Here is a 44,217-nt window from a genome sequence, read left to right as displayed (position 1 = left end):
TTCGTCGTTCAGTATCGGGCATTGTGGCTCCCAGGGATGGCACGGTCATGCGCGCACCCGGCAATCGGACCTGCCTCCAGGGCGGAGGCCCGCCGTCACCCGGACCGCGGTCGCCGCGGCGCACCGGGGCGCCGGGGTGCCGGGGGACGGGTCACGGCAGGTCGCGCCGTACGAGCGACCTGGCGATGGGCTCACCGGTCCGCTCCGCGAACGCCATCCGCTCACGTACCTCGTGCAGGGTGCGCGGCCGGTAACCCGGTCCGCCGCAGCAGCTCTTGTGGAAGCGGATGCCCGCGCCGAGCAGGACGGAGAGTGTGCGCCAGGCCGCAGTGTCCCGGCGCCGGGGCACGGCGAAGGCCGATCCCACATGGATCAGCGAGCGTGCGCAGCGCGGGCAGATCCGCTGCCTCTCGCTGTCGTAGGGCTGCTTGTACGAGGCCCGGCAGGGCAGGCAGACGTACGAGGTCTTCGTATGGGTCATGCGGACAGCTTAGGTATCGCCCCTCGGCCGCCGCGACGAGGTTTCGGGGCCGGTGCGGGCGTACGCCCGGGGCGGGGCCTCAGTGATCCGACGGGGCCGGGACGAGGCCGTCGGCGACCAGGCCGGCGAGGACCGCCTCGCTCAGCACATGCACCGCGGACTGCGGACGGACCATCACGGTGAACTCCTTGATCCGCCCGTCGTCGTCGAAGTGGAGCAGGTCGATGCCGTGGATCTCCTTGCCGTTCACGGTGGCGCGGAAGAGCAGGATCGCCGAAGGGGACTCGGTGTCATCGGTGCCCGTGCGCGCGGCACCGTCGAAGCGTCCGACGTAACGGAAGTCGACGAAGGTGCGCAGGAGCACTCCGAGGAGCCCCAGCACCATCGGCCTGCCTTCGAACGGTGTGAACTTCACCGGGCTGTAGAAGCGGACGTCCTCGGTGAACAGGTCTTCCAGGGCGGTGAGATCGCGGCTGTCGACGGCGGCACGGAAGCGGTCGGCGGTGGTCATGACTCCTCCTGGATACTCATGAACGTGATTAGTCATTTTCTTGACTATCATGGAGGTGGTGTTCGTGGACAGAGGTGAGAAGGAGGCGGTCCGATTGGCCTTGCGTCACGCCGTGCTGGCGGCGCTGCTCGACGCGGAGCTCAGCGGGTACCAGCTGGCCAAGGCGTTCGACACGGGAGTGGCGAACTTCTGGCACGCGCTGCCGCAGCAGCTGTACGCCGAGCTGACGAAACTGGAGAAGGAAGGGCTGATCACGGGCCGTGAGGTGGTCCAGGAGGCCCGGCCCAACAAGCGCCTGTTCCGTGTCACCGACACCGGACTGGCCGAACTGGAACAGTTCGCGGAATCGGCCACCAAACCCTCCTTCATCCGTGACGACCTGCTCGTCAAGGTCCAGGCCGCCGACCATCTGGACACCGGGACCCTGATCGAGCAGCTCACCGAACGGGCCACCTTCGCCGAGGCCAAGATCGGACGGTTCGGCGAGCTGCTGCGGAACATGCGCGGTGAGCGCAGCGAGGAGGAGTTCCTGCGCCACGGCGAGCGGATCGGGCCCTATCTGACCTGTCGGCGCGGCCTGGACTTCGAGCTGGGCAACCGGGACTGGTGCACACGCACCGCGGCGATCCTGCGGGAGAGGGAGGCGGCCCGTGCCGGGCGATGACCGGGTGCGGCGCTTCGTCGCCCTCGGGGACAGCCAGACGGAGGGGCTGGGCGACGGCGACGACACCACGGGGCCGCGGGGCTGGGCCGACCGGTTCGCCGAGCGGCTCGCGCCGCACAACCCCGGTGTCCAGTACGCCAATCTGGCCGTACGCGGCCGGCTCGCCGGGCAGGTCCGCGAGGAACAGCTCGCCCCCGCCCTGGCCCTGCGGCCGGACCTCGCCACCGTCGTCGCGGGCGTCAACGACCTGCTGCGGCCCCGCTTCGACGCCGACGAGGTCGCCGGTCATCTGGAGGCGATGTTCGCGGCGCTCACCGGCGGGGGAGCCCGTGTCGCGACCCTCACCTTCCCCGACATGGCGCGGATCACCCCGCTCGCCCGCCCGGTCGCCCCCCGTGTCGCCGCCCTGAACCACCGCATCCGGCGGGCGGCGCACCGGCACGGGGTCGTGGTGGCCGAGACCGCGCACCACCCCGTGGTCACCGACCCCCGTCTGTGGAGCCCCGACCGGCTCCACGCCGGACCGCTCGGACATGACCGGATCGCCGCCGCGGTCGCCGAGGCCCTGGGCGTGCCCGGCGCGGACGACTCCTGGACCCACCCCCTGCCCGGCCCGCCGCGGGCCACCCCCGCCGGATGGCGCACCGTGGCGGGCGACGTGCGATGGGCCGCCTCCTTCCTCGGCCCCTGGCTCGTCCGCCGCCTCCAGGGCCGCTCCTCCGGCGACGGCCGCACGGCCAAGCGCCCGGACCTCCTGCCCGTACACGGGTGAGATGAGGGAGGAGGCCCGAGGCGGTCGCTCCCGCATGCCGTGATCCCCCCACCGGGTGCCGCCCTCATGATGTGGCGAATACCGGTCGAAGACTCAGGCATGACGAACTCACGCACACGTCGCGCCGTCCTCACGGGCGCGGCCTTCCTCGGGGCCGGCGGACTGCTCGGTGCCGCCCCCGTACCCGGCGCCACGGGCCGGGTCGTCGCGGAGCGGAGGCAGGACGAACGGCTGGTCGAGCTGACCCTCGACTCCCCGGCTCTGGGCGGCCCCGCCACCGTGGCGCTGCTGACCCCGCGCGGCTGGGACCGGCGCCGCCCCGGTGACCGCTGGCCCACCCTCTATCTGCTCGCCGGCGGGGACGGCGACCACACGACCTGGACGAACCTGTTCCGGGTGCAGGAGCTGGCCGAACTGCGCGATGTCCTGGTCGTCATGCCGGGCATGCCGTTGTTCGGGTTCTGGACCGACTGGTGGAACCGGGGGAAGAAGGGCGTGCCCCGGGTGCGTACGTACTTCCTGCGCGAAGTCATGCCCCTGATGGAGGTGAGCTACGGGGCCGGGCCCATCAGGGCGGCGGCGGGGGAGTCCCAGGGAGGCTTCGGCGCACTGGGCTTCGCGGCCAGGACTCCCGGGCTGTTCGGCGCGGTCGCCGCCTTCGGGGCCCCCGTCCACCCGGTCCGGCACCCGGAGATGTGGCTCTCCGGAGCCAGGTTCCTGGGGGTGGACGGCTACGCGATCTTCGGCGACCCGTGGAAGGACTGGGAGGTCTGGCTCGACTGGGATCCCTACCACCGCGCCGAGGGACTGCGCCGTACGGCCGTCTATCTGGCCTCCGGCGACGGAACCCCCGGCCCCCTCGACGGGGAGGAGCCCGATCCGCATATTCCGGGCACGGAGAAATGGGGCGCGCTCGCCGATGACGACGTCGTCTCCCTCACCGAAGCCGTCTGCTGCGAGGAGACGCGGATGCTCAGCGGCCGGCTCACATCCCTGGGCGCCCCCGTGACCACGCACATCTACCCCGGCACCCACAGCGGGACCTACGGGTACCGCGAGCTGCGCCATGCGCTGCCGGTGCTGATGTCAGCCCTGCGCCGGTGAGCGGACAGGCGCCTGCCGCCCCGTCGAGTCCCTTGCCGGAGGAAGCGGCGAGGCCGCTCCCCGGCGGCCGGACCGATCACAGGTCCCTGACGAGCGGGTGGTGCGAGCAGCGGAAGCCGCCGGCGAACGGGGTGACCGCGTCGTAGGGCAGCGTGTGCACCGTGACGTCATGCGCGGTGAGCGCTTCCGCCAGGTGGGAGAGCCGTTCGTCGACGACGACTTCGCCCGGTGCCAGCACCAGGCTGTTGCCCGCCAGCAGGTTGACGGCTTCCCGGAGACCGATGTCGATCAGCTCCCAGTCCGCGACCGGTGCCGGGACACCGTCGGTGAACTGTTCGCGGCAGATGACCGCCAGGCCCTCCCGGACGGTGGTGAGGCCGTCGTCGAGATGGATGACGTCCGCGGTGAGAGGCACCTCATGGACGCGGTAGCCGTCGCCGAGCAGCTCTGCCAGCCAACGGGCGCCGGCCGCGTCGGACGCCGTGCCGCCCCGCCCCAGCCCCACGAGGATGTCGCGGCCCATGAGCAGGACGTCGCCGCCCTCCAGGAAGGGACCGGTGGCCGCCGCGACGTCCGGGACCGGTACGGGTGCCGGTGGCGGCATGACGGCCCACCTCGCTCCCCTCGTCACGGCCTCCTCGAACACCGGTCGCAGGCCGAAGCGTTCCTTGTAGCGAACCGGCAGCCGGAGCGCCGATTCGACGACCAGATCGCCGACCACGATCATCGGGTCACGCACGAAGGTCTGCATGTGGAACGTGCCGCTGTCGCCGTACGGCGCGAGTTCGCTCTCCGTCAGCTCGCGCGGACGATGGACCTTCACCCCTCGGCCGGTGAGGAAACGGGCGAGCCCCTCGACCTGTTCGACACACCGGCCGTAGCCGTCGGGATCCGCCACCGACCACGGCAGACCGGCCCACCGGGGCATGTCCGCCCTGGTCCGTTCGGGCAGGAACCCCAGGGACGCGGGCACCCCCGAGGCGAGCGCGGCAGGGAACGTGAAGTCGATGACACGTCCGACGACCGTCTCTCTGAGGACGCCCCAGTCGTGGGTGACGTTGATCCGTTCGGACACGGTCATGAGTCCCTCTCCTTTCCTGTGCGTACGCGGGACGTACGGCGGCGATGGCTTGCGGAACCTGCGGAACCCGCGGAACCCGCGGTTGTGCCGGACAGCCGCGGCGGACGGGCGGGCCCGTCCGTCAGGGCCGGCGGTGCCAGAAGGCGAGCCGGTGCCCGGCGGCGTAGTCGACGGGCCCGATGTCGTCCGGGGCCAGTGACTGGGTGTACGGAATGCCGGCCTCCGGCATGAACCGGGGCCACTTCGGCAGCCCGGGGCCGTTCGGCGTACCGGTGTGGGCGAAGCGTGCCCAGTAGTCCGTCATCGTGTCCGAGAGCCGGACCTGGGCAGGGGTGAAGCGGGACGTGGCCTCCTCGTCCTCGAAGAGGTACGGAGTGTCCCCGGCGTGGTAGGCGCCGAACGGGAATCCGCCCGGCAGCGGGAGGTACATCGGGGCGTCGCGGTCGGCGAACTCGTAGGCGTAGGTGGGTGTGTACCTGCCGAACGCGGAGTTCTGGGCCCAGGTGCCGCGGGCCCACATGCGGTCGGTGACCACCGTCGCCCAGGCCAGCGCGGGCGAGGGGAAGCCGTCGGCCGGATACCGGTCGCGCACGGTGCCCGCCCGCTCCCCGAAGGCCGTGTGGAGCGCCCGGTCGTAGTCGTCCTCGGTGAAGACACGTCCCACGGCGTCGTACAGCATGCCGACGAACAGCCGGTGCTCGTCCAGGGTTGCCCCGGACAGCACGGGAATCCGAGGGAAGCGGCCCTCGCGCAGTGGTTCTTCGGGAAGCTCCGGCAGCACGCGGTTGCCGAACGCGAAGGCTTGGAAGAGGTTCATGACGTGCGGCATCTCCAGCACCTTCTTCACCGGCAGCGCGCGCAGACATCGCAGCGCCCGCTGCGGGACCGGGTCGGAACAGCCCAGTGCCCGAGCTGTCATGACTCCGGTGTCCGCCATCTCCCGGCCGGTCCGCCAGGTGTACCAGGGGTAGGCGGGAATGTCCGGCCCCATCACCCCGGCGGGCATGTCCATCATTCCCTCACCGCTGGAGAGGATCGCCCGGTGGAACAGCCCGCGGGCGCCGGGCGAGACAAGATGTGCGGTGATCGCGGCCGCGCCGAAGGACGAGCCCGCCACCGTCACCCTGTGGGGGTCGCCCCCGAACACGGCCGCATTCCGCCGTACCCAGCGGAGCGCGGCCTGCTGGTCCTGGAGCGCGAACGTCCCCGATCCCTCCAGACCGGGGTGGGCGAAACCGCCGAAGACGCCGAGCCGGTAGTTGACCGTGACGACGACCACGCCTCGGGCCGCCAGCCGCCGGGCGTCGAAGAGGCTGCCCCCTCCCACCGTGCCGTCCCCGTGGATCCAGACCATCACCGGTGCACGGCGGCGGGAGGCGGACGGTGCGGGAGCCGTGACATTCAGGACCAGGCAGTCCTCCTCCAGGCTTGAGACATCGGCGTACTGGGACGGGACCTGCGGGCACAGCGGGCCGGGTTCGGTGGCGTCCCTGACTCCCTTCCAGGGGCGCACCGGGCGAGGTGGTGCCCATCTGTGCGCGCCCTTCGGTGCCCCGGCGTACGGGATACCGAGGAAGACGCGGTGGCCGGCGGTCCGGATGCCGCGTACCCGGCCGTCCTCGGTACGGACCACGGTGGTGTCGTCCCGGGCCGCCGCGGCCGGTGCGTCTCCGGGAGCCGCCGCCGCTGCCATCAGCACGGTCACTCCCGTGAGTGCGGCTGCCACGGCACCGCGCTTCCATGTCATGTCCGGACTTCTCCTTCGGGGGATCTGAAGGCATCCGAGCGCACCGCCAGGATGGTTCCTTGTGGAGTGATCGGCCGGTTTGTCCTCCCGCTCCACGATGGCGGCGGGATATCACCTGAATGTCGTCCCTGCGGCGACGGCGAGCAGCGCGGTGCGCTGTGTCAGGGTTGGCGGGTGAACGCTTCTCGATGTGAACTGCTGCGCTGGCAATTCGACTTGACCTGGTCGTTGTTCGACTATCACCTGGAGCGGCTGGAGCCCGAGGACTTTCTGTGGGAGCCTGCCGAGCTCTGCTGGACGGTACGCCGCGGCAGCGACGGAACATGGGTGCCCGACTGGGCCGAGAGCGAGCCCACGCCCGTTCCGGTCCCGACGTCGGGCTGGGTCAGCTGGCACATCGGGTGGTGGTGGAGCGTGACCATCGACCACCTTCAGGGGCGGGCGCCGAGGGAGCGGGAAGAGATCACCTGGCCCGGTGACGGAGAAGCCGCCGTCGCGTGGCTGCGTGAGCTGCGTGAGGACTGGCTGTCGGTGCTGGAACGGCTCACGGACGCCGAACTGGATGCCGCCGCCCCGTTCGCCTGGCACGACGACCCCGCCCACACCGTCGCGCACACGGTGGCCTGGGTGAACGCCGAGTTGATGAAGAACGTGGCCGAGATCGGCCAACTCCGGCTTCTGCGGGCGGTGTCCACCGGCTGACCCGCCGGTTCGGTGAGGCTTCCCCCGCGACCTGGATCCGCCTGCCGTGGGGTGCCGGGGTTCCCGGGCGGGCGGCGTGACGGCGTCGGCCCGGGAACCTCGGGGGGCTGGCGCCAAACAGGGGACTCGGACCTGGGCGCAGCCCGTCCACCTTCTCGCGCCGGACGGAACCCGCGCGGTGACGCGCGGGCGGACGGACCGGGCGTCACCTCATCGGCTGCCCGCCGTCCCCGCCGCACCGCCTCCACCCGTTCCGGCTGAGTGCGCCGATCCCGTGACGGGCGCCGGTCAGCAGGGGACCGGCGCCCGGGGGCTCATCATGTGTGGGGCATCGCTCCTACCCCCAGGTGAGCGGGTCGAGATGGAGATAGAACCGTTCACGGTCCCGGTCGAGCACGATGCCGTACCGGTCGGCGAACGCCTCGTCCGCAATCCGTGCCTGCCGGGCGTCGGTCCATGTCTCCCGGGAGTTGGCGAGGAGCAGCGCGATGTCGGCGTACGGGTCGGCCGCTCCCAGGCGGCCGAGATCGATGAAGCCCGCCACCTCCATGGTCTCCGGATCGAGGATGATGTTGGGCAGGCACAGGTCCCCGTGACAGACGACGGCCTCGGCGGCCTCCTGGGCCAGGCGCCGGTCGAGTTCGGGGACGAGGCGCGCGAGCAGTTCCCCAGGGGGTGTCCGCCGCTGGTCCTCCGGCAGGAACTCCGGATCGACCGCACCTCTCGCGACGACATCGCGGGCCTGCGCCATCATCCGCGCGAGATCACGGGTGAACGGGCACCGCCGTAGGGGCAACCCGTGCAGACGGCGCACGGCATCAGCGATCGAACCCCATGCCGCCCGGAGTTCCGGAGCCGGGACACGATCGGCGGGCACCCCCACGACGGCACTGGTGACCAGGCGGGCCCCGTCGGCGGTGACGCGCCAGTCGAGCACGCGTGGACCTGGAACGCCCTGTCGGCTCAGCCATGCGACACGGTCCCGTTCCTCCTCCAACGGGGTCGCACGGTCCGCCGGGACACACTTGGCGAACCGCGAACCATCCGCCGAACGAAACACAGCGGCGTCCGACTCACCGGCCGCGACGGGCTCCCAGCCGCCGTCCCGCAGCAGTTCTCCGAACGACGGACCGGTCACGTCGGCCATCCCCACGAACCACGCCCGCTGCCGCCGGCGGCAGCGGGAAACCGCGAGTGTCCGGCTTCGGAGGCAGAGGTCCTCATGGACATCAGGAGTCCATCACGGCGGCGACAGCCTCGATCTCGACGAGCTGATCGTCGTACCCGAGCACCGTGACACCCATCAGGGTGCTGGGAACGTCATGGTCACCGAACGCGTCCCGGACCACCTCCCACGCGGTCACCAGGTCATCCCGGCGGGTGGACGCGACGAGGACCCTTGTGCTGATGACGTCCTGCAAAGACGCGTCGGCGTCGGCGAGGGCGGCCCGCATGTTCTCGACGGCCTTCGCCGCCTGGCCCGCGTAGTCCCCGACCGCCGCCGTGGAGCCGTCCTCGTCGAGCGGGCACGCCCCGGCGAGGAAGATCAGCCGGGACTCCGCGGGCGCGGTGGCGGCGTAGGCGTACTCGGCGACATCGGACAGGGTGGAGGAGCGGATCAACGTAACGGCACGAGCCATGGTCGTACACGTCCTTTCGCTTCAGGCACGGGACGCAGGCCATCCTCGCAAGGTCCCTCGGACAGTGCCCCACCTTTTCCGCCCGTGGCGCAGGGCGGCCCGCCCCGGCCGTACGGGCGAGTCCCGTACGGCCGGAGCCACCGCCCGCCGCGTCCGCCCGCCCGCGTCGCGCGAGGGGCCCGCCTCCACCGGAGTCAGCGGCCGGTCAGCAGCGCCTCCAGAGCCTCCGCCGTCGCGGGGTGGCGCCCGGTGAGCACCGCGCCCGGCGCGGCGGAACCGGATGTCTCCCACACTCCGTCGCAGCCCAGCAGGGCGGCCACCGCGTCGCAGGCCGTCGGGTGAGCGGCGAGCAGCACGCCCGTGCCGGTGCTGGGCGCGGGGCGCACAGCCTCGTCGGCAGGCTGGTCCAGCCAGGGCGGCACCCACTCGTCCAGCGCCGACAGCCGGCCCGGGAAGATGCGCCCCGCCTCGCGGATCAGCAGGGGGGCCAGCTCCGCGCCGTCGGCGCGCAAGGTACTGATCAGGGTCGGCAGCCACGGCAGCAGTACCGGATCCGGCAGCCGTGCGAACGCGCTCGACACCCGCTCCACGACGAAGTCGGACAGTTGCGGCACCGGTTCCAGCGCATGGAGGAAGCCGCTGAGATAGCGCGGATAGGCGGACACCACCAGGGGATTGCCCAGCATGTCCTCGCAGCGCGTCCCAAGGCTCGCCCGGGACAGCTGACCCAGATGGGTCTGAGCCGCCCACAGCAGCGCCACCTTGGACGGCTCCTGCGGATGCGCCTGTGCGACCGCCAGCTCCAGCTGGGTCCGGTCGCAGCCGAGCGACAGCGCCAGGTTCTCCATGCTGAACAGGAAGCCCAGCATCGCGGCGACCTGACGGACGGTCGCGTCCTCGTCGGTGAACGCCGTCGGCAGCAGGGTGCAGTAGTGCGCGTAACCGGCCTTGACGAAGGACTCGACCCACGGCGGCAGCACCGGTTCGGCGGTCCGGTAGTACGCCAGGAGCCGGCGTATCCGGCGCAGCACCTCCGGCGCGCCGTCCACGCCGCGCTCGGTCGTCAGGATCTCCAGGGCGCGCGTGCCCAGCTCGTCGGCCAGGCGACGGCTGCGCAGATACAGGGTCGCCTCCTCGACGGCCTGGAGGGCGGTCGCTGCGGTGGCGTGCGGGCCGTACACGGTGCGCCGCAGACGCTGCTCCAGGACCTGCTCGATGCTGACGCCCTCGTAGCCGAGCTCGATGAGGGCCCGCTGATGGGTGCCCAGCGCCAGGTCCCAGGACTCCTGGATCGGCCGCTCCCCGAGCTTGCGCTCACCCATGATCGGCCGCGCGGCGTTCTGCGGCAGCAGCCGGCGCAGCATCCACAGAACGTCGGAGCACCGCTCCAGTTCGGGCCGGGACGCCATGTCGAGCAACGCCCGCTTCACACCGCGCTGCTGGAGCTTCAGATCCAGCGGCGCGAGCCGGTCGTGGACGTCGCGGGCCAGGGGCGGCAGCGCGTCGTATCCGACCTGGCCGACGCGGTCGCCGCCCATCATGATCTCCACGAGCCGGCGCACATCGCGCCGGCCCGGAACGGCGTCCTTCTCGATACAGGTGATCGCCGCGTCCTGGAAGTCGTACGGCGTGGGCCTGGCCCGGTCGCGCATCCCGGCCAGCAGGATCGATGTCTCGAACACGGCGATGGCGTCGGCGGTGGAGGCGAGGTAGCCGTTGCGGCGCGCGGCGCGCACGATCTCCACCGACCAGCCGAGGAGTTCACTCTCGTCCAGGTGGTCCAGGACGGGCGGACGCCGCAGAAAGCCGGTGAGCCTGTCCGAGGGCGATTCCGCGGCCGGGGGGACGGGTGGCGCCGCGGGCCTGTCCGGCTTCGACGCCTTCTTCGTACCCGCCTGCCCCGCGAGCCGGAACGGCCGTACCTTCGCGCGCTTGACGTTCTTCGCCCACTGGGCCGCGGCGATGGACACCGAACCTGAGGCGAGGCCGAACTGCGCCTCGATGGCAGCGTGGCTGGAGGGGATCAGGCCGTGCTGCCAGGTGCTCGCGCCGGGCGGGCTGATCTCGAACGTGTCGGCGCCGTGGACGCCGAACTCCGCGACCCGGCTTGCCGCGTGGAAGGCGCCGCAGACGTAGAGGCAGTCGGCGGGGTCGGCACCGGACGCGGCGAGGTGTTCGCGCATCCGGGTCCACATGTATCGCTCACGGTCCTCGTCCGTGCCGACCCGTTCGGGATCACCGGGCGCCAGCCGCCGGAACAGGCTGCCGATCAGGAGCATGACCTGCCGGTAGGTGTCGTGGTCGCTGTCGCCCAGGGGGAGTTCGACGTACTGGTGCCACCACTCCGACCAGTGCCGCACCCGCCCGTGGTGCAGCAGGTGTTCCTCCAGTTCGGCGAAGCGCGGCCGCAGATCGCCGATCTCCACACCGACCGCGTCGCCGTGCAGCGCGGCTTCCTCCTCGGCGGGCGGCGCGTCGGGACCGGCGGCCGGCCCGGCGGGAGCGGTCCCGTGCGTCTGCCACTGGAACACATGGTCCGAGGAGCGGTCGACGAGGACCAGTTCGACGCCCGGAGTGTCCAGCGCGTACGCGATCGCCTGGTACTCCGCCGACGCCTCGGTGATCGGAGCGACGACGGACAATGGAGCCCATTCCGCCGGGAAGCCCGCGACCTCGCTGGCGAACGCCTGCACCGCCACCGGGAGCCGGCAGTTGCGCAGCTCGGGCAGGAGCGGCGCCATGTCCTCGCACAGCTCCAGATAGACGACTTTCGGCTGCTTCTCCCGCAGCCGCCGCGCCATCGCGATCGCCGAGGCGGGTGAGTGATGGCAGACGGGGAAGATCTCCAGCGGTTCGCGCACCGCGCGGTCGACGTCGTCGACCATGCCGAGCAGGATGCCCTCCAGCGCGTCGGGCCCGTCGGCGAAGACGGAGGCGGCTTCCTCCAACTGCGTACGCAGCGCGTGGAAGGCCGGCTCCTCGGGCGCGGCGCTCATGACAGGGTGGCGATCGCGTCGCGGCCGCCCTCCAGGAACTCCGGCCAGGACCCGCCCTCCTCCTTGCTGCGCGGCTCGACGACGCCGTGCAGATACTTGTTGAGGATCGCCAGGTCCTCCGGCTCGCGCCGCGCCAGGGAGCCCACGAGTGACGAGGCGAGGGCACGGGCGGTCAGCGTGTGCTCGCCGAAGAAGTTGCTGTGCAGGATCGCGTCCTCCAGCACACCGATCTGCTCGGCGCTCGACAGCGCGGACTCCAGCTTCTCGTCGTCGCTGCCCGCCGCGGCGGCGGAGGCGCGCAGGTCGGCGAAGCTCTGCAGCAGCACATCCAGCAGCGTCGGCGGCACATCCAGCTCGATCCGGTGGCGGCGCAGCAGCTCCTCGGTGCGGAAACGGACGATCTCCGCCTCGGCCTTCCTGTTCGTCACGACCGGGATGCGGACGAAGTTGAAGCGGCGTTTCAGCGCGGATGACAGGTCGTTGACGCCCCGGTCGCGGCTGTTGGCCGTGGCGATCACGGAGAAACCGGGCTTGGCGAAGACGATGTTGTCGCTGTCCAGCTCCGGGACGGAGACGTACTTCTCCGACAGGATCGAGATCAGCGCGTCCTGGACGTCACTCGTGGAGCGGGTGAGCTCCTCGAAGCGGCCGATCGCTCCGGTCTCCATCGCGGTCATGATCGGCGAGGGGATCATCGACTCCCGTGACTGGCCCTTGGCGATCACCATGGACACGTTCCAGGAGTACTTGATGTGATCCTCGGTGGTGCCGGCCGTGCCCTGCACCACCAGGGTGGAGTTGCGGCTTATCGCGGCGGACAGCAGCTCGGCCAGCCAGCTCTTGCCCGTTCCCGGATCACCGATCAGCAGCAGGCCGCGGTCGGACGCCAGAGTGACGATGGAGCGCTCGACGAAACTGCGGTCGCCGAACCACTTCTGCGGGATCTCCCGGCCGAGGCCGTCGGAGCGCTCCGACCCCAGGATGAACAGGCGGACCATCTTCGGGGAGAGGCGCCAGGAGAACGGCTTGGGGCCGTCGTCGACCGACTCCAGCCAGTCCAGCTCCTCCGCGTACTTGATCTCGGCGGGGGCGCGCAACAGGTCGGACATATCGGGGCCTTTCTTAAGTCTTAAGCGAGGAAAGTCTTGAGCTCATGAACAAGCTTGCGTATGTGGCCGGAGAGCACCGGCGTGCCGAGATCCTTGAAGCGCTCCCGGAACCACGGGTTGACGCTGCCGCGGCCGGCGCTGTTCACCGATCCGACGGGGATGAACCTGGCCCCCGAGCGGTGGATGGCGGCCATGTTCTCGAACAGTTGCTCAACGCGTGTTTCGTAGAAGTCCGAGATCCACACCACGACGGTGTTACGGGGCTCGGCGATCTTGGGCTGGGTGAGCGCCATGGCGACCATGCCGTCGTTGCCTCCACCGAGCTGGGTGCGCAGCAGGGTCTCGAAGGGGTCGTGCACCCACGGTGTGAGGTCGAGCGCCTGGGTGTCGTACGCGATGAGGTGGACGTCGACCTTGGGCAGCCCGGTGAAGATCGAGGCCAGGATCGTGCAGTTGACCATCGAGTCGACCATGGAGCCCGACTGGTCGACGACGACGATCAGCCGCTGGGGCGTCGTCCTGCGGGCGGTGTGGCGGTAGTGGAGGCGGTCGACGTACAGCCGCTCCTCCTCGGGGCTCCAATTGGTGAGGTTCTTCCAGATCGTGCGGTCGATGTCCAGGTTGCGGAAGACCCGCTTGGGCGGCACCGAACGGTCCAGCGCGCCGACCGTCGATTTCTCCACCTGCGTACGCAGCACCTCGGCGACCTCATCGACGAAACGCCGGATCAGGGCCTTGGCGTTGGCCAGGGCCACGCCGGACAGATTGTCCTTGTCGCGCAGCAACTGCTCGATCAGCGACATGCTCGGCGTCAGCTGCGCGGCGAGCCGCGGATCGGCGAGCACCTCACGAAGGCGCATCCGCTTGACGAGGTCGGCCTCGATGGCACCGAGCTCCGGGCCGAGGGCCGGAATCAAGCGGCTCAGATCGGGTGCCGCACCGCGGCTCCCGGACCCGTGCGCTCCGACGCCGCGGCCCACCGCGCCCCCCGCCGGCCGGCCGCCGCGCAGCCCGCCCGGCTCACAGCCCAGCGCACGCTCCAGCCAGCCCGCGTCGGACTGCCAGCGCGACAACTGCCCGGCGGTGACCGCGCCGGAGCCGGGGGCGAAGACATTGAGCAGCACCTTCGATACCAGCGCCGCGCGCCGTACCTCGGCGGCACGGTCACGTCCCTCGTCCCCCGGGCCGCCGTCCGCAGCGCCCTCGGGTGCGGGCACCATCAGCCCGTCGAACTCGGCGGCCAGCTCGGGGTGGCGCTGCACGATCGCGCTCACGGACGCCTGCGGGTCGAGCAGCGCGGAGGGCAGGCCCATGTCCTCGACGACCGCGAGGCTCGACGACTCCAGCGTCGCCTGCTCCTCGGGGTCGAAGAGCCTGGCGAGGAGCCGCCAGTAGAGAACCTGTCGCCGGTTGTCGTGGGCACTCACCCCGGGATCCTGTTCCGTCATTTCCGCAACAGCCTTCCGGCGCGCTCGCGCAGCACCGCGGCGGCATCGGTCGCGGCCTTCTCGGCCCTGACTCCCGCCTTGTCGGCCGTGCCCCCGGCCCAGGCCCCGGCGTGAACCGCGACAGCCTTCTTCCGTACGAGCGTCTCGACGGCGAGCGGCTGCACGCTGTACGTTCCGTCGTCCCAGCGCAGCAGTCCGACGCACGCCTTCGACGCCGCCACGGCCTCGGGGGTGAGCGGTCCGGCCGCGGGCACACGGTCGGTGTCGACGGCCAGGCCGTGGCCGGCGACGGCGAAGGTGAGCTCTTCCCCGTCGGTCCGCGCCTCGTACCCCTCCAGGAAGACGGGCACGGCGATGCGTGCCGGGTGCCGGTCCAGAGGGGCGGTCGGCGAAGCGGTCGCGGTGGACAGCGCCACCCGGGCCGTGGTCAGCGCGTCGGCGGGCTCGCCCCGGCGCGCGTGCGCGTCGCTCCACAGGAGGTCTCCCTCGGCGGTGAGCGGCATGCCGGTCAGGTCCATCGAGCGGCCATCGCCCAAGGCCGCCAGGAGCGACATGTGCGGGCGGAGCAACTGCCAGAGCCCGGCTCCGAGGACGGTGTCGGGCTTCGGCACCGATACGGAGGCACGCACCAGCCGGGGTGCCGTGCCGTCCGCGGGCTCGAACACCGCGTGCACCTGGGCCTGTACGGCGGTGGGGTGTTCGTGCACGTCCACCCCGAGGGGCAGCAGGCGGCCGGTGGCCCGACCGGTCACCGGTACCTCACCGGCACCCGGCACGGTCAGCAGCATCGCGCGTGACCACAGGTCCGCCCAGCGGCGTGCCGGAATCCGGTCCAGCGCCGCGCCGGGGCAGGAGGCGGCGAGTTCGGCGGCGAAGCCGTCGAGGAGCGCGGCCGGGCGGCGCAGTGCCGGGTCCGGAAGCATCGCGGAGACGACCGGCGCCGCCCCGGACACCAGGTCGTGGTCGATGCCCCGCCACCCGGCGCGCGCCAGATCGGACAGCCAGGACCGGGCCGCGGCGAGCAGGTTCGACTCCTGGCGCGCGCCGGGCGCCGGCACCGTTCCGTCGCCGCGTGAGCGGCCGGCGGCCTCCTCGACGCGTTCCATCAGCGCGTCGTGGACGGAACCGAGCAGTGCGGTGCGGGCGGCGGCGAGGGCGACGAAGTGGTCCTCGCCCGCCGCTCCGGCCGCGGCCTTCTCCGCCGCTTCGGTGACCCTGGCGGCCAGCGGTGTCCCGGCGACCGCCCGAGCGATGTCCGCCAGTCCCGCGGCCTCGGCCGGCCGGGGGCGGAGGAGGCCCGAGACCAGGGCCCGGTCGAAGGAGTCGACGGCGGTCAGTGCCTCGTCCAGCCCGGCGATGGGCTCGGCGAGCAGGTCGGCGCGCATCAGGCCGCCGCCCTGGTGGGCGGGAACCACTGCATCTCCGGCAACGGCACGGTGGCCGGGGCGAGTTCCAGATAGGCGAGGTGGCGCAGGAAGCGGCTGAAGACGGGTGCGGCGGCTCCGGCGTCTCCCTGCGGGGGACGTGCGCCGGTCATGCCGGAGGTGATGGACTGCGCGCTCGGCTCGCCGTCCGCGTCCTCGACCCGGAGGTAGCGGGCGACGCGCTCGGCGCCGTACTGGAGCACCGCCTCGCTGATCAGGGCCCGGAGGTGATTGCAGAACGAGCCCCGGGCGCCGCCGCAGGGCCGGTTGTTGTTGGTGCTGCACGTGAACGCGTAGGTGCCGGCCGCGACCGACGAGACATAGACCCGCGCGATGTCCGAACCGCTGGACACCACCCCCTGCAGGCGTCCGTCGGCCAGCTCGACGAACGGCACCTTGGCGAGTTTGCGTGGCCGCGCGGGTGGGATCACCCGTGCGGTACTCGACCTCTCCCAGTCGGACAACTCACCATCTCCTGTACGCCAGAGGGAAGTCCACGTCACGGCGGTGGCGGGACACGACTGAACATACTTGCGACCACTGACAACGCCGATCGGATGGCCGCCCGCGGCACGGGGCCCGGAGCGATGTGCGTACGGGAGAAGGGGAGGGGCGCGGCAGAGGCTTTGCCGCCACGGCGGTCGCAGCACCTGTGGTGCGGGACGGCGACGATCCTTTCGGTCAGCCGTCAGCCGTCAGCCGTCAGCCGTCAGCCGTCAGCCGTGAGTCGTGAGTCGTGAGCCGTCAGCCGTGAGTCGTGAGCGTCAGCCGTCACCCGTGGCCCCGTCCGTCCGTTCCCGCAGGAAGTCGGCATGACCGTTGTGGCGGGCGTACTCCTGGATCAGCAGTACGTAGACCCAGCGCAGGCTGAGCGGCCGGCCGCCGGAGGACAGGAAGGTCTCGTCGAGGCCATGCCCGGCCGCCGCGGCGTCGCAGGCCTCGATCTCGTCCCGGAATCGTCCGAAGTCCCGCTCCGCGTCGGCTGCGCGAACTCCGACGAGCCCCTCGTCGCCGTCCGCGGGGCCGGTGAAAACGGCACCGACCGCCTCACCGGCGAAGCCCCGCCGGAACCACCATCGCTCCACCTCCGCCATGTGCCGCACCAGCCCGAGAAGGGTGAGGCCGGACGGCTCGACCGTCGCACCCGCCAACTGGGCCGGTGAGAGCCCCGCGCACTTGGTGAGCAGGGTCTCCCGGTGCCAGTTCAGCCAGCCCTCCAGCATCTGACGCTCGGGAACGGTGCCCAGGGCGTCCAGCCGTGCGGTGCGCTCGATCAGTGGTGCTTCCCATGTCATGCACCCAGCCTCGTCGCCGCCCGGGGTGAATGCCAACAGACATACTGCCCACGTCCGTCCGGAGCCGGGCAGGCCGCCAGGCCGCTCCCGCTCCCGTCGGCGGCCCGATCCCCACGGTACGGAACGGGACCGGACCGGAGCGGACCGGAACGGCCGCGACGGGGAGCGGTGAACCGGTAGGTGATGGCACGGTGCCGGTGACGTGGCCGTGCGACGCGTGCGACATGCGCGGCCGGTGGTCCGTCCGGCCGTGGGCGACGCTCACGGCTCGCGCAGAGGGCCGGTCGCTTCAGCCGCGGGGCAGGCCGCGCCGTGTGTGCGGTGCCTCGGGAATCCCGGGCCTCACGAAACACCGGCGTAGAGGTAGACGCCCGGCTGCGCGGGGTCGGCGACCATCAGGACCTGCTCGCCGGCGCGGGGTATCCGCAGCTTCGACACGATGGTCTGGAGCTCGATCCGGCCGGCCACCCCGGACGGCTGGGGGACCAGATCGACGACGAGTTCGACGACCGGGTCGAAGTTGACCAGCTTGCCCGTGTCGGTGATCGATACGACGACGGCGGGCACGGGGGGAACCCCCATGGCGATCAGCTGCTGGGCGGTGAGGCCGGTGTTGTAGGCGCCGACCGACTCCTGGAGCCGGGCGAAGTCCTCGCCGCCCACGATCGCGCGCGTGGCCCGGCCGTAGAAGCCCTTGCCGCTCGCGACCTTGTCGGCGATCTCGTGGGCCCGCTCTTCGCGGCTCTTGCGGTGTCCGAAGAGTCCCATGGTGTTCTTCCCCTCTGCTGATGTCATGCGTCGGCGTGCCGGGAACCGGTGGTGAGGATCCCGGGTGGCACCTGCCGGCCGGGTTCGCCGGGGGCCCTGCCGCGAGGACGGTGCGGATGGCCGTGGCGGCCGTCCGGTCTTTCACGCCGTCGGACCTCCCGACGCTCCGCAGGCTAGGCGGCCTGGGCGGCCTACCGATCCCAGGTTCGCCCGCCCGCTTCGGTCCGTCGTACTCTCGTGCCATGCCGTCCTCGACCCAGCCGACCGGCGAACGCGTTCCGCGTGCCATGGTCATCGACAGAGCCTGGCGCGGCCTCGGGCCGGGACTGGAGCCGCTGAGCGGCCCCGGGGGCGCACCGCTGACCCGGACGGTCAAACTGATCGTGCTCCCTCTGCTGGTCAGGCCCTCGCTGCGGCCGGAACTCGCGACGGACTACCTCGGTCCCACGGAGGCCGCGCGCCTTGAGGAGCTGATCCACGACGACCGCACGCGACTCGCGGCGACGGCGCGGTGGTTCACCCTGCTCAAGAAGACCCGCCGGGCCCTGGGCATCGTGGCGGGCAACCCCCAGGACCTGTACTTCCAGCTCTGCTTCGAGCTGGCCGCCGAGCACGGAACGCCTTCGGCAGGCGCGGAAGCGCTGGCCAGGGCCGCCCTCGAAGGGGTCGCCGACGCGGCCGGCGGCCGTACGGTGCAGGCGCTGAAGGACCATCTGGCCGACCCCGTCCGGCGTGCGGCGCTCGAACGGGACCTGGCCGCCGCCTGGGAGAGCCGTCGGCCGGCCCCGGCCGGTGACGCGGTCGCCGCGGCCGCTCTGGCCACCGATGTGCTCGAAACCTGTGGTGCGACAGGTATCAGTGGTGCCGCGGGTACCCATGGCGCGACGGACCCGGCGCCTCGCTCGCCGGCCTTCACGGCCCTGGTCGACGGCGGGTACGGGAGTCTGCTCGGCCGTGCGCTGTGGGCACACCCGTACGGAGTCTGGGGGCGCGAGGACCTGCCGGCCCATCTGAAGCTGACCGGACACCAGGTGCCCCCGCGTCCGGAGGTCGGCCGGGGGGCCTCGACCGCCACACTTCCGGCGCCGCTGGACCGCACGCTCTTCGAGCGGGTCTTCGCCGTGCTCCAGGCATCGGCGCGGCGCGAGGAACTGCCGACGGTGCCGGAGCTGGTCCGGCGCGAGGCCGGCCGCAGCTGCGCACCGCTGGGCCTGAACGACGAGAGCCTGCGGGTCGCCGTGGTCCTCGGCGGCCGGCTCGCGGTGGGTCTCGATCCGCTGGGCAGCGGGGGAACCGGCGGACCGGGGCGGTCCGGGGACCCGGGGGAAGCCGGGGTTGCCGGGCTGGGCCGCACCGCGGCGCACCGGGCCGTCAACAGCCGCTGGCAGCGCGAGGCGTCGGTCCTCCACGCCCGCAGGATGACCGTTTCTCCCCGGCGCGATCCGGACGGGGGCGTCCTGGACGCGCTCGCCCGGGACCTCCGGACGCCGTGGGTGGCCTACATGCGGCGCCTGTGGGTGAGGCTGCACGGGCGGGACGTCCGCGACGCGCCGCTGGACGGCATCGGCCCGGCCTGGGCGGTCCTCGACGGGGTGGCCCGTTCCGTGATGATGGATCACCGTGCCAGGGTCCGGGCGGCATTGCGCACGCTCTCCGCGAAGACGCCGGCCCCGGGCACCGCGGCGCAGCCGGCCGGGCCGGGGAGCGCGTGATGCCCGATCCCGACATCGCGGTCACACGCGCCGGGGACGGTACGATCCTGGTCGCGACAGGGCAGAACGTGCCCGGTGCGCCGGAAGGGACCGGCGGGTTGGGGCCCGCCTTCGCCCGTTCCGTCCTCGATGTGGCGGGTGCGATTCTGACCTGGCCGGTTCTCCGTGCCCCGGGCCTGCCGATGGCGGAGGTCCATGACGCCGGGAGCGCGCAGCAGTGGCTGTGGGCGGTCTACGGCGAGCGCACCGCAGCCGCTGTGCAGGCGTGCGCGGAGGGCGGCGCGGACCGCGCCGGGGTGGCGGCGGAAGGGACCGCGCTGGCGGACCGCGCCGCCCGGCTCGCCCTCGGACACTGGGCGGCCCGATGGTGGCCGACGTCGTACCTGGACGGAATCTCCGGGCTCGAACCGGACCTGCTGGGACTGGAGCTGGCCGCGCTCACCCATGAGTGCCAGCAACTGTTCGGCACCCCCTACGACACCGCCCCGGACGCCGCGTACGACATCCCGTACGGGGCCTCCCACCACGCCGCGTACGGCACCTCGTACGGCACCTCCGGAGACCAGCCCGACGACTGCGTGGCCGAACTGGTCGAGGACCATCAGGCCGGACTCGCCCCACTGATCCAGTGGTGGCGCTCGGCACCGGAACCGCCCGGCACGTCATACCCTCTGCGACGGCACGTGGAGCGCGTCCTGCGGCTGATCGACGAGGCCGCGGACAACGCAGGTCTGGACGGCCCCGCGCTGCGTCATCTCCGTATCTCCCTCGGCCAGGACCGTCCGGACGCAGCGCCGGCGGACCTCGGCGCACTGTTCGCCCGGACCGGTGACTACGCCCTCGCGGCGGCGGGCGAACCTCTCGTCACGGGCGGCCGGGTGATCGGACGCGGCTCGGGGGCCAATGAATGGCACCGCTATCCGCCAGGCTTCGTCGACGCGGCCGAGCACGCCGTGTCCTGGACCGCCCGCGCGGTCGGTGCGCGACGGGAGATCGAGGTCGAGGTCGTCACGGACGCCGCGGCGCCCGATTCGGGTGTGCCCCTCGTCGCGGAGGTCCGCGTGGACGGCGGCCCGGCGGAACGGGTTCCCCTGAGCAGACGGGGTGACCTGTGGACCGGCCGGGCGCACCTGGAACTGATGGCTTCGACGGTGACGCCGCGGATCGAGGTGGGCGTACTGCTGCCCGGGTTCGATCCGGGTCCCGGTGACGCCGGCGACGCCGCGTACCGTGAGGCGATCCGCTCCCTGGCCCGGCGGCGGCTGTCGGACGCCGCCGCGGAACCCGTGCCGCGCGATACGTTCCCGGGGCCGTTCCTCGCCGAGATCGTCGCGGCGACCACGGCCCAGGACTTCTAGTGCCCCTCCCGGCAAGCCGTGCCGGACAACGTGCCGGACAACTCCCCGAGCAGGCGGAGAACCCGATGGACGCGATGGATCCCATAGATCCCATGGACCGAATGGACCCGACGGCCCCGGAGCCGGCCGAGAACGTTGCGGCGCCGCTGTTCGGCGAGCCGTTCGACAGCGGCCTCGCGCTGGTGGAGCACCATCAGGCGACCCCGGATCTCGCCGCGGCGGGAGCCGTCTGCGCGGAGCTGCTCACCCTGGCCGAGAGCATGGAGGACACGGCCGATGTGCGCTTCCTGCGGGCACACCTGCTGTCCGACATCGGAGTGCTCCGGCTCATGGCCGCGGATCCGGCCGCCGCCGCGGAACCGATCGAGCGGGCTCTCGGACTCCTGCGTGGCATCCGGTCCGTGCCGATGGGGCCGCTGGGCCGCCGGCGGTGGCTGGAGGTGCTGGTGAAGACGCTGCTCGGCAGGGCGGACCTGCTGCGCGGGTCCGGGCGGCTGGACGAGGCACTGGCATCCCTGGACGAAGCTGCGGCGCTGCTGACGGAATTCGAGGATCCCGAGGGCCGGCGCACCGCCGAACTGGGCCTGAACCGGGTGCATCTGCTGATCGAGCGCGGCGCATGGGGCAGCGCCGAGGAACTGGCCTCGGCGCTGTTGACCACCACGCCCGCGACAGTGGTCCCCACCGTGCCGCGCCTGCTGACCGGCCTCGGGCTGATCTGCGCCTCGACCGGCCGGTTCGCATCCGCCGAGGACTACTTCGCCCGCGCGGAGGAGGGCTATCGGGCAATGGCGGACACCGGTGAGCGGCAGCAGCTGACGGCGCACCGGGCGTATGCCGCGATGCGCCGGGGCGACCTGGACCTCGCGGAGCGGCTGTACGCCGAGGCGTCCGAGGTCTTCGAGCGGCAGCGGCAGTTCGGTGATCTGGCGGTCTGCGAGCAGGCGCGGGGCTTTCTCGCCGGGCTGCGCGGCGACCCCGCCCGCGCGGCCGGCCTGATGGATTCGAGCCTGGCCCGCTTCGAACGGCTCGGTGCCGTGATCGCCACCGCCGACACCAGGCTGCTGTCCGCCCAGCAGGCCTACGCCCGGGGGGACATCACCGGAATGCGGCGGCTGTCCCAGCAGGCGCGCGAGGTGTACGAGGCGCAGGGAGTGTACGAGCGGTGCGCACAGGTGGACCTCATGCTCGCCGCGGCCCTTGAGGACACCATGGACCGGGTGGATCACGGGGACCGGCTGATGGAGGCCACCGGCACCGCGCTCTCTCTCGCGCTGCCCGCCGCACTGGCCCTGGAAGCGGCGCGGTACGACTTCGTCACCGCCCACGCGCGCAGCCAGTGGCTGGAACTGGCCGACGACGCGATGCGCCTGGTCTTCCGCCTCGCCGTACGCCGCCAGGATCAGGGGCTTCTCTTCGAACTCGTGGAGCACCGCTGCGCGGGCGCCTCGCTCGCCCTGGACCGTACGCCGTCGGAGGCTTCGCGCACGGCTCCCGCGGGGGAGTGGTCCGGCAAGGGCGCCGAAGGTGTCTTTCCGGCCTCCGGGATGAAGACCCACGGGCCCGGCGGCGGTCCGACGCTGATGGGGGGCGGCGGTGCGGCGGAGGCCGCCGCTTCGGTCGGACTGCGTGTGGCGCCGCCGCCGAAGGTGCGGATGTCGCCGGAGTCCGGCCGCACCGCGCTCCAGGAGTACATCAAGGCGGCCGAGTTCCGCTATCACCGGCGGATCGTGAGTGAGGAAGAGGTGTCGCTCTGGACGCCGACGACGTGACGGACCGTCCGGTGGTTCAGGTCCGGCTGGCCGACGCCGGTGACCTGTTCATGACCTGGACATGGACGAGCGGGGCCCGCGGGTTCGGCACCGGGCACGCGCCCGGCGCCGAGGTCGACCGGGCGGTCGGCGCGCTGGCCGCCGCGCTGCCGGGAGCGGGCCCGGCCGACGGCACCGGTGCGGGCGCGGGCGGCGCGGACGGTACGGCGGGATCGGCGGGCCGGGCGATCCGGAACGACGGCGCGGAGGGGATGCGGCGCGCGTTCGGCTCCGGGGCGATGGCCGGCCACGCGAGCGAGTACCGCCTCGCGCGGATCCTCTCCGAGGCATTGTGGCCGCCGGGGCTGACCGCGCAGATCCGCCATGTGTCGGCGGGCGGCGCGCGGCCCCTCGTCCGGATCCAGCCCTCGCCCCGGGTCGCCCAGGTGCCCTGGGAACTGCTCGCCGTGGGCGGTGAGGACATCCGGCTCATCGACCTCGCGGATGTCGTGACGACCGCACCGGTCTCGTTGCGGCGCCCGGACCGCGCCGGGCGCCCGGCGCGGTCCGATGGCGCCGTCGTCCTCGTCCTCGACCCCAGGGTGCCCGGCTTCCGGGCCGACTCCCCGCTCGGCTCCGTACTCGGGCCTCCGGGCTCGGACCCCGCCCTGCTCTCGCTCGTGCGGAGCCGTCTCGACGCGGGCGGTGTCGTACCGCCCGTACGCACGGCGGCGGAGGCCTTCCGGCGTACGGACCTGGACCGCGACTGGCTGAGCCGTGTGCTGCGCGAGGGCGCGGACAGGCTGATGTATGTCGGACATGTGAGCAGTGCGCCCGTCGGGGGCGGACAGAGCGAGGACGTCACACTCCATCTGTGCTGCGGTGCGGGAACGGAAGGCCTCACCGATGTGGTCCGCACCCACCGCCCGCTGTCGGCCAAGGACCTCCTCCTGGGCACCCTGCCCTTCCGGGCGGACGGTACGGCGGGGGCCGAACTGTGGCCCGCGCCGCGCCGGGTCGCGCTGATCGCCTGCGAGAGCGGTGGCGATCTGCGCTTCGCCGAATCCTTCGGCCTGGCGACGGCGATGATCCACAATGGTGCGGAACTGGTCACCGCCACCCGCTGGGCGCTGCCGACGAACCTCGCGTTCCACCGGCTGGCCGGAGTGGCGGAGTCCGTACGGCCGCTGTCGGAGGCGGTCATCGCCGTCGACACCGCCCATGAGCACCGTGACCCCGTGCACCGGCTCGGCCGCTGGCAGCGGGAGCAGCTGGACCGCTGGCGCACCGGCGGCCGCATCGAACACTCGCCCCTGCTGTGGGCGGCGATGACCTGCATCGTGGTGTGACAGGCGTACGTCCACCGGTACGGGCGGACGCATTACGGCGTCCCGGCCCCTCCCGGACCCCTTCGGTCAGCTCGATTGCGGTATGCGGTCGTTCGGCGTTCACCTCAAGGTCCTCAATCTGTTCGTATAGACCGACAGGTTGTACTGAGGCATGAAGCATCCGGCTTGACGAGTCGGATCTCCGAGATGTCCGGACACCCTTTCGTGGGTTTGGGCACGAGCGGGTTCGGGGAGCTGCCGAACGAAGATTTTTTTCGTACGATGTTCCACCGTGCGTCGCGGTATCCCAGTAGATTGTCAATCACCACCACGAGATCGATCCTGACCTGTCAACTGCCTTTCACCGGCTGGCATTTGGCGGTCAATCACCATGTATGGAGTTCCTGGCGAACACCGAGTCCGGTCAGTCTGCCGGTCCGCACCACCGCCCCGGTCGGGTCGGCAGTGCTGGACGGGCGCGGCGTTCGCCGTCGTTTCTGACCTGATCCGGTTGTCCGGGGACACCCCCCACGCGGCCGGCCGAGAGTATGAGGCACGTTCTGTGAAGGTTCGTACGAGGCGGCCGATCACCCTTATCGCCGGGGTACTGGCAGCGCTGCTACTGGCGGGTTGCGGTTCTCAGGACGACGAGGAAAGGATAGTTGTCGGGATGTCCGACGACATTCTGGCCACGGATCCGGCCGCGGGATACGACCCCGGCTCCTGGCTGCTGTTCAACAATGTCTTCCAGTCCTTGTTGAGCTTCCCGCCCGGGGGTTCCACCCCTGTCCCGGAAGCCGCGAAGGAGTGCGCGTTCTCGGACGGCAGCAAGACCTATACGTGCACCCTGCGGGACGGGCTGAAGTTCAGCAATGACAACAGCCTCACATCGGCGGACGTCAAATACTCCTTCGACCGGACGATCAAGATCAACGACCCGGCCGGTCCGGCGCCGCTGCTCTCCACGATCGCGTCGATCGACACCCCGGACGAGAAGACGGTCGTCTTCCGCCTCAAGGTGCCCGACGCCACCTTCCCCAGCAAGATCGCGTCGGGGGCCGGTTCCATCGTGGACCGTCAGATCTACCCCAAGGACAGCCTGCTGGAGGGCGGCAAGGCGGTCGGCTCCGGCCCCTACAAGCTGGACTCCATCGAGGACTCCAAGGCCGTCTTCTCGGTCTACTCCGGGTACCGGGGAACCGCCGAGGTGAAGAACTCCGGCGTCACGCTCCAGCTCTTCCAGGGCAACCAGCAGGCCCTTCAGTCGTCCCTGGAGAAGGGCGATGTCGATATCGCCTACCGAGGCCTCAGCGCCAAGGCGATCGCCGCTCTGGACACCTCGTCCACCGAGGAGAAGGAAGGGATCGACGTCGTCCAGGGCAACAGTGCCGAAGTCCAGCACATGGTGTTCAACGTCGACGACCCGGTGGTGGGGAAGCTCGCGGTGCGCAAGGCCATCGCCTATCTCATCGACCGCTACTCCCTGGTCAGCGAGGTCTACCAGTCCACGGCGACACCGCTCTACTCGGTCGTCCCGGTCGGCATCACCGGCCACGGCACGTCCTTCTTCGACACGTACGGCGACAGCCCGCAGCCGAAGCAGGCCAAGGAGGAGCTGCGGGACGCGGGGATCACGGACAAGGTGGAACTCACCCTCTGGTCCACCCCGAGCCGCTACGGCCCCGCCACCGATGACGAACTGCAGACCATCGCCGATCAGCTGAACCAGAGCGGACTGTTCGACGCCAGGATGAAGTCCGTCCCCTTCGACGAGTACGAGAAGGGCATCGCCGAAGGCAAGTACGGCGTATACGTCAAGGGCTGGGTGCCGGACTATCCCGACCCGGACAACTTCACCCAGCCGTTCTTCGGCGAGGGCAACGTCCTGTCGAACAACTACGAGAACAAAGAGATCACCGACAAGATCATTCCCCAGACCTCGTCGATGACCGACCGCGCGAACACCCGGCAGGAGTACATGAAACTCCAGGACATCGTGGCGCAGCAGTTGCCGATGCTGCCGCTCTGGCAGGGCAAGCAGTACGCGGTCGCCCACGAGGACATCCGAGGCCTGCAGAACTGCCTGGACACCTCCACCGTCTTCCGGTTCTGGGAACTGAGCACCGCCTACTAGCCGGGGACCTCCGCCGGCAGACGTCCCGCCAGGGCCCGGCCTTGCGAGGCCGTGGTCCCGGCCGGGGCGGGGCGGGACCGCAGCGTGGCACACGGCGCGGGCCAGGGCTTCGGCCGCTCCGTTTCACGGGCGGACCTCGCGGGCCACGAACCTGCCCTGGCCGAGTTCGATGACGAAGGACACCAGTTGGCCCTCCGAGAGGACCCGGCGGTCGGCGTCGATGTCGTCGGACGCGAGGAACAGCGGTTCCTTCCGGCCGTGCGGAACGACGAAACCGTACCCCTCGGCGGAGCTGTAGAACTGGATGATCCCTTTGCAGCGCTCGCTCATGACGGCGTGCCCGCCGGCCGATTCCGACCCGGCGGAACGGGTTCCGGGCGGCCGGCGAAACGGCGAAACCGCAGACCGGAACCGCGGATGTGGGCGGGAAACGTGCGTAATTCCATGCCCGGCTACCTTCCCGAACCCTTCATGGGCACGCGTGCCGCACAGGGGTGGGAAGGGGCGCGTGGGGTCACAACTGGGATCACGGAATGCCTGGGGCCGCGCCCCTCCGGCCGCCCAGGAGCGATGGCGCCGCTGGTCCGCCGATCCGGGCTCGGGCCCCGTCGGCCCGTCGCGTAGGGTCCCGGAGGTATGAAGATCCTGATCTCAGTCGACATCGAAGGCGTTTCGGGGATCGTGCACCCCACCGAGACGAACCCGGACCGCTACGACTTCGAACGCGGCCGGGCACTGATGACGGCCGAAGCGAACGCCGTGATCGCCGGAGTCCTGGACGCGGAACCGTCCGCCGAGGTCCTGGTCGCCGACGCCCATGGCACGTACCGCAGTCTGCTGCCGGAGGAACTGGACCGTCGGGTACGGCTGGTACGCGGGAAGCCGCGCCCGCTCGGCATGCTCGGGGGACTGGACGAGGACACCGACGCCGTGTTCCTGATCGGCTACCACGCCCGTGCCGGCGGCGGGCCCGGCGTGCTGTCGCACTCCATGAGCGACGACATCCTCGATGTGCGCGTGGCCGGACGTTCCCTGGGGGAGATCGGCCTCAACACGGCCATGGCAGGGCACCTGGGTGTGCCGGTCGTACTGCTCAGCGGCGACGACGCGGCCTGCGCCGAACTCCTCGACCTGGTCCCCGCCGCGGCCACCGTCCAGGTCAAGCAGGCACTCGGCCAGGCCGCCGCGGTCACCCTGCACCCCGAGGAGGCCCGGGAGCGCCTGCGCGAGGCGGCGGCCGAAGCGGTGAAGCGGACCGTGCCGGTCCCGCCGCTGACCATCGCCGGGCCGATCGATGTCGAGATCGATTTCCACAACCCGTCCACGGTCGACCTGGCGACACTCGTACCGGGGGTCTCCCGCGCCGAGGGCAGCCGGACGGTCACCTTCACCGCCGACGACTTCGCCGATGCCTACAAGCTGGTCCTCCTCTTCGTGCAGCTCGCCACCATCAAGCCGCGCTGAGTGCCGGCCGCTCGGGCGAGCGGCGGGGCCGGAAATCCTTCGACACCGCCGCTCGCCCGAGGCATCCTCGGCAGCATGCGACAGAACCAGATCTGGGACACCGAAGCCGCCCGGAGCTATGACACGCCCGGCACCGGAATGTTCGCGCCGGAGACTCTGGACCCGGTGCTCGACCGCCTCGCCGAACTCGCCGATGGCGGACGGGTGCTGGAGTTCGCCATCGGAACCGGCCGTGTGGCCGTCCCGCTCGTACGGCGCGGAGTGCCGGTCACCGGCATCGAGCTCTCACAGCCGATGATCGACCGGCTGCGTACGAAGGCGGATGCCACGACGATCCCGGTCGTCGTGGGAGACATGGCGACCACCAGAGCCCCCGGCACATTCCAGCTGGTCTGTCTCGTCTACAACACCATCTCCAACCTGCTCACCCAGGCCGAACAGGTCGCCTGCTTCCGCAATGCCGCCCGCCACCTCGCACCGGGCGGACGGTTCGTGATCGAGCTGTGGGTCCCGGAACTGAGGAAGCTCCCGCCGGGACAGCAGGCCGTGGTCTGGCAGTCCGAGACCGGCTACATCGGTCTGGACACCTACGACGTGCTGCGCCAGCGAGTCGTCTCCCACCACTTCCGGTTCGACGGCGACGGGACGTCACAGGTGTTCCGCAGCCCGCACCGCTACATCTGGCCCGCCGAGCTGGACCTCATGGCCGAGTTGGCGGGCTTCGAGCTGGAGTCCAGGCACGCCGACTGGCGGGGAGGCGGGTTCACCGCCGATTCGCGCTCCCATGTCTCCGTCTACCGGCTTCCGCACGGGTAGCGCGTGGTGCGCCGAAGCCGCGTTCGCCGGGGCGCCCCCGTCGCACGACGCACCGCCGCGTCACGTCCCCGGCCCGTCGCGGTCCGGGCGTCACAGCAGGACCCCGCCCGCGACGGTGGCCGCCGCGCAGAGCAGCAGGAGGACCACGATGAAGACGATGCCCCGGATGCCGGAGCGGCGGGCGGCGGCGCGGTCCAGGGTGAAGACGGCGGGGTCCTCGGGCGCGTAGTGGACCGGGAGTTCGCGTCCGTACCAGTCGGCAGGGCGTCGTACGCCGTTGCGGAGGCGGGCGGTGACCGCCGTTCCCTCGTGTGTCGTGAATGCGAGGACCGGGGTGTAGCTGGTCGAGACGGACTCGCCGTCTTCCCAGACGGACTTGAGGACGGCGACGACCCGGCCCGGAACGCGCACGGCGGCGGCCATGTGCGCGGCCTCGACGCGTAGCAGACGGAGGTCGTGGCGCAGTAGGGAGACCATGGCGACGGTCAGCGGTCCGCCGACGCCCAGCAGCGCCCACGGATATCCGTACCGGATCGCGATGTCCGTGACCAGACCGGCGTACAGCAGGAACACCGCGAAGTTCGGCCAGGCCCGCCCGTCCTCGCCGTCCTGGAGGCCGTAGCTGATCCAGAACCGATCCGGGTCACCGGGCGGGTGGAGCACCGCGACCTCACGCCCCACCCATACCGTGTTCAGTTCGATGCCGCGCTCGGCCACGTAGGGCAGGACGTGTTCCTGCCCTGTGACGGCGTCGGCGAAGGCGATCATCACGGGTATTCCGGCCGTGCCGGGGCTGCCGTGCGGAGGGGTCCGCACCTCGACGATCCGCCCGCTCACCCGTACCGTCCGCTGCGAGCGGGTGGCCCCGGCCAGCGCGCGCCCGTATCCGACCAGAGCCCATACGCCGCACGCCGCGCACCACAGCAGCAGTGTTCCGTGCCAGTTCACGCCCGCCCCCTGTCCGTCGTTCGTGCGCAAGGTCTACCACGGCCGGGCCGGCCGGCCGGGAGGAACTCAGACTTCGCCGAACGGCGGGCAAATGGGCCGCGCCCGGACGCGGTGGCACCGGCGCAAACGCCGCCCGTTCCCGGCCAACTAAGGGCTGTCCCGCAATTCCTGGCGGGCGCACGACGACAGCTACGGCACCTCGCCGCGTTGTCGAAACGCCCGAATACATCCAGTATGCGGGCGCCTCTCCGCCTGGCGATGCACCGCATCCGACGCCGCGCGCTGATCCACCAGGAATTGCGGGACAGCCCTTAGCTTGCGGGCACGGGTTTCTGACGGATTGCTGATACCCGCCGGCGACCCTAGTCCTCCGGCTCCGCACCGGACGTGCGGCCCGGCCCGTCAAGGAGAAGGGTCCCGCATGGACGCATCCCGCCGGATCCGGCACGGGCGCGGTGCTCGGCGGCCTGTGAGCGGCCCCGGCCGTCGCCGCTACCGCAGCCGCGGCCCCACCTCCGGAGCCGAAGTCTCCGTACGCCCCCGTGGTCACCACGGAACAGAATCCTGCCGCACCTGCGAGCGCTCCGGCCCGATGACGAAGACGACGATGCCGGGGTGCCGTTCGGCACCCCGGCATGATGTCGAGGGCAAGGAAAGCGGAGGGACTGGATCTGTGAGAGGAGTGAGAAGGAAGTCCGTCCATGGCCTCGCCGGAACAAACGTTAGCAGTCAGCCGGGGATCAGGGCACGCAGGTTTTCCGGGGTGATGACCAGCGAATCCGGATGCAGCCCGTCCGGGCGTTCCCGACCGATATAGGTGACGGGACCGGCCGGGACCGAAGCGCCGTCCCAGATCGTGACGGCCGTCGCGCGATCCGTCATCAGGCCGGTGAGATACCGGACGGTGAGGTGATCGCGCTCGACGATGCCCCGCACCAGCGTGGCGACGGACACCCGGTTCCCCTCGACCCGGTTGGCGTGCGGAGCGCCCCGGAGATACAGATGGAGCCACTTGGCGTACCACCGGCCGTCGCTCCCGCGCAGGAACACCAGGGGCAGCGCCACCCGGCCCGGACCACGCAGTTCCGACTTCATGCGCACGGTACGCGGCTCGAAGGGACGGCCCCGCTGCTCGGCGTCGCGCAGCATGAAGCCGAAGAACGACTCCTCGACCACTTCGAAGCCTTCTCCCGCGTAGATGTTGACCTGCGGAACGATGAATGTGCCGCGTACGGCGTCCAGGCGCAGATCGATGAACTCCGAGGCACCGTCGGGTGCGTCGGTGATGTCGCCGGAATGCGCGCCCCCGACGTCCGAGAGAGCGGTGTACGACAGCCAGGAGACGGTCGCGTACGAGGCGTCCAGCATCAGCGCCGACAGGTCGTAGTCGGTCCTGTGCTCCGTCTGTTTCCAGTGGACGAAGAAGCGCAGCAGCTCACCGTCGACGGGGGAGAGGGAACCGCGCGGCAGCACGCCGAGACCGGTGGCCGTCGCCCTGCCGCTGAGCGGGAGTGCGACATCGAGGATGCCGGGGTCGATCAGAAGGTGCTCCGGCTCCGGAAGGCGGCTGCGCGTCTCCGTGTCGAGAACCGCGGTCAGACGCTCGCGCTCGGGCGCCGGCACGGGAAGGCGGGTATCGGCGGTGACCCAAGCCCGGCCGAGGCCGTTGACGAAGACCCGGCGATCGCCCGTCTCCCGCGCTCGGTTGTGGAAGTGCTCGCGGACCGACAGCAGGACCCGGCCGGAGACCTGCGGGGCGACCTGCCCGGCGGCGGCCACGACGGCATCGCGCTCGTCCTGGGTGCGGCAGACGCGCAGCAGACGGTCCAGGGAGCGGAACAGCTTGCCCGGGGCGGCCGTCAGCAGCCGCACGGCCCCCGTGACGTCGTTCCTGCCCAGCAGCTCCTCGACGTGGCTGTCGAAGGACCGGGCCTCCTTCTCCCCCCGGGCCACGGCGAACACATCGGCGGCGTGCGGCCGGCCCGGGTACTCGTGCGGGTGGAGGCGCTCGCCGAGCCGCTTGAACGCCTCGCGGTGCGCGGTGACATCGGCGAGCTTGGCGGGGGCCGCCGCGACGACCGCATCGAGGCCGGCGATCAGGGCGCGGCGGACCGGCCGGGACAGCGACCGGAACCGGGTGGGTTCCACCAGGCTCACGTCGCCGTCCGACAACGCGCAGGCGAGACGGAGCACATCGGTGACCGTGTCCAGCAGCAGATCCGCGCCGGCGCCCAGGCGGGCGAGGTTGATGACGGCACGGGCCTCCCGCACCGGGATCGCCTCCGGCTGGGGGCCGTCGGCACAGTGCCCGGCGAGAGCCCCGAGGTCACGCAGCCCGTCCTCGCCCAGCGGGGTGGTGCTGCCCGCCAGGGCCAGGTACAGGGCGGTGACCTCGTCGTCCGCACCGCCGCCCGGATGCAGCACCGTCATCCGGTCGCCCGCCGCCGCGATCAGCTCGTCATGGGCGGCGAGCATCTCGGCGTACGTGTGCCGGTAGTTGCCGTACGACGGGAGGGTCAGCAGGTCGAGCACACCGGTGCTGAGCCGGGCGAGAGTGCTCTGGCGCGAGGCATCGTCGGCGAGCGCGTCGACGAGGCACCGAACCCAGAAGTCGTACGTGTCCGGCACATTGGCCGGGAAGTCGACGAAGTAGACGTTGTGCCGGACATGGTCGCCGGTCATCTCGCGGACGGTGTCCAGCGTACGCACGGCTGTGTCGACGACGGTCTCCTCGGCCAGCCCCGACAGCTGCTCCATCAGGGAGGCCGAGAGCTTGAAACCGACGGACATCAGCGCGGCGTCGAACCGGCGCGCCGCGCCCCCGCCCCCGCCTTCGGGTCCCAGGGGGACGGGGAGGCGGTGCGTGTGCCGGATGACCAGGGGTTCGAGGCGGTGTGCCATCCGGGCATGCTCCCAGAACCGCGCGGGCCGACGCACTCGGGTTTTCCCGCACCGTGCGTACGACCGGGCGGGCGCGGTCGGCGCCGGGAGCCCACCCCGGCGGGAGCCTACCCCCGGCGCGTGAACGTGGCCGGCGCATAGCCGGACTGCTGCTCCCGGAACACCCTGCCCAAATGGTGCTGGAGCCGGATATGGCGGAACTGGTAGACGGCACCGGCCCGGCGCAGCACTCCTCGGCGATAGGCGTCGTCCAGGAACGCGGCCGTGTCCCAGGGCAGTTTGCCGGACAGGGGCAGCCAGACACGGCACAGGACCACCCATCGCCCCCAGGCCGTGAAGGAGAGCGCGTACGAGAACGCACCCCCGACCCCGCCGACCGAACCGATGACGAGTCCGTCCGACACCTTCCAGTTCATCGGCCCCAGAACCCCTTGGAGCACGGAGGTGACCAGATGCCCGACCAGGGCGATCGCGAGGGTGAGCGCCGGTACGAGAACGAGGACCTGGCGGCGCACCGTCGCGCGGTTCGAGGACAGCAGACCGGCCGGGGTGGCGGCCGAGGAGATGTCCAGCGGCGCTTCGAGCGCGGCCAGGAGCCCGAACACCAGCCCGGCGCCCGCCCCGAAGATCAGCCCGAAGGCCAGCATGTTGACGAGCATGCCCTTGATCACCGCATCATCGACGAGCGGGAGCCCGTGGTAGAGCCGGCGCTGGAGGACGAGGGCACACGCACATCCGACCCCCATCACGAAGCCGCCCAGCAGCACGGTCCCGAACCGGGCGGTGAACGTGCGTACCGGCCGGCGCCCGACGCTCCCGGCGCCCGGCAGCCGAAGCCGCACGCGGGCGGGCTCGAACTCCTCGGCCCCGAACGAGGCGATGAGCCCGTACACGGATCCGAAGGCGAGTCCGGCGACCGACCCCATCAAGCTGCCCAGCAGCAGGACCTCGCCGATCGTGTACGGCGTGAACAGGAGAGCCACGAGCCACTCGGAGACGGCGACGCACATCGCGGACGCCACCACGACCGTCATGACGCGTGTCGGGAGAGGCAGCGAATCGCCCATCTGCCACCAGGCGAGATCCTGTTGCTCACGGTCGAGCCGGGACAGATGGTGAGCGAGATGGCCGAGCCAGCGCTCGGCGCGCTCCGCACCCCAGTCCCGCTCCGGGGAACGGCGTCCGTCGGCGGTCCGCTCGGCGGCGCGGTGCCGGTAGACCGTCGGCACGAAGCCCGCCAGTAAGTGCTCCTCGAGCGAGTGCGCGTCGGGGAACCGTTCGGCGTCCAGCATCTCCATCGGATCGCTGTCGGGCGCTTCGCTGTACATCGTCCGCGCCAGCGTGATCATGAGCGGGGTGCTCAGCACCCTGGCGAGGGCGGGTTCCGTACCGCCCTCCCGGGCAGCCAGCTCGCCCAGTACGGGTTCCCATGACGCCCCCCTGCCGCTGTGCCCGCGACCACGGGCGACCGGCCGGGCCGTCCGGGGCAGATAGACGGCGAGGTCGTCCAGGGTGAGGTCACCGAGCTCGATACCGGCCGCCCACACCAGCGGGGAGCCGGCCTCCTGGACCGCCTCGGCGAACTCACCACGCCTACTGGTCACCACGAGGGGGAGGGAGGTGGTGTTCAGCGCCTCCAACGCCGTGCGCCGCAGGCCTTCCGCGATCTCGTCGAACCCGTCCAGGACCGGGAGCACGAGATCCGCGTCGACCAGGGCGGCGGCCAGCGTCGCCCCGCCGGGGGCACGCCGGGTGAGGTGGGGATGGTCACGCACCAGCCGGTCGATCAGCCAGTCCCGCAGCGCGACGGCCGTCGGATCCCAGGACCCGACACTGAAGATCACCGGCACCCGGTCGAGAGGGGCCCGGGTCTCCAGGAAGTCCAGGACGAACCTGATCGTCAGAATCGACTTGCCCGATCCTGCCCGGCCGAGAACGACCAGCCGCCCGGACGGGATCCGCCGGTAGACCTCGGCCACCTTCCGCAGATCACCGCCGAGGTCCAGACGCGGGGGCGTCGCTCCCGACGGCAGGCGCTGAATGTTCTCGGGGTGGTCGGTCAGCGAGGACGGCGCGTCCTGCCAGCGCACCGGCAGGGGAAAGGGGTCGTGCACCCGGCGCTGTTCCTCCTCCCTTCGCCAGCGACGCCTGATCTCCTTCGCCAATTCCTCGGCGGCGATGGGAAGTACGCCGACATCCGGTGACGCCCTCCGCTCATTTCCGGAAACAGAAAAGGGAACAGGAACAGGAACAGGAACAGAAGGAACAAGACCAGGAACGGAGAAGGGGAGGGGAACAGGCGTGGGAGGGGGAGTGGCGGCACGCTGCGCCGCGGGCCGGCCGTCGACCCCTTCGAGCACGTGGACTGCTTCCGCTGCATCGACCGCGTCGCGCACACGGGTGGCCGGCTCGGGCGTCGCGGGAGCCGCTACGGTCCGCGCGCCCGTGAGGGTGGCCGCAAGCCGCTGGCGGTCCTCCGCCCCGGCCTCCAGCGCGTCCGCCAAGAGGTTCAGCGTCCCCAGCCGGTGGTCTCTGGACTTGCCCGTCTCCAGTCTGCGGATGGTGCGCACACTCACCCCGGACCGCTCCGCCGTCTGCTCCTGCGTCAGCCCCGACCGGGTCCGCAGCCGACGCAGCAACGGGCCCAACTGTTCCGCCACTTCGATACCCCCTCCACACCGAGCGCGGTCGGCCGTGAGCCTACCGTGACGGCCGGTCATACATGGCCGGTGCCATGGCCTGTCCTCCCGACCGCGGGAACGCCACGATCAGTGGAGCCCGGCCGGGACCGCCACCGGGTGACGCACTCCGTGGGGCCTCGACCGGCCCCCACCGCGCACGGACGCCCCCGTCCCATGAACACACCGCCGACCACGGCCCATGAGGAGTCGACATGGCATACCGCTACTGGTGCGGCGAGTGCGGGTTCAAGACGCCGTGGCTCGGTGAATCCCAGGGCGAGCAGCGGCAGATGGACCACTACGCCAAGCGGCATCCCGGAATTCCCCCCGGCGGCCTGGTCGAGACCGGGCGGAAAGGCATGAACGGCGGCTGCGGATGTGTCCAGGCGGTGGGAGTCCTCATCCTGCTGCTCCTCATCGCTGCCGCGTGCCGGCGTTGAGGGCCGTCCCGTGATCGTCACCGAATTCCCGTAGACCCGGAATTCTCCTCCGCTCGTCTAACCACATGGCGGCCGGGCGGAATCGGGTCACCCAACACCATGGAGAGCAAAGAGATGAGCATGCTCGACACCCTCGCGGCCCGTCCCTCTACGGACACGGGGAACTCACCCGCCGGCGGCGCCGACAGGCGGCCCGCGCCGGGGCCGAAGCGCCGGCGATGGCTGCTGCCGGCCGCCGTGATGACCTGCCTCCTGCTGGGTGGTGTCGGCCCGGCGAACGCCACGGACAAGACCCCGGCCGACCTGCTGCGGGCAGGCGCCGAACTGGGGATCGCCGATGGATACCCGGGCGTGATCGGCATGGTGCGCCAGGGCGACACCACCGAATACGTGCGCGCGGGCGTCGGCGACCTCTCCACCAAGGTGCCCGCCGACCCGAAGGCGAAGTTCCGGATCGGCAGCAACACCAAGGCCTTCACCGCCACCGTACTGCTCCAACTCGTGGGCGAGCAGCGGCTCTCCCTGGACGACACCGTTGCCCGCTGGCTCCCGGGAGCGGTCGACGCCAACGGCTACGACGGAACGAGGATCACGGTCCGCCAGCTGCTCAACCACACATCGGGTCTGCCCGAGTACTCCAGCAGTGCGCAGATCGCCGGCCCCTATCTGCTCAACTCCAACCCGCGGCAGACCTGGGCCCCACAGACGCTGGTGGACGTCGCCCTCTCGCAGCGCGCCCCGAACTCCGTACCGGGCGAGAAGTTCGGCTACGCCAACACCAACTACGTGCTGGCAGGCATGATCATCAAGGCCGTCACCGGCGCCGACGCGGCCAAGGAGATCACGCGGCGCATCATCGAACCCCTGGGCCTGACCGACACCGGCTACCCCACCACCGATCCCGTCATCTACGGCAACCACCTGCGCGGTTATGTACACCCGGTGACGTTCATCACCTACGACGTCACGGTCTCCGACGTGCAGATCTTCGGGCCCGCGGGCGCCATGGTGTCGACCCTCGACGACCTGGCGGCGTTCGGGAGGGCGCTGCTGACCGGAAAGCTGCTGGCACCCGCGCAGATGACGGAACTCAAGACCACCGTGCCCGCGAACAGTTCGGGAACCTCCGCCTACGGACTCGGCATCCAGCATCTCCAACTGCCCTGCGGAAAGTGGGGCTGGGGGCACAACGGCGCGGTGCTCGGCTACTTCAGCACGTGGCTGACCAGCGAGGACGGCGAGAAGCAGGTGCTGCACGCGAACAACGAGTTCCACATGATGGGCGGCACCAAGGGACAGCTCGACACCGGCAAGGCCGCCGTGGACGCCTTCTGCGCCCTGTAGGACGCCCGCAAGCCCGGTGGACCCCGTAGACCCCGCACTCCGCGGGAACCCGTACTCGGAGAGGACAACAGTGAAATCACCGTTCGCCGCCTGGCGACCGCACATGAAGGCAGCGGTCGTTGCCACGGCAATGACCGTCACCGCGATCCTTGCGACGCCGTACGCCCACGCCGAGGGCTCGACCCCTCCGGTGCTGGCCGACGGGTTCGGCCTGACCCAGGTCGCCGGCGGTGCCGTGACGCACTCCGACACCGACTTCACGATCACCGTGACCACCCCGGAGGTGTCCGGCCCGCACAGGATCCGGATCTTCCTTCCCCGCGACTACCGGGCCGACCCCGCCAAGCGGTGGCCGGTGACGTACTTTCTGCACGGCGGGGGAGGGACCGTGGACGACGCCGCGGCCGCCCCCGCGCTGCGCTCGGATTCGATGATCACCGTGGTGCCGGACGGCGGCCTGAAGGGCTGGTACGCCGACTGGGTCATGCAGAACACGCCTGTCGGCGCGGCGAATTGGGAGACCTTCCATCTCAACCAGGTCATCCCCTTCATCGACGCGAACCTGCGCACCATCGCCGACAGGGACCACCGGGCCGTCGTCGGCCTGTCGATGGGAGGTTCCGGGGCCCTGCACTACGCCGAAGCCCGCCCCGATCTCTTCGGCCATGCCGCCTCCCTGTCGGGCGGCCTCGACTTCGACATGGCGGAGATCCGCGGCGCGGTCCTGGCCACCGAGCTCAACCTCACGGGCGCATGGTGCGCCGTGAGCACATCCAGCCCGTCCGGCACCGGCAAGTGCACCGGCTACGGGCCCACCGTCGACAGTGACGCGATCTACGGCTCGCCCTACCCGGTCTTCGACGCGGATCGCGTCTGGAAGGCGGTCAATCCCGCCGCCACCGGCAACCTGGCCGCGCTCACCGACGTCCGGACCACGATCTACACCGGTGACCAGGGCCTCATCGACCATTTCACCGACATCGCCGCCCGGCGCGTCAAGGCCCGCATGGACCAGCTCGGAATCGACAGCCGGCTCGTCGCCTACGGCAACGGGGCGTCGCTGGCCCCCACCTGCGACGGCGGTCACAACTACGGTTGTTGGTCCGCCGCGCTCGCGGACTACATCCCCCGGCTCCAGGCCTCGTTCGACCGGCGGGGAGCGGCGTGACACCGCGATAGGGGAGGCCACCGCCCGGCAGCACCCGTCGCGCCCGGCGGCACCCGTCGCGCCGGGCGGAACCGGGGGAGGGGAACCCGCGTCTGTGGCAGTCGAGGCTGTCGGCGGCACCCTTGCCGCCGCTGGGGCCGGCCACGCGCGCACGGCCGTGGCGTCCTCGGGACGGCGCAGGGAGGGGCATTCCATGCCGTGGAACGTGCCGGAGAACATCAGGATCACGATGCTGCACCAGATGGAGCACAAGCAGGAACCCGGGCTGACGCGCGGCACCTCGCGGGAGACCTCGTGCGTGGTGCGGCGTCCCGGGCAGGGCGAAGTGAAGGTGACGCTCCCCTGCGGGCAGTGCGGCCGGCAGGGGGTCTTCGTCATCCAGGACCTCGCGACGACGAGGGGTCTCCGCCGCGGCGCCATTGTCCGCTCCGTGATCGCGGCCGTGGTCCTGCTGTCGGTCGTCCTGTCCCTGTGGGTCATCGGGTTCGGTGGCGACAACATCGTGCTCCAGGTCGTGGCGATCCCCGCCACGCTCATCCTCGGGCCGATCGCGGTGTACCTGGCGTGCGACCCCAGCAGCGACATAGGGGTCGAGTCACCGAAAATGATCACCTTCAACAGTGACACCCGGCGGGAGGGGCTCTCCTACGTCACACGCAACCCTCGCCGCGGCGAGGGGCTGTGCTGCAGTGGGTACGCCAAGCCCGCGTAGCCGATGCGCGGGACCCGCCGCGGCAGTCCGTCCCGGTCGCGGCACCTCATGGGCGCAGTCGCGGCCGGGGCGGTGGGGATCTCCGCGCTCTCTCGGAACTCCCGTTCACCGGGAGGCACTTCCTTGTGGCTGGTGCGAGACGTACCTCCGGGCGACTGCCGCTGTCAGGCCTGCTCCGGTACGACGGTCAGCACGATCTCGCCCGTGGTCCGGCCGGTCTTTCCGAGGGCATGCGCCTTGGCGGCTTCGGCAAGGAGGAAGACGGCCTCGACGAGGAGGGTCTCGACCCGGACGCCGAGTTCGGCCGCGCGGGACCCTGCCCGGGCGGTGGCCGGGTGCCGCTGTGGCCGCCGCGTTCCCAGGGGTTGTGGCGAAGAGCCACCCCTTGCCGACGACTGACGCACACGGAATCATGACTGCCTTCACCCCTGAGGACATTCGACTGTCAGACATACCGGTGCCCGAGGCCGGGCCGTGAGCATTCCGGGAGAATCATGGTCATCGCTGTCGTCTATCTCGTCGTCTCCCTGGGCGCGAGCGTGATCTACGGCCGGCTGCTGGACCGCCGGCTCAACGGCCCGCAACTGCGGGCCGCCTGGGCGGAGGGACTCACGGCCGAGGCCCGGTGCACGGCCGTGCGTACCGAGGAGGGGCAGGACGCCGAGGGCGGTGTCGTCATCCACCGATACCCCACGCTGGAATTCCGTACGGCCGACGGGCGCAGCGTCACCGTCGAGGAGCGCCAATCACGTCATGTCCCGGCCGAGGGGGAGTCCGTGACGGTCCACTACAGCGCACGGAATCCGGAGGGTGCGACCACCCGTGCCGCTTCGTTCGGCATGCTCCACGCCAGGGCTCTGATCACCGGGGTGGGCGCGGTGCTGGCGGTGGCCACCGCGTCCGTCCTGGCCGTGGTGATCTGACCCCGCGGCCTCGTGCACCGGGCTTCGTCCGGGGGTCGGGGTTGCCGCCCTCATTTCCTGGGCGGGGCTCACAACGACCGGGTGTGATGGGTTCATCGGGTCGCTCATGGCCGGATTCCATGAGGGGCCTCCGACACCCGCCCCCGGCGGCTCGGCGGCGACGGGGCGCCGTTCGGTGCGGGACTACGGCCTTCGGCGGCTCACCAGTTCATCGGTGAGGCGATGCAGTCGCAGCGCTGCCTCCCGATCGAACGCGGGTACCTTCAGGGGGAGTCGGCGGGTGGTGCGGTAGGCGGTGAAGCGTTCGCCGGGCGGGTCGTCCAGGAGCCGGGCCATCGGAGTTACGGCCTTGGTCACGGACGTGGCGATCAAGGCGAAGGACGCCTTGGTCAGGGCGCGAACCGGCGGGGGCAGATGGTCGGGCATGCCGGTCGACACCACGCCGGGGTGGTAGCCGACGTAGCGGATCGGCGTGTCGGCGTACAGCGCGGCGAAGGCCACGCCGAGCAGGTCGTTGGCGCGGAAGGACTGGAGTGTGGCCCTGGTGCCGCTGTAGCGGCGTGTCAGTTGCGGGTCGTCCCAGTGGATGCGGCCCAGGGGGGTTCCCGGGATGCCGACGTTCATGATGACCGGTCGCGGCGCGGACTCCATGGCTTCGCGCAGGCCGTGACTGAGGATGTACCGGCTCAGGTAGGCGAGGGCGAAGCTGTGCTCGAACCCTTCGGGGGTGACGGCGCGGGGGCCGAAGAGCCGGTACCGCTGGGCGCACAGGACGAGTTTGTCCACCGAGGGGCAGGTGCTCCTGATCGCTGTGACGAGTTCCCGGGCCGCGGTCACCGAGGTCAGATCGGCCCGCAGGAAGACAGCCCGGTCCGCGGCCGACAAGGCTGCCGCCTGCCGCAGCAGAGCCTGCCCCTTGGCGGGCGTACTGCCCACGGCGACCACGCGTGCTCCTCGGCGCAGGTAGTGCGCGGCGAGTCCTCCGCCGAGTCCGTCGGTTCCTCCGGTGATGACCACGGTCTGCATGGCTTCCTTCCCCTCCCGAGCCGTGCGGCCGACGCGCGGTGGGGCGCATCGGAACCACTATGCGGATATCGAATATCCGCTTAGGTGGACCGTAGCATGAACCGGATATGCTGTATCCGGTTGTGATCGGGGCACATGAGCGGAAGGGAGCCGCGGATGGGCACGCGGAGGGCGGACGGGGAACCCGGTGCCGCGGAGCCACGCCCGTTGAGACGGGATGCCGAGCTCAATCGGCGGCGCATCCTCCGGGCCGGGCACGAGGTCTTCGCCGAGCGCGGCCTTCAGGCGACACTCAACGACGTCGCGCACCACGCCGGGCTCGGAGTGGGCACCGTCTACCGGAAGTACCCCGACAAACAGGCGCTCGCAGCGGCCGTCTTCGCCGAGGAGCTCGACGGGATCGCGGCGATGGCGCGGGAGGCGCTGGCCGAGGACGACGGGTTCGCCGCACTGGCGGGTTTTCTGGAGAAGGCCCTGGGGCGGGCGGCGGACAACCGCGGACTGCGCGAACTGATGCGCGGCGGCAGCATCGAGGCAACCGGTCTCGTGCGAGCGCGGCAGGAGATCAACACGCGCTGCGAGCAGTTGGTGGCGCGGGCACACGCCCAGGGATCGCTGCGCGACGGCGTCACCGGGGCCGACGTCGTACCCATCGCCGCGATGATCGATGCCGTCATGGGTCTGTCGGCCGAACGCCCGCTTGAGACATGGCGTCGGTATCTGGTGATCATTCTCGACGGGCTTCGCGCCCACCCGGGCCGGGCGCCGTTGCCCACGGCCGGAGGCACGGACTGATTCCGACGATGAGCGCGTCCTGCTCCGGGGGCCTTCGGATGGGGCGCGCGTGGTGATCCCTGGGAGGATTCATGGAACTGCTCACGTCGCTCGACGAGGCGGTGGCCGCCCTCAAAGCCCCTCTGGAGGAGGCCGACCGGGAACAGGGCTGGACCGATGACCTGCGCAGAGAGTTCCAGGAAGAGATCTCGGTCAGCCGTTCCGTGCTGCGCCGTCATGGCTCAGACATGGCGAAGCATCTGCGTCCACGCTTCGACCAGTGGCTGGACCGCGAGGGCGTGCGGCAGGGAAGGCTCCGAGACCTGGTCGCGGACGTACAGCGAGGACTCGTGAACGCCCGCGGCGAACCGGGAAGGCGCGGTGCCCGAGCGCCGCACCGTGCGCCATACAGCGACAACTTCCCCGGGAGGAACCGGGGTTCGAGGAGAGACACAGGCATGGGCCGGACCCTGGCGGAGATACTGGACGCGGCGGCACACGGCACCTTCCCGCCGCCCGACGGGACCACCACCGTCGTGGCGTCGCCGAGCCACCGGGACGCCGGGGTGATCGCGTTCACGGCGCACTCGGTCGTGTTCACGGACGAGGACCCCGAGTGGGTCTACGGGGCACTGGCGGCCCTGGACTGCGACGCGCTGGCCGCCACCATGAACCCGCGGTTCCTGAAGGCGTTCCTGGACCGTACGGGGCGGTCCACCGACACCATCGATCTGCTGACCGTCGCCTCCGCGCTGCCCGGCGGTCCCCCGTTGGACCTGCGGGAGATCCGGGACCCCGTCCACCCGAGGGTCGTACGCGCCCGCAAGCGCCGTGACGACGTACGTATGTGGGCCACCGACGGCGGAGTACTCGTCCTCGGCCGTGGCGTGGCCGGGCGCTGGGAGGCGGCCGTCGAGGTGGAGGAGGACGTACGCCACCGGGGTCTGGGCCGGGCACTGGCGACTGCCGCGCGCCATCTGGTGCCCGCGGGAGAGCCGGTCTGGTCGCAGCAGGCCGCGGGCAACGCCCGCAGCGTACGGGCCTTTCAGGCGGCGGGTTTCCGGCCGGTCGGTGCGGAGGCACTGCTCATCGCCGATTGAGGGCGTACGCGCAGCGGATGCGTGCGGCCGGTTCCGGCGATGCGGCCGAGGCCGCTCAGGTGCCGCGCCGCACCGACGGCGGAACGGCTCAGCCGAGTTCCTGGACGCGGACCAGGTTGCCCGCAGGATCACGGAAGGCGCAGTCGCGGATGCCGTACGGCTGCTCGGTCGGCTCCTGGACGACCTCGGCGTGCCCGGCCCGGACCTGCGCGAACGTGCTGTCGAGGTCGTGGGTGGCCAACAGGATCCAGCCGTACGTGCCCTTGGCCATCATCTCGGCGATGGTGCGGCGCTCGTCCTCGGTGATCCCGGGGTCGGTGGCCGGCGGCGCCAGCAGGATGGAGGTGCTGGGCTGGCCGGCGGGGCCGACCGTGATCCAGCGCATCCTGCCCTGTCCCACGTCGCTGCGGACCTCGAAGCCGAGGACGTCGCGGTAGAAGGCCACGGACGCGTCCGGATCGTCGTGGGGGAGGACGCTCGTGTGAATGGTGATGTCCATGATGATCATGCTAAAGGCTGCCCCGTGATCTCCGGTGGATCAGCGCGCGGCGCCGGATGTGGTGCGTCGCGGCGCGGGGGCGTACATACAGGGGATGCACGGGGGCGTACACGCAAGGGGATGCGTGCGGGCGTTCGGGCGGATGCAACGCCGACCGATCCGCCTGACCGGACCCGTGCGGGCCCGGACGACGAGAGTTCGCCGCAGGTTGGTCCGGCAGCGGCAGAGGCAGAGGGAAGCGGCAGTGGCAGTCCGGGCGGGGGACTGTCAGAGGCTGATGACGGCCCAGAGGCTGCGGCCGTCGGTACCGGTGTCCGTGCCGCATGCCGTCACCCCCGTCTGTGCCGTGATCCGGTGAAGGACATCGTCCCCGTCCGGGCTGTGCCCGGGAGCCGGGCCCGCCCGGTGCGACAGGGCGACGATGCACGCGTGCCCGTCCTGGTCGGAGAGGTGGACGCTGACGCGGCGCCCGGTGTCGGCGACCGCAGCGGTCACCAGGAGCGTGGTCACCGCCCGCACCGCCTCCAGGACCGTGGTGCCGGGCTGGTGCCCCCACTCTCCCAGCTGGGCCACCACCCTGCCTCCGGCATTGCGCACCGACCACGGGGCGGACTCGAAGGTCCAGTTCGCTCCGCGCCGGTCCCGCATGCCCACACCGATCCGCGCGGTGCCGGTGAGCGCTCCATCGGCTCCGGCCTCCGGACGGGGCGGCGAGGACGGCTTCTTCGGAGGGGGCGGAGTCTTCGGCGGGTAGCTCGGCGGCGTACCGGGCTCTTCCGCTACAGGCGCGACCATGAGGATCTCCCGTCGTTCCGGGCATGTGGGGGATGTGCCCGGAGCCAGGGTAGGGGGAGCGGCGGCTGCCGACGCCGGTACGGACCCGGTTCCTCCCGTTCTTCGGGCTCGTGCGGCTCGCCCGGTCGACCCGGCTGACCAGGGAGTCGCCGGCCGGTGCTGAACGACGGCCATCGGGGTGTGCGGGATGTCCTCGACCCGGACGGGTGACTCGGGGGCCGAGGGGTGAACCTCCCTGAGGGGGTGTGGCACAAGAAGGCAACGCGCGCCCTCTCTTTCCCTTCGTGGGGCCGAAGTGCGCGGGGATGTACGTGAGGTGGGGCTGTTTCCGCCGGGGTCAGGCGCGGGCTCGGCGGATGTCGATGTTGCCGTGCCGGGTCCTGGCGCGGACCTCGACGGTGTCCTCGGTCTTCCCCGGGGTCTCGGACGAGGTGAGCGTGTTGCGCACCTGCCCGGAGCTTGAGCTGACGTCGAGCCAGGCTGCCGTGCCCTCGCGGACACCGACTTCGATGGCGCCGTAGCTGGTTTCCAACTGGACGGTGCCACGGGCGACTTCGGCGACGCGCAGGGCGCCGTGGGCGGTGGTGGCGGTGACGGAGCT

39 protein-coding genes and 2 pseudogenes are annotated in these 44,217 nt (G+C 71.2%); 18 read left to right on the top strand and 23 right to left on the bottom strand.

Features of this window, described 5'->3' with window-relative positions:
• Nucleotides 1-151: 151 nt before the first annotated feature.
• Complete coding sequence (locus ABT170_RS39040; RefSeq protein ID WP_329945015.1) at nucleotides 152-481, bottom strand: deoxyxylulose-5-phosphate synthase; 330 nt, start codon at nucleotides 479-481, stop codon at nucleotides 152-154.
• 79 nt (nucleotides 482-560) lie between these two features.
• Nucleotides 561-992, bottom strand: coding sequence for a nuclear transport factor 2 family protein (locus ABT170_RS39035; protein WP_351875747.1), 432 nt, complete (start codon nucleotides 990-992; stop codon nucleotides 561-563).
• A 94-nt stretch (nucleotides 993-1,086) separates the two neighbouring features.
• Between ABT170_RS39035 and ABT170_RS39030 the strand changes: the two genes are divergently transcribed.
• From ABT170_RS39030 to ABT170_RS39020, 3 genes are all read left to right on the top strand, one after another.
• Entirely contained in the window at nucleotides 1,087-1,656 is a 570-nt protein-coding gene (locus ABT170_RS39030) for a PadR family transcriptional regulator (protein WP_351875744.1), read from the top strand.
• Complete coding sequence (locus ABT170_RS39025) at nucleotides 1,643-2,428, top strand: SGNH/GDSL hydrolase family protein (RefSeq protein WP_351875742.1); 786 nt, start codon at nucleotides 1,643-1,645, stop codon at nucleotides 2,426-2,428. Before ABT170_RS39030 ends, ABT170_RS39025 begins: the two co-directional genes overlap by 14 nt.
• Nucleotides 2,429-2,527: 99 nt before the next feature.
• Nucleotides 2,528-3,532 carry an alpha/beta hydrolase gene (locus ABT170_RS39020; protein ID WP_351875739.1) on the top strand — a complete coding sequence of 335 codons (1,005 nt, stop codon included), beginning with the start codon at nucleotides 2,528-2,530 and terminating at the stop codon, nucleotides 3,530-3,532.
• Nucleotides 3,533-3,608: 76 nt separating this feature from the next.
• Here ABT170_RS39020 and ABT170_RS39015 read toward each other — a convergent pair whose 3' ends face one another.
• Both ABT170_RS39015 and ABT170_RS39010 read right to left on the bottom strand, forming a co-directional pair.
• On the bottom strand, nucleotides 3,609-4,613 hold the full coding sequence (locus tag ABT170_RS39015) for an amidinotransferase (RefSeq protein ID WP_329945010.1): 1,005 nt from the start codon (nucleotides 4,611-4,613) through the stop codon (nucleotides 3,609-3,611).
• Nucleotides 4,614-4,734: 121 nt separating this feature from the next.
• Nucleotides 4,735-6,360 carry a carboxylesterase/lipase family protein gene (locus ABT170_RS39010; RefSeq protein WP_329945009.1) on the bottom strand — a complete coding sequence of 542 codons (1,626 nt, stop codon included), beginning with the start codon at nucleotides 6,358-6,360 and terminating at the stop codon, nucleotides 4,735-4,737.
• A gap of 174 nt (nucleotides 6,361-6,534) precedes the next feature.
• On the opposite strand from ABT170_RS39010, the gene ABT170_RS39005 reads away from it, so the two are divergent.
• Nucleotides 6,535-7,062, top strand: coding sequence for a DinB family protein (locus ABT170_RS39005; protein ID WP_329945008.1), 528 nt, complete (start codon nucleotides 6,535-6,537; stop codon nucleotides 7,060-7,062).
• A gap of 337 nt (nucleotides 7,063-7,399) precedes the next feature.
• On the opposite strand, the gene ABT170_RS39000 is transcribed toward ABT170_RS39005, so the two are convergent.
• The 9 genes from ABT170_RS39000 to ABT170_RS38960 all read right to left on the bottom strand — a co-directional run bounded on the left by ABT170_RS39000 (nucleotide 7,400) and on the right by ABT170_RS38960 (nucleotide 17,742).
• The gene (locus tag ABT170_RS39000; RefSeq protein WP_351875734.1) at nucleotides 7,400-8,209 is read right to left on the bottom strand and encodes an APH(3'') family aminoglycoside O-phosphotransferase; all 810 of its coding nucleotides are present in this window, start codon (nucleotides 8,207-8,209) and stop codon (nucleotides 7,400-7,402) included.
• 82 nt (nucleotides 8,210-8,291) lie between these two features.
• The gene (locus ABT170_RS38995; protein WP_351875731.1) at nucleotides 8,292-8,702 is read right to left on the bottom strand and encodes a RidA family protein; all 411 of its coding nucleotides are present in this window, start codon (nucleotides 8,700-8,702) and stop codon (nucleotides 8,292-8,294) included.
• Between the two features lie 194 nt (nucleotides 8,703-8,896).
• Nucleotides 8,897-11,698: a DUF5682 family protein gene (locus ABT170_RS38990; RefSeq protein WP_351875728.1), complete on the bottom strand. Its 2,802-nt coding sequence runs from the start codon at nucleotides 11,696-11,698 to the stop codon at nucleotides 8,897-8,899.
• Nucleotides 11,695-12,807 (bottom strand): ATP-binding protein, encoded by a 1,113-nt coding sequence (locus ABT170_RS38985; RefSeq protein ID WP_329945004.1) that lies wholly within the window; start codon nucleotides 12,805-12,807, stop codon nucleotides 11,695-11,697. Before ABT170_RS38985 ends, ABT170_RS38990 begins: the two co-directional genes overlap by 4 nt.
• Nucleotides 12,808-12,827: 20 nt before the next feature.
• Nucleotides 12,828-14,234, bottom strand: a complete 1,407-nt coding sequence (locus ABT170_RS38980; protein WP_502970635.1) for a vWA domain-containing protein — start codon at nucleotides 14,232-14,234, stop codon at nucleotides 12,828-12,830.
• A gap of 17 nt (nucleotides 14,235-14,251) precedes the next feature.
• On the bottom strand, nucleotides 14,252-15,670 hold the full coding sequence (locus ABT170_RS38975; protein ID WP_351875721.1) for a hypothetical protein: 1,419 nt from the start codon (nucleotides 15,668-15,670) through the stop codon (nucleotides 14,252-14,254).
• A complete protein-coding gene (locus tag ABT170_RS38970; RefSeq protein ID WP_329945001.1) occupies nucleotides 15,640-16,143 on the bottom strand; it encodes a hypothetical protein in 504 nt (167 codons plus the stop codon). Before ABT170_RS38970 ends, ABT170_RS38975 begins: the two co-directional genes overlap by 31 nt.
• 300 nt (nucleotides 16,144-16,443) lie before the next feature.
• Complete coding sequence (locus ABT170_RS38965; protein ID WP_351875717.1) at nucleotides 16,444-16,974, bottom strand: DinB family protein; 531 nt, start codon at nucleotides 16,972-16,974, stop codon at nucleotides 16,444-16,446.
• 342 nt (nucleotides 16,975-17,316) lie between these two features.
• Nucleotides 17,317-17,742, bottom strand: a complete 426-nt coding sequence (locus ABT170_RS38960; protein WP_329944999.1) for a hypothetical protein — start codon at nucleotides 17,740-17,742, stop codon at nucleotides 17,317-17,319.
• A 242-nt stretch (nucleotides 17,743-17,984) separates the two neighbouring features.
• Here ABT170_RS38960 and ABT170_RS38955 point away from each other — a divergent pair, with 242 nt between their 5' ends.
• The 5 genes from ABT170_RS38955 to ABT170_RS38935 all read left to right on the top strand — a co-directional run bounded on the left by ABT170_RS38955 (nucleotide 17,985) and on the right by ABT170_RS38935 (nucleotide 26,025).
• A complete protein-coding gene (locus ABT170_RS38955) occupies nucleotides 17,985-19,454 on the top strand; it encodes a hypothetical protein (RefSeq protein WP_351875714.1) in 1,470 nt (489 codons plus the stop codon).
• Nucleotides 19,454-20,812, top strand: a complete 1,359-nt coding sequence (locus ABT170_RS38950; RefSeq protein WP_351875711.1) for a hypothetical protein — start codon at nucleotides 19,454-19,456, stop codon at nucleotides 20,810-20,812. The genes ABT170_RS38955 and ABT170_RS38950 overlap by 1 nt, the downstream gene beginning before the upstream one ends.
• 92 nt (nucleotides 20,813-20,904) lie before the next feature.
• A complete protein-coding gene (locus ABT170_RS38945) occupies nucleotides 20,905-22,584 on the top strand; it encodes a hypothetical protein (protein WP_351875708.1) in 1,680 nt (559 codons plus the stop codon).
• On the top strand, nucleotides 22,581-23,912 hold the full coding sequence (locus ABT170_RS38940) for a CHAT domain-containing protein (RefSeq protein WP_329944995.1): 1,332 nt from the start codon (nucleotides 22,581-22,583) through the stop codon (nucleotides 23,910-23,912). Before ABT170_RS38945 ends, ABT170_RS38940 begins: the two co-directional genes overlap by 4 nt.
• A 541-nt stretch (nucleotides 23,913-24,453) precedes the next feature.
• Nucleotides 24,454-26,025: an ABC transporter substrate-binding protein gene (locus tag ABT170_RS38935; RefSeq protein ID WP_329944994.1), complete on the top strand. Its 1,572-nt coding sequence runs from the start codon at nucleotides 24,454-24,456 to the stop codon at nucleotides 26,023-26,025.
• Nucleotides 26,026-26,148: 123 nt separating this feature from the next.
• Here the strand turns inward: ABT170_RS38935 and ABT170_RS38930 are convergent, their stop codons facing one another.
• Nucleotides 26,149-26,355: a cold shock domain-containing protein gene (locus ABT170_RS38930; protein ID WP_329944993.1), complete on the bottom strand. Its 207-nt coding sequence runs from the start codon at nucleotides 26,353-26,355 to the stop codon at nucleotides 26,149-26,151.
• A gap of 306 nt (nucleotides 26,356-26,661) precedes the next feature.
• Between ABT170_RS38930 and ABT170_RS38925 the strand changes: the two genes are divergently transcribed.
• Together ABT170_RS38925 and ABT170_RS38920 are read left to right on the top strand one after the other, a co-directional pair.
• Entirely contained in the window at nucleotides 26,662-27,489 is an 828-nt protein-coding gene (locus ABT170_RS38925) for a M55 family metallopeptidase (protein ID WP_329944992.1), read from the top strand.
• 75 nt (nucleotides 27,490-27,564) lie between these two features.
• Nucleotides 27,565-28,305, top strand: a complete 741-nt coding sequence (locus ABT170_RS38920; RefSeq protein WP_351875702.1) for a class I SAM-dependent methyltransferase — start codon at nucleotides 27,565-27,567, stop codon at nucleotides 28,303-28,305.
• Between the two features lie 90 nt (nucleotides 28,306-28,395).
• Here the strand turns inward: ABT170_RS38920 and ABT170_RS38915 are convergent, their stop codons facing one another.
• The 4 genes and pseudogenes from ABT170_RS38915 to ABT170_RS40760 all read right to left on the bottom strand — a co-directional run.
• On the bottom strand, nucleotides 28,396-29,253 hold the full coding sequence (locus ABT170_RS38915; protein ID WP_329944990.1) for a DUF3592 domain-containing protein: 858 nt from the start codon (nucleotides 29,251-29,253) through the stop codon (nucleotides 28,396-28,398).
• Nucleotides 29,254-29,982: 729 nt separating this feature from the next.
• Nucleotides 29,983-32,154, bottom strand: coding sequence for a TerD family protein (locus tag ABT170_RS38910; RefSeq protein WP_351875698.1), 2,172 nt, complete (start codon nucleotides 32,152-32,154; stop codon nucleotides 29,983-29,985).
• Between the two features lie 107 nt (nucleotides 32,155-32,261).
• Nucleotides 32,262-34,268 (bottom strand): NACHT domain-containing protein, encoded by a 2,007-nt coding sequence (locus tag ABT170_RS38905; RefSeq protein WP_502970636.1) that lies wholly within the window; start codon nucleotides 34,266-34,268, stop codon nucleotides 32,262-32,264.
• A gap of 357 nt (nucleotides 34,269-34,625) precedes the next feature.
• A pseudogene (locus ABT170_RS40760) lies at nucleotides 34,626-34,874 on the bottom strand (helix-turn-helix domain-containing protein); the annotation flags it as partial.
• A 173-nt stretch (nucleotides 34,875-35,047) separates the two neighbouring features.
• Here ABT170_RS40760 and ABT170_RS38900 point away from each other — a divergent pair.
• From ABT170_RS38900 to ABT170_RS38885, 4 genes are all read left to right on the top strand, one after another.
• Nucleotides 35,048-35,275, top strand: coding sequence for a hypothetical protein (locus tag ABT170_RS38900; protein WP_351875692.1), 228 nt, complete (start codon nucleotides 35,048-35,050; stop codon nucleotides 35,273-35,275).
• 114 nt (nucleotides 35,276-35,389) lie between these two features.
• Complete coding sequence (locus tag ABT170_RS38895) at nucleotides 35,390-36,619, top strand: serine hydrolase domain-containing protein (protein ID WP_351875690.1); 1,230 nt, start codon at nucleotides 35,390-35,392, stop codon at nucleotides 36,617-36,619.
• Between the two features lie 103 nt (nucleotides 36,620-36,722).
• Complete coding sequence (locus ABT170_RS38890; RefSeq protein ID WP_351875687.1) at nucleotides 36,723-37,787, top strand: alpha/beta hydrolase; 1,065 nt, start codon at nucleotides 36,723-36,725, stop codon at nucleotides 37,785-37,787.
• 193 nt (nucleotides 37,788-37,980) lie between these two features.
• Nucleotides 37,981-38,499 (top strand): hypothetical protein, encoded by a 519-nt coding sequence (locus ABT170_RS38885; protein ID WP_329945620.1) that lies wholly within the window; start codon nucleotides 37,981-37,983, stop codon nucleotides 38,497-38,499.
• 164 nt (nucleotides 38,500-38,663) lie between these two features.
• Here ABT170_RS38885 and ABT170_RS38880 read toward each other — a convergent pair whose 3' ends face one another.
• On the bottom strand, nucleotides 38,664-38,903 hold the full coding sequence (locus ABT170_RS38880) for an MDR/zinc-dependent alcohol dehydrogenase-like family protein (protein WP_329945627.1): 240 nt from the start codon (nucleotides 38,901-38,903) through the stop codon (nucleotides 38,664-38,666).
• A 90-nt stretch (nucleotides 38,904-38,993) separates the two neighbouring features.
• Here ABT170_RS38880 and ABT170_RS38875 point away from each other — a divergent pair, with 90 nt between their 5' ends.
• Entirely contained in the window at nucleotides 38,994-39,422 is a 429-nt protein-coding gene (locus ABT170_RS38875; protein ID WP_351875684.1) for a DUF3592 domain-containing protein, read from the top strand.
• 183 nt (nucleotides 39,423-39,605) lie between these two features.
• Here the strand turns inward: ABT170_RS38875 and ABT170_RS38870 are convergent, their stop codons facing one another.
• A complete protein-coding gene (locus tag ABT170_RS38870; RefSeq protein WP_351875681.1) occupies nucleotides 39,606-40,448 on the bottom strand; it encodes an SDR family NAD(P)-dependent oxidoreductase in 843 nt (280 codons plus the stop codon).
• Nucleotides 40,449-40,655: 207 nt separating this feature from the next.
• Here ABT170_RS38870 and ABT170_RS38865 point away from each other — a divergent pair, with 207 nt between their 5' ends.
• The gene (locus ABT170_RS38865; RefSeq protein WP_329945617.1) at nucleotides 40,656-41,243 is read left to right on the top strand and encodes a TetR/AcrR family transcriptional regulator; all 588 of its coding nucleotides are present in this window, start codon (nucleotides 40,656-40,658) and stop codon (nucleotides 41,241-41,243) included.
• 437 nt (nucleotides 41,244-41,680) lie between these two features.
• Nucleotides 41,681-42,322, top strand: a complete 642-nt coding sequence (locus ABT170_RS38860) for a GNAT family N-acetyltransferase (RefSeq protein WP_351875751.1) — start codon at nucleotides 41,681-41,683, stop codon at nucleotides 42,320-42,322.
• 88 nt (nucleotides 42,323-42,410) lie between these two features.
• Here ABT170_RS38860 and ABT170_RS38855 read toward each other — a convergent pair whose 3' ends face one another.
• From ABT170_RS38855 to ABT170_RS38845, 3 genes and pseudogenes are all read right to left on the bottom strand, one after another.
• Nucleotides 42,411-42,821 (bottom strand): VOC family protein, encoded by a 411-nt coding sequence (locus ABT170_RS38855; RefSeq protein WP_329945616.1) that lies wholly within the window; start codon nucleotides 42,819-42,821, stop codon nucleotides 42,411-42,413.
• Between the two features lie 267 nt (nucleotides 42,822-43,088).
• Complete coding sequence (locus tag ABT170_RS38850; RefSeq protein ID WP_351875677.1) at nucleotides 43,089-43,616, bottom strand: hypothetical protein; 528 nt, start codon at nucleotides 43,614-43,616, stop codon at nucleotides 43,089-43,091.
• Nucleotides 43,617-43,953: 337 nt separating this feature from the next.
• Nucleotides 43,954-44,217, bottom strand: a pseudogene (locus ABT170_RS38845) (DUF4097 family beta strand repeat-containing protein); the annotation flags it as partial.

Origin of the sequence: Streptomyces sp. NPDC001787 (assembly GCF_040297465.1) — a bacterium.
Taxonomy (GTDB): Bacteria; Actinomycetota; Actinomycetes; order Streptomycetales; family Streptomycetaceae; genus Streptomyces.
Note: the sequence above shows the minus strand (reverse complement) of the source record. Positions and strands in the feature narration are given on the sequence as shown.

What these genes read in the sequence shown, in the direction of transcription:
- ABT170_RS38860 (WP_351875751.1), top strand. Translation starts at nt 41,681, where the DNA reads ATGGGCCGGACCCTGGCGGAGATACTGGACGCGGCGGCACACGGCACC.
- ABT170_RS38855 (WP_329945616.1), bottom strand. Translation starts at nt 42,821, where the DNA reads ATGGACATCACCATTCACACGAGCGTCCTCCCCCACGACGATCCGGAC.
- ABT170_RS38920 (WP_351875702.1), top strand. Translation starts at nt 27,565, where the DNA reads ATGCGACAGAACCAGATCTGGGACACCGAAGCCGCCCGGAGCTATGAC.
- ABT170_RS38945 (WP_351875708.1), top strand. Translation starts at nt 20,905, where the DNA reads ATGGACCGAATGGACCCGACGGCCCCGGAGCCGGCCGAGAACGTTGCG.
- ABT170_RS38885 (WP_329945620.1), top strand. Translation starts at nt 37,981, where the DNA reads ATGCCGTGGAACGTGCCGGAGAACATCAGGATCACGATGCTGCACCAG.
- ABT170_RS38850 (WP_351875677.1), bottom strand. Translation starts at nt 43,616, where the DNA reads ATGGTCGCGCCTGTAGCGGAAGAGCCCGGTACGCCGCCGAGCTACCCG.
- ABT170_RS38870 (WP_351875681.1), bottom strand. Translation starts at nt 40,448, where the DNA reads ATGCAGACCGTGGTCATCACCGGAGGAACCGACGGACTCGGCGGAGGA.
- ABT170_RS38930 (WP_329944993.1), bottom strand. Translation starts at nt 26,355, where the DNA reads ATGAGCGAGCGCTGCAAAGGGATCATCCAGTTCTACAGCTCCGCCGAG.
- ABT170_RS38890 (WP_351875687.1), top strand. Translation starts at nt 36,723, where the DNA reads ATGAAGGCAGCGGTCGTTGCCACGGCAATGACCGTCACCGCGATCCTT.
- ABT170_RS39000 (WP_351875734.1), bottom strand. Translation starts at nt 8,209, where the DNA reads ATGGCCGACGTGACCGGTCCGTCGTTCGGAGAACTGCTGCGGGACGGC.
- ABT170_RS38895 (WP_351875690.1), top strand. Translation starts at nt 35,390, where the DNA reads ATGAGCATGCTCGACACCCTCGCGGCCCGTCCCTCTACGGACACGGGG.
- ABT170_RS39015 (WP_329945010.1), bottom strand. Translation starts at nt 4,613, where the DNA reads ATGACCGTGTCCGAACGGATCAACGTCACCCACGACTGGGGCGTCCTC.
- ABT170_RS38990 (WP_351875728.1), bottom strand. Translation starts at nt 11,698, where the DNA reads ATGAGCGCCGCGCCCGAGGAGCCGGCCTTCCACGCGCTGCGTACGCAG.
- ABT170_RS38985 (WP_329945004.1), bottom strand. Translation starts at nt 12,807, where the DNA reads ATGTCCGACCTGTTGCGCGCCCCCGCCGAGATCAAGTACGCGGAGGAG.
- ABT170_RS39020 (WP_351875739.1), top strand. Translation starts at nt 2,528, where the DNA reads ATGACGAACTCACGCACACGTCGCGCCGTCCTCACGGGCGCGGCCTTC.
- ABT170_RS38995 (WP_351875731.1), bottom strand. Translation starts at nt 8,702, where the DNA reads ATGGCTCGTGCCGTTACGTTGATCCGCTCCTCCACCCTGTCCGATGTC.
- ABT170_RS38965 (WP_351875717.1), bottom strand. Translation starts at nt 16,974, where the DNA reads ATGACATGGGAAGCACCACTGATCGAGCGCACCGCACGGCTGGACGCC.
- ABT170_RS38875 (WP_351875684.1), top strand. Translation starts at nt 38,994, where the DNA reads ATGGTCATCGCTGTCGTCTATCTCGTCGTCTCCCTGGGCGCGAGCGTG.
- ABT170_RS39010 (WP_329945009.1), bottom strand. Translation starts at nt 6,360, where the DNA reads ATGACATGGAAGCGCGGTGCCGTGGCAGCCGCACTCACGGGAGTGACC.
- ABT170_RS39035 (WP_351875747.1), bottom strand. Translation starts at nt 992, where the DNA reads ATGACCACCGCCGACCGCTTCCGTGCCGCCGTCGACAGCCGCGATCTC.
- ABT170_RS38910 (WP_351875698.1), bottom strand. Translation starts at nt 32,154, where the DNA reads ATGGCACACCGCCTCGAACCCCTGGTCATCCGGCACACGCACCGCCTC.
- ABT170_RS38900 (WP_351875692.1), top strand. Translation starts at nt 35,048, where the DNA reads ATGGCATACCGCTACTGGTGCGGCGAGTGCGGGTTCAAGACGCCGTGG.
- ABT170_RS38950 (WP_351875711.1), top strand. Translation starts at nt 19,454, where the DNA reads ATGCCCGATCCCGACATCGCGGTCACACGCGCCGGGGACGGTACGATC.
- ABT170_RS38955 (WP_351875714.1), top strand. Translation starts at nt 17,985, where the DNA reads ATGCCGTCCTCGACCCAGCCGACCGGCGAACGCGTTCCGCGTGCCATG.
- ABT170_RS38960 (WP_329944999.1), bottom strand. Translation starts at nt 17,742, where the DNA reads ATGGGACTCTTCGGACACCGCAAGAGCCGCGAAGAGCGGGCCCACGAG.
- ABT170_RS39040 (WP_329945015.1), bottom strand. Translation starts at nt 481, where the DNA reads ATGACCCATACGAAGACCTCGTACGTCTGCCTGCCCTGCCGGGCCTCG.
- ABT170_RS38925 (WP_329944992.1), top strand. Translation starts at nt 26,662, where the DNA reads ATGAAGATCCTGATCTCAGTCGACATCGAAGGCGTTTCGGGGATCGTG.